A 56,574-nucleotide genomic window follows, 5' to 3' on the forward strand; every position below is an offset into this window, starting at 1 on the left:
GGTGGAAGAGGATCACGTCCGCCTCGACGCCGATGTCCCGCAGGTCGCGGATCCGGGCCTCCAGGTGGCGGAAGAAGACCGGGTTGAACCGGGTCTTGTCCAGCCCGCCGGGGTCGGTCCCGGCGAACGGCACCTCCGGCGGCGTCATCTTCCCGGTCGGCAGCACGCACATGCGGACCTTGTTGAACGGCGAGGCGGCGAGCGTGCGCAGCGTCTCCCGCTCGCGCTCCTCGTCCATGTCGTGTGTCCAGTGGTAGCAGGTCGTCCCGAACGGCAGGTACGGCGTCCCGTCGGCGTAGGCGAAGCCGGTCCCCACGGCCCGCACGGGACCGTGGTTCCCCGCGCCCGCCGGGGTCGCCTCGAAGCCGCCCGCGAGCCCGTCCAGCGACGGAACATTGCTCACGGTCGTGAACCGCCACGGACCCACCGCGTCCGGCATGAACCGGACGCGGTAGACACCGTCCCCGTCGTAGAAGCCCTCCGCCTCCACGACGCGGTTGCGGTACTGGTACCGGGCCGACAGGCACACCTCCGCGAAGGGGTTGCCCTCGGACGGCCCGGCCAGCGTGATCTCGTGGACGCCCCAGCGCTCCACGGACGGGGGGTGGATCACCAGTCCTTCCCGGCCGCGGCCTGCGCCTTGATGTAGGCGGGGATGTCCTGCTGCTCGGCCACGGTCAGCGACTGCACCGGCGTCATGCCGTCGCGCAGCACGTGCTGCCGGAACACCTGCCACAGCGGCAGGTCCCAGTACTCGGTGTTCTGGTAGTTCGTCACCGTGGCGTTCTCACCCCAGTACACCGCCGAGGTGTCGATCTTGGCCAGCTCGGGCACGGCCTTGCCGAAGCTCGACACGACGCCCGGCGTCTGCAGGACCGCCTTGATGCCCTGCCTGGACAGCTCGGTCTGGCCCTCCTCGGACACCAGCCACTTCACGATCTGCAGCGCCTGCTCCTTCTTGGCCGATCCCGGCGGGATGAACGCGGCCCGCAGGTTCGGCTGGTAGACGGCCTTCGAGCCGGACTTGAGCACCGGCACCGCCGAGACGCCGATGTCGACGCTCTTGCCCCACTCGGCGAAGTCCTGCTCGTCGCCGTCCTCGATGAACAGCTCGCGGCCCGCGTACATGTTGAGCCTGGACAGCGTCTCGACCGCCATGGCCAGGTGGCCGGGGCGGCTCATGTCGCCCTTGAAGAAGTCGTTCACGGTGGTGAACTCGTTGCGCGGGATCGTCAGGAACCGGTACAGGCTCTCCACCTGCTGCTTCCAGCCGTCGCCGGTGATGCTCACCTTGACGTCCTCGGGCTTGGGCTCCTCGCCCGTCGTCGGCTGGAACGGGTACAGCCCGAGCTGGTTGAACTCCAGGTACTGGTCGGGGTGCTGCATGTAGCCCTTGTAGTGGTCCAGGCCGTCGTCCCTGGTCAGCCGCTTGGCCAGCCGGTACGCCTCGTCGTACGTCATCCCCGGCTTCGGGTGCGGCGTCCGGAACTTGTCGAAGATCTTCTTGTTGAAGAGCAGCAGGTGTTCGTCGATGAACAGCGGCACCGCGTAGATCCCGCCGTCGGACCGTGACTTGACCAGCTCGACCGCCGCCTTGTTCAGCTTGTTCACGTCGATGCCCGCCTGCTGCAACGACGGCGTGAGGTCGCCGACCCAGCCCATCGGCTCCAGGTCGCGGTCGATGCGGGTGCGCGGGTCCTCGATGATGAGGTCGGGGACGACGCCGGCCTTCTTGAGGTCCTCGTAGCGGATCGGCAGGTCCCACGTCGCGTACTTGATCTTGACGTTGGGGAACGCGGCCCGCAGCTTGTTGCCGATGACCTCGTCGAAGACCCGGCCGCCCTGCCGGTTCTCGTCGACGGTGCCCTCGAACGGCTTGTAGTTGGCGGCGAAGACGAACAGTTCGTCGTCGCAGACGCTGAACGGCTTGTTGTACTTGTTCGGGATGTCGGTGCACGCGGCCGCGGAGGCGTCGGCGGGGACGGTGATCACGGTGGCGGCGAGCGCGAGCAGCGCGAGGGCCTTGCCGGTCATGAAGCCTCCTTGGCGGGCGCATAACTGCACTGGCGCACGACATTCCGCCGGACGCCGTTCTTGAATTCGGTGATGGTGTGCTCCGGGTAATTCGACAAAAGGCCTACAGAGTCACGGAGATATTGCTCGTTGAAGACGACGTGCCGGATGTTGTTGCGGTTGTAGGAATAGACCATGTGGACGAAGCCGTCCCTGGTCTGGGTCAGCAGCGGGTAGGTGAACTGCGGCCCCGACTGCGCTTCCACGTCGACCGTGTTCTCCCACGTGCGGCCCTTGTCGGGCGACAGTGACAGCCGCATGGGGGAGCGGTGCTCGACCCACGGGTTGTAGGCCAGCACCAGCTTGCCGCTGTCCAGCTTGAGCGCGGCGACGCGCGAGTTCGGGTTGCCGATGGGCTCGGCCACGGGCGCGCTCCAGGTGCGGGCGAAGTCCTTCGACTCGCTCCGGTGGATCGCGCCGTCGCCGGTGCGCATGTAGGCGATCAGCCGCCCCGGCTCGACCTCCACGACCGTCGGCTGGATCGAGCCCTTCGGCGTGCGGATCCAGCTCCCGTGCTCCTCGGGATAGGCCTTCCACGAGCTCATGTCCGGGCTGAAGACGTAGAAGCCGGAGCTGAAGGCGTCCTCGTCGTAGATCGGCAGCAGCACCTCGCCGTTGGACATGCGGATGGCGTTGGTACCGGTCATCCACCCCCATTCCTCACGGATCCAGGAAGGGGCGCTCCAGGTGCGGCCGCTGTCGTCGCTGGTGACCAGCCGGATGCCGGCCTGCTCCCACCCGTGCCCCATGATCGTCACGAAGAACAGGTAGAGGCGCTTGCCGTCCGACCACAGGATCGGATTGCCGTCGGCCTTGCCCGCCTCGTCGAACACCACCTCGGGCTTGGACCAGGTCCGCTTGCCGGCGGCCAGGCGCGACAGGTAGAGCGCCTGGTCCGCGGAGCCCTCGTTGGTGCCGCCGTAGTAGACGGTCAGCAGGTCGCCGTTCGGCGCCTGTCCCAGCGAGGCGGAGTGCACCCTGCGCACGGCGGGGTCGGGGGCGGCCACGTCCTGGCGGCAGGCGTACGAGCCGGTGGGCTGCACCGCCACGTCGCTGCTTTCCGTGGAAAGGTACGGCACCGCTCCCACGGCGACTGCGAGCGCGCCGTACAAAAGGCTCTGCCGGAATTTCATCGCGTGCCAATCTCCAGATATTTGATGGTTTTCCGCAGGTAGGAAAAGGCGACGTGCACCCGGCCGTCGCCGCCGTCGATGACGCTCGGATAGGAATAGCCGAGCTCGTTCTGCCGGTACTCGCGGTCGGCGTCCTGCAGGACCCGCCGGTACGGCCAGCTCGCGCCGCCGTCGTCCGACACCGCGAGCACGAGCGGGGTGCGCAGCGCCTTCCTGCGCCGCTCCCCGTTCTTGGTCACCCATCGGAACTGGTCGTGCTCCAGGCTCGCGTCGTTGTAGACGAGCGCGAGCCGTCCGTCCCCGAGCCTCGTGAGCTGGACGGAGGAGTCGTTGTTCGGCAGGACGGTCCGCTCCGGCGGGGTCCATGAGCGGCCGTCGGCCGAGGTCGAAGCGTGGATCCGGCCCGCCCGCCGGTCCCTGTACAGCGCCAGCAGGCTCCCGTCCGGGCGCTCCGCGATCGTCATCTGCACCAGGTCGGCGCTGCCGGGGACCGGATGCTCCTTCCACGTGCGCCCGCCGTCCTCGGTGACCTTGACGGCGCTGCGGTCGCCGGAGGCCCCGCAGTGGTAGGCGGGCAGCAGCCACGTCCCGTCGCCGAGGATCAGCGGCGGGTGCCGGACGAAGATCCCGGGCTCGGCGAACAGCACGCGCGGCGCGCTCCACGAACGCCCCCCGTCGTCCGAGGTCCTGGCAACGACGTGCGCCGTCGCCTGGTCGTACGGCTCGCTGGAGGTGTGCAGCAGCCAGATCCGCCCGTCGCCGTCGTCGAACAGCACCGGGTTCTGCTCGCTGCGGTCCGGGTCGGCGGCGATCAGCCCGGGCGGCTCCCAGCGGCCGCCGGTCAGCCGGGCGAGCACGACGTTCGTGCCCGGATGGCCCTCCTGCGGGCCGCTGAACCACACGCACAGCAGGTCGCCGCCGGGCGTGCGCAGCAGGTTGGCCGCGTGGTTGTCCGGCCCGTGCGGTGCGGGGAGCAGCGCCTCGCGCGCGCCGGGCAACACGGCGGAGGCCCGTACGATGCCGTCGAACCGCGGATCGCTGTGTTCGATCGGTCGCTCGTTCATGCGCTCACCTCGCGTACGTCCGGGTCCGCGAGCTCCGGCACGCCGCGCAGCTCCAGCTCCTCCGCGAAATGGCAGGCCACGCTGCGGCCCCCCACCTCGCGCAGCGGCGGCGCGTCCGTGCGGCACACGTCCCGCGCGTACACGCACCGGGGATTGAAGGGGCAGCCGGGCGGCGGATGCGCCGGGTCGGCGATGTCGCCCAGCAGCCTGATCCGCTCGCGGTGCCGCTTGGCCGCGGGATCCGGATCGGGCACTGCCGACAGCAGCGCCTCCGTGTACGGGTGCAGCGGCCGCCCGTACAGCTCCTCGGTCGGTCCCCGCTCGACGACCCGGCCCAGATACATGACCGCGACCACGTCCGCGACGTGCTCGACGATGCTCAGGTCGTGACTCACGAACAGGTAGGCCAGCCCCGACTCCTCCTGCAGGTCGGCCAGCAGGTTGAGGATCTGGGCCCGGACCGACACGTCCAGCGCGCTCACCGCCTCGTCCGCGACCACCAGCCGAGGGTCCAGGGCCAGCGCCCGCGCGATGCCGACCCGCTGCCGCTCGCCGCCGCTGAAGGCGTGCGGGTAGCGGCCGGCGTACTCGGGGCGCAGGCCCACGCGGTCCAGCAGCTCGCCCACGCGCGCGTCGATCTCGTCCCTCGTGCCGCGCTTGTGCGCGCGCATCGGCTCGCCGATGATCTCGCGGAGCGTCTTGCGGGGGTTGAGCGACGAGTGCGGGTCCTGGAAGATCATCCGTACCTGCGCCCGGTACGACTTGAGCTCCTTCTCCTTCAGCGCGGCGACGTCGATCACCGAGCCGTCCGGCCACCGGTAGAGCATGCGGCCGCCGGTCGGGTCGTGCGCCCGCACGATGCACCGCCCGAGCGTGGTCTTGCCGCAGCCGGACTCCCCGACCAGCCCGAGCGTGCTGCCTTCCGCGATCGTCAGATCCACGTGGTCGACCGCCTTCACCGCGCCGATCTGCCGCCCGAGCAGCCCGCTGCGGACGGGGAAGTGCTTGGTGAGGCCCTGGATCTCGAGCAGTGTCATACCTTCTCCTCCCGCTCGTCGTAGAGGAGGCACGAGACCTCGCGCCCGCCCACGGGCCCTCCTCCGGGCCCTTCTATGGGCACCCGGCGCGGCACGACGGTCTCGCACCGCCCGGCCAGGGCGCTGTCGCAGCGCGGATGGAACGTGCACCCGTCCGGCCGCGCGTACGGCGGCGGCACCATGCCCCTGATCGCGGTCAGCCGGGTCCGCGACGCCCGCCCCAGCCGGGGCAGCGACCGCAGCAGCGCCCGCGTGTAGGGATGCTGCGGCGCGCCGAGCACCTGCTCGGCCGGCCCGTACTCGACGACCCGGCCCAGGTACATCACCGCCATGCTGTCGGCCACCTGCGCGGCCACCCCGAGGTCGTGCGTGATCAGCATGATCGCCATGCCGAGGTCCTTCTGGAGGCCGGCCAGCAGGTCGAGGATCTGCGCCTGCGTGGTCACGTCCAGCGCGGTCGTCGGCTCGTCGGCGATCAGCAGGCCCGGCCGGCACGACAGCGCCATCGCGATCATCGCCCGCTGCCGCATCCCGCCGCTCAGCTCGAACGGGTAGGAGTCCACCCGCCGCTGCGGCATGGGGATGCCGACCCGGTCCAGCATCTCGATCGCACGCCGGCGGGCCTCGGCCTTGCCGGCGTTCTCGTGCAGCCGCACCGCCTCCACGATCTGGCCGCCGATCGTGTGGACGAGGCTCAGCGACGCCATCGGCTCCTGGAACACCATCGCGATGTCCTGCCATCGGACCTGCCGCAGCAGCCTGCGGTCGGCGCCGGCCAGCTCGACCGGGCCGTCGCCGCGGTGCAGCGTGATGCGCCCGCCCATGATCCGCCCCGGCGGGTCCACCAGGCGCAGGATCGAGCGGGCCATGACGCTCTTCCCGCAGCCCGACTCGCCGACGATGGCGAGCGTCTCGCCCCTGCGCACCCGCAGGTCCACGCCGTCCACCGCGCGCACGTCGCCGTCGTCGAGCAGGAAGTGGGTACGCAGGTCCTCGATCTCAAGCAGCACGTCGTCTGCGGGCACGCCGAATCCTCCTGTTGCTGTGTTGGATGGTCGCGCTCGCCGGCCGCCCTCCGCGGTTACGCCTGAAGGGCTTCCTTCTCCGGGCTCGGCTCCCTGCTCCATACGGATCGGCGGCGTCTCTCAAACCGTCACCGAAGAAGTTCATGGCCACCACGACGATCACCACCGCCACGCCCGGCGCCAGCATCCAGGGCGCGTTGGCGATCACGCGCACGTTCTGCGCGCCCTCCAGCAGCACGCCCCAGCTCACCGCGGGCGCCTGCAGCCCCAGGCCGAGGAAGCTCAGGCTGGTCTCGCCGAGGATCATGCCGGGGATGGCGAGCGACAGCGAGGCGATGATGTGGCTGGCGAAGGACGGGATCATGTGCCGGAAGATGATCGGCAAGCGGCCCACTCCGTCCAGCCGCGCCGCCGTGACGAAGTCCTCCTCGCGCAGCGACAGGAACCGGCCCCGCACGTCCCTGGCCAGCCCGGTCCACCCGATCAGCGACAGGATCACGGTGATCGCGAAGTACCGCGTCAGCGGTCCCCAGTCCTGCGGCAGCGAGGCCGACAGCGCCATCCACAGCGGCAGCGTCGGGATCGCGATGATGAACTCGATGACCCGCTGGACGACGTTGTCCACGCCGCCCCCGAAGTATCCGGATATGCCGCCTATGAGCATGCCGAGTAAGAAGCTCGCCGCGACCCCGACCAGCCCGATCGACAGCGACACCCGAGCGCCGTGGATCAGCCTGGACAGCAGGTCCCGACCGTTCTGGTCGGAGCCCAGCAGGAAGAACGGCTCGCCCTTCGTGACCGGCCCGATCAGGTGGACGTCGGACGGGATCAGGCCCAGCAGCTTGTACTCGTCGCCGTGCGTGAACAGGCCGACGTCGATGCGCCTGCTCTCGTCCACGGTGTAGCGCTGCTCGTACGTGACGGGGTCGCGCTCGGTGCGGTAGCCGTACACGTACAGGCCGAGATCGCCGGAGTAGCGCGGCACCTGCGGCGGCGCGTACGTCATCGCGGTGTTGGCGGTCGAGCTCGACAGCGGCGCGAAGAACTCGGCGAAGATCGCCACGAAATACACCGGCACCAGGATCGCCACGCCGGCCAGCGCGAGCCGGTGCCGGCGGAACCGCCGCCACACCAGCCGCCACTGCGGCAGCGCCCCTGCTTCCTTGGTCGGTCGCCTGAGCAACATGCGCCGCTACTCTCTCTTGTACCGTTTGCGGATTCGCGGGTCCCACCACGCCAGCGCCATGTCGCTCAGCACGGTCCCGATCACGGTCAGCGCGCTGAGGATCATGATGAAGCTGCCGACCAGGTACATGTCCTGGTTCATGACCCCGCTCAGCAGCAGAGGGCCGCCGGTCGGCAGGCTCATGACGACCGACACGATCGTCTCCCCGCCGATCAGCCCCGGCAGCAGCCAGCCGACGGTGCTGAAGAACGGGCTCAGCGACATCCGCACGGGATACTTCAGCAGCAGCTTCCACTCCGGCAGGCCCTTGGCCCTGGCCGTGTGCACGTAGGGCCGGTAGAGCTCGTCCAGCAGGTTCGCCCGGGTGACGCGGATCATGCCGGCGGTGCCCGACACCCCGATCACGACGATCGGCACCCACAGGTGGCCGAGCAGGTCGAGGACCTTGCCCAGGTTCCAGTCCGCGTCCTGGAACTCGGGGGAGAACAGGCCGCCGACGCTCTGGCCGAAGAAGCGGAACCCGATGTACATCAGGACCAGCGCCAGCATGAACTCCGGGATGGCCATGCCGATGAACCCGAGGAACGAGAACGAGTAGTCGCCCCACGAGTACTGCTTGACCGCGCTGTAGATGCCGATCGGGAACGCGATCGCCCACACCATGAGCAGCGAGCTGACCGACAGCACCGCCGACAGCGCCACCCGTTCGCCGATGAGCGTGGACACCGGCTGGTTCCAGGCGAACGATTGACCGAAATCGCCGTGCAGGACGATCGCGCTGATCCAGCGCCAGTACTGCACGAGGATCGGGTCGTCGAGGCCGTACCGGTTCCTGAGGTTGGCGATCTCCTGCGGGGTGATGCCCTCGCCGCCCGCCTGCGCGTTCGCGACCAGCGTGGAGACGTAGTCGCCGGGCGGCAGGTTGATGATGACGAACGTGACGATCGAGATCGCCCACAGCGTCACCACCACGTAGAGGAGGCGGCGGCCGAAGTATCCCAGCATGGCTACAGGGAGTACTGCTCGGGCTGCGTCGGCCCCGGGTTGGTGGGGGCGCCGGCCATGGAGTCGGGCACGTTCTTGAAGCTGTTGGAGACGACGCCGTACTCGTCAGGGTGCGAGCTGATCCCGATGGCGTAGAACTGCTCCTTCGAGATCTCCACGACCTGCTTGGCGTAGCCGAGGGCCTTGGCGAAGTCGGGCTCGGTCCGCATCCTGGTGAACAGGTCGAGCTGCTCGCGGACCTCCTCGGGCGGCTCGTCGCCGCTCTTGCGCTGGCTGCCGTACCACTGCGCCCAGCGGATGGCGTAGCGGGCGCTGCCGGAGTTGCTCGGCACGTAGTAGTGGTCGCCGCCGGTGCCGGTGATGAGGTCGAAGTCGCTGCAGGTGTAGGTCGAGGCCTGGGGCTGGTTCGCCATCGAGCGTTCGGTGAACAGCGTCCCCGCCACCGGGTCCACCCGCAGCCCGACCCCGACCGCCTCCCAGGCCTTCTTCACGAACTCCAGCGCCTGCACGTGGTGCGGGAACTCGGTGCTGGCCATGATGGTGATCACCAGGGGCTTGCCGCCGGGGCCGAGGCGCATGCCGTCGCCGTCCTTCTCGGTCAGCCCGGCCTTGTCCAGGTGCTCGTTCGCCTTGGCGGCGTCGAACTCGGTGTACTGCTTGGCGAACGCCTCGTCGTAGACCGCGTTGCGCTTGGAGGGCGCGGCCTGCCACGGCTCGCCCTGGCCGGCGTACACGCCGTCGATGATCTCCTTGCGGTTGATCGCGTACGACAGCCCGATCCTGAAGTCCTTCTTGCGGAACAGCTCGCGCAGCTTCTCGTCCGTGTGCGTCTGGTTGAACTGGATGATCATCGTGTTGCTGAGCCGGCTCGGCACGTCGAACAGCCGGTACTTGCCCTTGGCCGCGTTCTGGGCGACCAGCGGCTTGTTCTCCGGCGTGTTGAAGTTCCGCAGCTGCAGGCCGATCTCGCCGTTCATGATCTTCAGCAGCTCGACCTCGACGTCCCCGAGGATCTCCGCCCGGAACCGGTCGAAGTACGGGAGCTGCCGGCCCTGCTGGTCCACCTTCCAGTAGTACGGGTTGCGCTCGGCCACCAGCGCCGTGCCGCTGCCGATCGCGTTGGTCACCTTCCAGGCGTGCAGCGTGGGCTGGTCGGCGTTGTGCCACGGGTCCTGCTTGAGCATGAACAGCTGCACCCAGTCCTCCAGCTGCTGCTCCTTCGCCAGCTTGTCCGCGTCCGGGTTGTACTTCTTGTGGAACTGCTTGAGGTAGTGCTTGGGCAGCAGGAACCCGATCGGGCCCGGCCGCTCGAACGTCGCGACCGCGATCTGGAAGAGGAAACCGGCCTTCGGCTCCTTGTAGACGTAGCGCACGGTCCGCTCGTCGAGCTTCTCGACCTTGACCCGCTCCGTGGTGCTGCCGTTCTCCAGGTAGAGGTCGTAGATGCCGGTCGTGTGCAGATCGTGGTAGGTGGCGACGTCCTCGAAGGCGAACATCAGGTCGTCGGCGGTGCACGGCCGGCCGTCGGACCACTTCAGGCCCTCGCGCAGGCGGAAGACGTACTCGCGGCCGCCGCCCTTGACCTCGAACTCGGCCACGTTGGCCACGATGTCGTCCGGGCCCTTCTGGCCGTTGGTGCCGGGCTTCAGCCTGACCAGCGGCTCGTAGCCGAGGGTGTTGGTCAGCCAGTCGAGGTCGTCCTCGCCGACCATGGCCGAGGCCCAGGTGCCGCCGTACTTGCCGGGGCCCTGGAGCGGGGTGACGACCAGCGGGTTCTTCGGCAGACGCTGCGCCAGCGGCGGCAGCTTGCCGCTCTTGACCAGCTCGGCCAGCGCGGGCGCCTCCTTGGCCGACAGGTCCGCCGCCTGCGCGGCGCCGCCCGTGCTGGGCCGGGTGTCGAAGAAGCCGCAGCCTGACGCCAAGAGGAGAAGACCTCCGCCGGCGAGCAGATTCCTCCTCGTCACGGGTTGCTGTGTCATGCGTCGTGCTCCGTTCCGGTCTAACGATTGACCTTGACCTGGCTGAACGTGGCCGTGGTGTAGTGGTGGACGGCGTTCGCCTCCTGGTTCCCGTCCACGGCCAGGCCGATGTAGAAGCGGCCGGTCCGCATCGCGATGCGCTCGTAGCCGATACGCGTCCACGCCTGCGCGTCGGCCGACAGGAACGCCTCGAACTCGGTGTCGCCGCCGCTCGGCAGGCTCCGGCAGACCAGGCGCAGCCAGTACTGCTTGTCCGCGGCCAGCGGGTCGTCCGACGTCCCGGGGTAGATGCCGAAGGCGGCCTGCGCACCCACGGAGGCGGCTCTGGTGGCCCTGCCGCGCAAGCCGTCCTCGGCCCAGCCGAGCCCGGCCAGCATGAACGGCGAGCTGGGCACGAGATCCTGCCGCACCATCAGCCCGGCGACCGCGTCCACGTGGGCCCGGCTGATCGCGTCGACTCGGGCGATGATCTCGATGACCTCGCCGCGCTTGGCGAACCCGGCGGCCTGGTAGGCGAAGTGGAAGGAGTCCCTCCACCCGATGATCTTCCCGGATCCCTTGAGCGTGATCGTCCCGCCGGTGATCGCCGTGTGCCCGGGGATGGGCACGTTCCCGATGTCCTGCGCCCGCCACGGAGCGACGCCGCCGGTGCCCCGGTTGACGTGGACGGGCACGATCGAGGACGTGGTCGCCGATCCGGTGCCGTCGGTGGCCCGCGCTGTGAGGAAGTGGGACCCGTCGCGGGCATCCGCCCAGGTCACCTGGTACGGCGCCGCCGTCGCCTCGCCGATCTTCGTGTCCCCGTGGAAGAACTCGACCTTGGCGATGCCCGCCCCGTCGAGCGCTTTGGCGGCGGCCTGGACCGTCACACTCTGGTCGCCCTTGATCACCTGGTCGGGCTTGGGCTGGATGATCGCGACCTCGGGGTTGCGGCTGCCGGCCCGCCGGATGGAGTTGAGATACCGCTCGAGATGGGTGTAGCCGTCCGGGCCCACGGCATTCCGGTCGTCCGCGTTCTCAGGGTCGAGTCCCTGCGCCCGCTCCCACTCGTCCGGCATGCCGTCGTAATCGCTGTCGGCCGGCGCGGGGCCGGAGGGTAAGGGCACCCACCCTCCCACGTCCCGCTGCGAGTTGATCGCCCGCCCGGTGCCGGTCCGCGCCTCCTTGATCAGCCGGGCGTCGATCGGGTCCCGGCGCGGGAGGACGGCGCCGGCCTGCTCCAGCACCGCCGCGTACGCCTGCGCCGGTGTCTGCTGCGCGACGCCGTGCTCCAGCTCCGCCGGCCTGGGCAGCAGCGTGATCCCGCCCGCCGGGTACGTGATGCCGCGCGTGTTGTCCCTGGTGACGTCGGGATGCCCCTCGATGTGGTTGCCGCTGACGTGCCACTGGCCGAACCGTCCTGGCGCGACGATGACCGGAGCGATCTCGCTGAGAGTGTCGGGGCCGGGCTTGTAGTAGTTGCCCATGATGTTGACGCCGTTGGCCCACTCGCCCCCGTAGCACGACGTGATCCCGTAGTTGTAGATCACGTTGTTGCGATGGTCGACCACCATGTCCATGCCCTCGGTGAAGCTGAAGCGGGGGTTGCGGGCGGTCTGGTGGATCAGCAGGTTGTGGTGGTACGTGACGTTGTCGCCGCCCCACAGGCCGCCCATGCCGTGGCGGCCCTTGGGGTGGACCGAGTTCGTCAGGCCCTCGGCGATGACGCACCACTGGACGGTCACGTTCGTGACGCCGTAGACCGAGAAGCACTCGTCCACGCCCCAGCTGATCGAGCAGTGGTCGATGATGACGTCCCGCACGCCGCGGGCGGTGAACGTGTCGATGGGGGTGCCCAGCTCGTCGCCGCCGCGGAAGCGCAGGTAGCGGACGATGATGTTGTTCCCGGCGATCTTCGTCTCGTTGCCGTTGACGCTGATGCCGTGGCCGGGCGCGGTCTGGCCGGCGATCGTGAGGTTGGACCCGGTGATGTCGAGGCCGCCCTTGAGGTGGATGTTGCCCGAGACCCGGAAGACGATCGTCCCGTCCGACTTCGCCACGGCCTCCCGGAGTGAGCCGGGGCCGGAGTCGTCGAGGGTCGTCACCTCGTAGACGGCGCCGCCCCGGCCGCCGGTGACGTACATGCCGGCGCCCTCGGCTCCGGGGAACGCGGGGATCCGCTTGTCCGGGGCCGCCTGGACGTCCTTGCTCCCGGCCTCCCCGGAGGTGCCGGCCGCCGTCATTCCGCCCCAGGCCACGGTGGGCGTGACCATGGCCGCCGAGCGCACGAAATCACGGCGGCTGAATTCCGGTTGCTGGCGATCGAAGCCAAGGGCCTCGCTCATGCGAAACGCTCTCTTTCCGCCTGTAAATAGGCAGGGCTGTGCCATTGATCGGCACGACTCCGGACCATGCTGTCGTCTGTGAGAATTTTTATTCAGCCATGAATGGAATGGATTCATCACATCGTGAACGACACAGTTGTGCCTGTCAAGAGAACTTTCTCGCCGAGACAGATCCACGGGTAAACCCCGCTCCGCGGCGGAGGAAAGGGTCAGTCCTTGAGGAGTTCCTCGGCCACGCCCACGTCCGTGACGAGGGTGTTCACCCACCCACCCCGCAACGCCGCCCGGATCGCCGCCGTCTTCCTCCGCCCGCCCGCGATCGCGATCCGCCGCGGCACCCGGAGCAGGCCGGCGGCCGGGATGCCGAGGACGCGCTCCTCCAGCGGCGAGTCGACCAGCCGGCCGTCGGCGTCGAAGAAACGCAGGCACACATCGCCCACCGCGCCCAGCTCCCGCAGGGTCTCCAGGTCCTCCTCGGAGATGGCGTTGCCGCTGTCACGCAGCAGCGGGGACGGGTCGAGGCTGCCGATGCCGACCAGCACCGTGGTCAGCCGCGACCACGCGTCCACGACCTGGCGTACCACGTGGTCGTCCGAGAGCGCCTGGCGGGCGGCGGCGGAGCCGACGAGGCCCGGGGCGGGCAGGAAGACCGGTTCGGCGCCGGTGAGGTCGGCCAGGTGGGCGGCCAGCCGGGTGGCCTGGACCTGGGCGGATCCCTTGCCCACGCCACCGATGAGCTGGACGACCTCCTCGGCCACGCCGACCGGCCGGCGCTGCATCGCCTCGACGGTGGCCAGCAGGCTGGCGCTCCACGACGAGATGCCCAGGTGCTCGCCGCCGATCAGGGTGGCGTCCAGGTACGTCGCCCCCGCCGAGCCCAGCGCCGCCACCACGTCGTGGTTGCCGCCCGCGGCGTCGACCACGATGATCTGCTCCACGCCGTACTTGTGCTCGAGATCCTCCTCCAGCAGCGCGTGCACGCCGCTGGGCACCACGACCACGGTGCGGACGATGCCGATCTCCGCGGCCTCCTTGAGCAGCCGCGACACCCGGGGCTGCGAGATGCGCAGCTGGGCGGCGATCTGCGGCTGGCGTACGCCGTGCTCGTGGTAGAGGCGGGCGACCCGCACCAGGAGCCGCATGCGCTCGGACTCCTGGCTGAGCCGGCGACCTCCGAACCGGCCCCTCTCGAACTGACTGTCAGTTCCCACGATCGCCATGAGCCGGGCCGGCGAAGGCGTGCAGCTTCGCGAAGAAGTCCTCGTGGATGAAGCGCGCGTCGATCGAGTCGTATGTGCGGATGGGCCGGTTCGCACCGGAGAAGTCGTGGGTGCCGTCGTACCGGAAGTTCGGCGCCGGCCGCTCCACCCAGGTGCCGCAGTCGGGATGGAGCAGCAGCCCGACGGCGGGGGAGTCGCCCAGCACGCGGAACTCGATCGAGCCGCCGTGCTGCCGCTCGTTCCACTCCACGAGCTGGCGTACGAGGTAGTCGCCGATCTCGCCGCACGGCGCGACCTTGGCGTCGAGCTCGGCGTAGCCGACGGCCATCATCCGGTACGTCGGCGCCGGGATCTGCCAGACCCGCACCCCGGAGGAGAACACGACGTTGGCCGCGACGATGTCGTTGGACAGGTTGAACTCGGGCCGCCCCGGCGTCCCGCCGCGCCCGTCGTACCCGCCTCCGCCGATCCAGATCACGGTCACGTCCCGCTCCGCGATGCGCGGCTCCAGCAGCAACGCCGAGGCCATGTCGGTGAGCGGGCCGAGGAAGGCCACGGAGAGCGGCTCGGCCACGTCGCGCATGGCCTCCGAGATGATCAGTTCCACTCCGGCGGCCGGCACGGGGGAGGCGGCGTCGGGCAGCGCGTACGGCGCGCCGTCCTCGACCCGGACCTGCCCCTCCAGCTTCATCAGCCGCAGCAGCAGGTCGATTTCCGCCCGGCTCTCCTCCATGCTCGTACGGGTCCGCCGGTTCCCGAAATGCGCGGCCACCAGACCGCGAATGTCCAGGCTCGGGGAAAGGAGCGCGTGAACGAGGGCGAATTGGTCGTCCGCCTCGTTTTTCGCGTCCGAATTGATGATCGCTCTGCGGCGATGGGAAAAAGACCTGTCAGCCATGCGCGTCCCATTGATGAATGGTCATGTGATTTCAGGCGGCGCCATTCGACGTGTCCAGATCCCACAGGATGACGGACAACGCGTGCGGCGAGATGGTGTGGTCGTCGTGGGTGGCGTCCTCCAGCAGGTCCCAGCGTCCCCGCTCCGGCCGCCCCTCCGCGAGCAGCGCCACCCGGTCGCGCACCGGCGCCTGGTAAGCGCGGTGCCCGACCCCGTTGAAGCAGCACTCGTCGAACCGGTTGAGTATCTGTAACTGCCCCCGCCCCGGGCCGATCGACGCCATCACGTACATGTCGAGGAAGTCGTCGGAGGCCGCGGCGTAGAAGCCGGGCAGCGCCGCCTCGGTCTGCTCCCAGTCGCCGATCGTGGGCCGGGGCTTGGGCGCGGCCGGCCGCAGGAAGAACGGCAGCGACCCCGCCACGGGGTAGCTGCGGGTGACGCGCGGGTCGAGGGCCGCGTACACGGTGGTCGTCCAGCCGCCGCCGGACAGCCCGATCATCTCCACCGACAGGGGACGGTACGTGGCCTGCGCGTAGTTCAGCGTGACGGTGAGCGGCTCGAGGAAGAACGTCAGCGCGGAGAACTCCGCGGTCTCCCACGGCGGCAGCTCGCGGTGCGACGGGTTCGGCAGCAGTTCGGCGGGGTCGGCCGGGTCGGCGATCTGCTGCTGGTTCCAGTGGTGGAACGGCATCGCGTACGCCATCACCCGGTAGCCCCGGTCCAGCAGCGCCTGCACGGTGCGGAGCATGGTGTCGAACGGCTCGCCGTGGCCGTTGTGGTAGAGCGCCAGCCGCCGGTTCCAGGCCCGGCGCGGCACGAGGTCGTAGACGGTGGCGGTGACCTGGTGGCGCAGGGGGACCTTCAGGCGGTCGATCCTGCGTACGCCGGTCAGTGAGGCGAAGTCGGGCGCGCTCACGCCGGTCTCGACGGTGGGGAGCGAGGCCGGCCGGCCCGCGCCCTTCCAGATGTAGCCGGTCATGGCCGTGCGCCTGGCCTCGATGTCGGCGATCGAGGTGATGCCGATCAGCGGCTCGATGTCCACGCCCGCGGCCGCCGCCGGGAGTGTCTTGTACTCGGGGCCGAGCTTCGCGGCAGCCTCCTGGTTCACCGGCGCGACCGGCCGCGCCGCCCGCTTGCCGCCGAGCCCGGTCCCGGCACCTCCTGCCGCGGCGCCTGCCGCGGCCCCAGCCGTCCCGGCGAGATCCGAGGCCGCAGCGGGCCCCGCCATCGACAAGGTCGCAACCGCCGCCCCGAGGCCACCCAGCACCCCGCCCAGCACGGTCCGCCTGCTCGACGACCCGCCCGATATCTCCAACTCCGTCACCTCTTCCCTCATTTTTCCGGATTCCAGCCGCCCAGCACGAACGAGGGTTCACTCCACCGCTCCGCCTCCTCAGCCGTGAGCCGGCGCGAACAGGCCAACCGCCCCGAGGTGTCGATCGCGCGACCGCCCAGGTCAGTGCTGCGGTACTCCCAGAACGACAGCGACGCCGCCTGCGCGCAGTCGTTCGGATCGATCTGCCAGCCCACGGGCGCGATGTGCGCGTCCATCGCGGTGTCGATGAACACCGCCTGGCTGTGCGTGAACCGCCACACCGCGCTCCGGCTCAGCACCACCGACCCGTCGGGCACGCCGGGCGCCCGCGTCAGCCGGGTCCGTACGAACACCGCTCCCGGCCGGGTGGCGTCATTGCGGCTCTGCGAGATGTAGCCGGCGTCCGTCGACTCCAGCACCGAGTCCTGGACGAACACCGTCCCGGTCCCCCAGACGAAGTCGGTGTCCCCGCTGATCCGGCTGTCGGTGACGAACCCTTTGCCCTGCAGCCGCAGCGTGTCCTGGTGGCTGCGCAGGTCCACCCGCTCCAGCGCGATGCGCTCGTTGTTGCCACGGAACGCCTCCGCCTGCGACCCGCCGTCCGGCGTCGTGTTGTGCAGCGTGAGGTCGCTCATCCGGAAGTCCGGCGCGTCCACCCCGACCATGGCCCGCCAGCAGTTGTGGAGGTCGGAGGTCTCCAGCACACGGCGCGGGCACACGTCCGCCGGCCCGCCGTTGCTCAGCGCCTTGTCGCCGTTGCGGAGGTCGTTGTTGGCGTACTGGATCACGGTCCGCCGCGTGCCCGCGCCCCGCACCGTGAGGTGCGGCCGGTCCTCGCGGACGTAGACGATCTCGGTGTACACGCCGGGCCGCACGTCGATGGTCACCGGCCGGTCGTTGCCGAGCGGGACGGCGTCGATGGCACCCTGCACGGTGCAGAAGTCGCCCTTCCCCGCCGCGGAAACCGTCAGGCGGCGACTCGGATGGGGTGGCTTCCGGGTGGTGAAGCGCCAGCTTCCCGGATCCTGAACGCCCTCGAACCCCGTGAAGACGCCGGGGTCGACGGTGACGTAGTAGCTCTGGCCGTACTCCAGCTGCCGGTGCAGGTGGACACTGGCGGTGCGGCCGTCGATCGTGATCGATTCGTACGAGAAGTCATGCGGCAGGCCAGTGTCGGAGACGGCACCGCCGATGTTCTTCCTGTCGTCCTTGGCCCTCGCCGCCTCGATGCGGTCGGCCGGCGTGCCGTCGGCGCGCCGCACCTCGATCGCGCCTGAGGAGCCGAGGGCCGGGGGCGCCGGGAAGGTGATCCGCAGGGGCGCATCCACGCAGGCGCCCGTCCGCCCCGGCACCGAGAAGCGGATGTCCGGAGCCGCCGCGGCCGGCGCGGCGGGCCACAGGAAGGACGCCGCCGCGACCGTGAGCGACGCCATGCATGCGCGAATGGCTAACATACATCGAATGTTTATTCAGATCAGGCGATCGGTCAAGACCCAGCCCTTCGGCCGCCAACCAACTCCGTCAGGAATCTGAGGCCGGCCTCGACGTCGTCGGAGATACGGGTGTTGAAGGTGCTGCTCCCGCCGGACCAGTTCGGCCCACTCACAGGCCGGGGAAGAGCCCCGCCTCTACAGTCAGATCGTGGCTCACGATGACGATGCGACGGTGATCCGGGAGACCAGCGCGGAGGCGGCGGCGAACCTGGCGGCAGTCCTCCAACTCTGCGCGGCGGGAAAGCTGCGGTGCAGCGAGAAGACACGACGGCCAGGTGCGGCGACGGTTGCCGCCGTGGCCGCGGTGCAGACCGGAGGTGACTTCTACGCTGAGGAACCGATCGCGGCGTTCGCATGGCCGTTGTTATTGCAGGCCGGAGGGCTGGCCGAGCTGGCTGGCGGAAAGCTGCAGTTGACCGCGCGGGGGCGTACGGCGATGGCCAAGCCGGCGGCGGAGACGATCAGGCAGCTGTGGCGGCGTTGGATCAGCGGCGGGCTGATCGACGAGTTCAGCCGGGTCGAAGAGGTGAAAGGTCAGCGGAGTAAGAACGTGCTGACCGCGGTGAAACCTCGCCGGCAGAAGGTCGCCGCGGCACTGGCGCTGTGCGAGCCGGGCGAGTGGGTGGCGATCGACGACCTGTTCGCGTTGATGCGAGGGCGAGGGCTCGATCCGGTGATCGCACGTTCTGACCGGGCGTTGTGGAAGCTGTATCTGGTGGATCCGGAGTACGGCAGCCTGGGATACGCGGGCTTCGGTGACTGGCGGATCCTGGAAGGCCGCTACACCCTCGCGGTGGTGTTCGAGTACGCGGCGACGCTCGGCCTGGTCGACGTGGCCTACGTCGAGCCGGACGGGGCGAGGGATGACTACTACGACAACTGGGGATCCGATTCCATCGATCGGCTGAGCCGTTACGACGGGCTGCGGTCCATCCGGCTGAACCCCTTGGGAGCTTTCGTGCTCGGCCTCAGCGAGAGCTACGAGCCGCCCAAGGTCGCGGCCGAGCAGGTGCTCAAGGTGCTGCCGAACTTCGACGTCGTGGCCACCGGCACGTTGTCGCCGGTCGATCGGCTGACTCTGGACGGTTACGCCACGCAGACCTCTGACCGGGTCTGGGCGCTTTCGGCACGGTCGCTGCGCGAGGCTCTGAACGCAGGCAGGGATCTGGAGCGGCTCCGGGCGTTCCTGGCCGAGCGGAGCCGGCACGAGTTGCCCGGCACCGTGGCCACGCTACTGGCAGACGTGGAGCGCAAGGCCCGCCAGGTGCGGGACCGGGGACTCGTGCGGCTGATCGAGGCCGATGACGCGGCGATCGCGGCGCTCATCGCGGGCGACCGCAAAGCGGGCAAGCTGTGCCGCCTGCTCGGTGACCGCCACCTGTGCGTGTCCCCGGAGAACGAGGACGCGTTCCGGAGGGCGGCGAAGTCGCTCGGCTACGTGGTGTAAGTCCCGGCGGAGGTCATAGGTCGGCGAGTCTGGCGATCAAGGTGGTCCGGCGCTTGTGGCGCAGGCGCAGCTCCTCCACGTACGTGGTGAACCCGGCTTCGTCGTGCGCCCGCTCATGGGCCGCGCGGAGCCGGAACAGCAGCTCCACCGCCTGGCTGTAGCGGGTTTTACCGGTTTCGGCGAGGAGCTCGTCGATGAGAGCGCGATACGGCTCGATCACCTCGGCGGGACGATCGAACTCGCGTTCGCCGATCAGGCTCAGCCGCTGGGAGGCGGGCAGCCGGCCGGGGGAGGCGATGGCGGCCTGCCAGGCCTCCTCCTCCAGGCCCTCGGCTCTGAGGACGGTGACGACCTGGGAGACGTGTGCTTTGGCGCGGACGTAGTCGAGCGCTTCGGTGCGCAGGGACGAGGTCCAGACTCCGAGGAGCTCGGCGGTCTCGCGTAGCTTCTGGTAGAGGTCCGGGCTGGGAAAGCGCTCGAAGGCGGATCGCCGCACGGCCAGTGCCTCGTCGGCCGCCTCGCGCTCCAGCAGCAGGCCGACCAGCAGATCGCGGAGCTTCTCGGTGTCGGTGGGGTGGGCCGATTCGGCCAGGCCGCGGCGGGCCCACTGCTCGGCCTCATCGCCTCTCCCGTTCGTCCGGAGCACCGTCACGATGGTCACGAACTGGGCTGTGCTCCGCAGGTCCTCCGCCAGGACGGCGACGTAGGAGTCGACGTCGCCGGCGAGCTCGGCGAGTTGTTCACGCAGGCCCCTGATGCCCCAGGTGGCCGTCCACGAACCGGGGTCGGCGGCGGAACGGCGCTCCTCGACCAGGCGGGCGCACTCGGCCAGCCCGGCCTGGCCGAGTGGTGCCGCGAAGTCGCGAAGCCGGACTTTGGGCCAGCCGGGGCCGTCGAGCTGCATGCCGACCAGCCAGGCGGCCAGGCGCTGGGTGGGTGGGGGAGCGGACGTGCAGGCACGGGCGTACAGGGTCATGAGCTCGGCCAGGTCGTCGCCGACGATTCCCGAGGAGTCGTCCATCTTCGTGAGGGCGTCGGTGACGCGTTCGACGGCGCGGCGGAGCTGGTCGCGTACGGTATCCGCGTGGCCGTTTTCAAGGGCGCGTTCGCCATGGTCGAGCACGTCCCTCAGGCGGCGTGCGTATTCGCGGCGACCGCGGTAGGGGTCGGTCCGCCGGTCCCGGCGTAGCCCGTCGACCAGATCGCGCAGACCGTCGGCGTCGGCGCCTCGGATGTGGGAGACCAGCGAGGCCAAGTCGTCGTCGCCGTGCCGGTGCAGAAAGCGGGCCAGTTCGGAGGCCAGCTCGGGGTATTCGCGGCGCAGGGCTCGTCCACGTTCCGTGTCCACGAGTCTCCAGCGTAGAGGGGAGCGGGCGTCGGCGCCGTTCATCATCGACAAACCGGAGCCAGCCGAGTCCGGCGGTGAACAGCGGCGGCCACACGATCGGTCCGAAGGTGTAGCCGATCAGCACCGCGAGCGGGATCCACACTCGGTGCACCGCCTGGTGCAGCACGCCGGAAGGGGGTACCCGGGCCAGTCGTGCCAGGTTGGGCAGGGCGAAGAACATCAGGGCGGCCGCGCTGGTCGGCAGGCCGTACTTGACGCTTTCGAACACCGAGAACGCCGCGAGGAACAGGGCGAGCGCGGCCCAGCAGACGGTGCGGACCCGGCCGGAGACACCCTGTGGTAAGCCAGGCATGGCTGCGCCCATGTAGGCCCTGTTCGGCCAGGTCTTTGATAGCGCGGCGGACCGTCACGCGAGAAACACCGTACTGGCTCGCGAGTCCCAGTTCGGTCGGCATCTTGGCACCAGCCGCGACCTGGCCTGAGGCGATCTCCGCTTCGATGTCCTCGGCCACCTGCTGCCAGACCAGCTTCGCCCCAAGGCCTTCGCCAAGTTGGCTGTGATCGTTACCCGCAGTCCCGTCGGCCGACTACATGTACGTGCCTATCGGTCACGCCGCAGATTGTCGCACCCTTCTGCGACACTCCCAGGATGCTGAACGTGGAACTTCTGCGGCCGTTACTGCGGGCCGCCTGGGGGCCCGACACCTGCGATCCAGTAAGCCGTGAACAGTGGCGGCCTGACAACCCGGCAAGGGGCCAGTGCGGGACGACGGCACTGGTAGTGCAGGACTTGCTCGGAGGTGACCTGATCCTTGCCGAGATCCACGTCGGTGGGGCCAAGGTCTGGAACCACTATTGGAATCGGCTGCCTGACGGCACCGAGGTGGACTTCACGTCCGATCAATTTCAACCCGGCGAGGTCGTTGTCGGTGGTCGCGTACAGCAGCGGCCACCGGATGCGCCTCGCCGATGCCGCGAAGAGTACGAGCTGCTCCGACAGCGGGTGCTTTCTGCCCTGGCCTCGCCGTGACTCGACTGAAGAAGGCCTGCCAGTGGCGCCATGAATCGCGATCTTGTAATGCGCCACTCACAGAAGCGGCCGTTCGTTAACGATCTCGTTGGTCGCGACCCCCATTCACGTGAGCGCTTCTGAGAATCGCGCTGACGATGGGCCGATGGCTCCTCCTAGACATTGAGCCATTGGATCTGCCGCGCACCCAACTCGGCTGCAGCCTTGCACAAGGCGGGAATATGGGAGCCGTCGGCAGTGAGCAGGCGGCCCGGGGCGTTGGCGGAGGCCGCCGTGGCCGTCACGAGCGCGTCGATGACGTTGCTGTGGCCATCGAGCCCGGCGTATTCCAGCAGTTCCGCCGCCAGATCGGCCAGTTGCCCGGTGACGGGCACGATCACCAGCCGAGAGCGGAGCCAGCGCATTCGGGCGGCTGCCTGCCCGGTCCGGCGTTGCTCGGCGAGGGTGACGACACTGACGGTTGCGGCATACCCGTCCTCGCGAGACACCTCCACCAGGTCCACAGTGTCGGCGTGGTTATCGGCCAGCAGCGAGAGGGCCTGGGCGTCGAGCACCAGCGGCGGCCCGGCAACTGCGACCGGGAGGTGTTTCAGGCGTCGCGCCACCGACGCCTCGCTTGCTCCAACCGCTCTTCGCTGATCGGGCCGTGCTGCCGCTCGTACTCATCGACGATCTCGCCTGTTTTCATCAGGTCCAACCAGTGTTGCGCGGCTGTGGCCATGAAAGCGGAGAACTCACCGCGGCCGATGCGCGCGTCGATCTCGGCGGCAAGCTGTTCCGGCATCGTGATGGCCTTTTTGACCTTCGGCCCAGGCACGTCGCGGGCTACATACAGCGCGGCCCGCGATGGCTCCGCACGGTCAGGCGTGGCTTCGGCGGCTGCAGTATTCATCGCATCATCATACCGTTAGTATGATGATCAAGTGGGGCGTCCAGTGCTGGGTCGTCGACCAGCACCCCGGCGTCAGGGGCGTTGAGCCGGCGCAGCCGTGCCTGGGTGGCCAAGAGAGTCGTCGGGATCACGGATCACCGTGACCTGCAGCAGCTCAGGCGACGGCTCGGCGGCCGGGCTCTGGCCTTACTACTCGACCGGGTCGGGCAGTGCCGACACCGCCACCGGTCTACGATTGATCATGATGACGCGTGAAAGGCCTCCCTGCCAGACCATCAGCAGGAGGCCACCCGGCAAATCTTGGCCAGCATCTTCATGGCGTCCCGCCGGTCTCTGGCGAAGGGCTTCTTCTGCTGCTTCTGCCGCGGTCCACCGTAGTAGATGATCGCGTTGGCCCGACGGACGATCACGTAGGCGTCCCACTGGTCGTCGTCGTCGGTGTTGTAGCCCTTCACCGCCCAGGCCTGGTCGCCCAGGGAACTGGGGTAGAGCTTGCGGCGGAAGACGCCCATCGGCTGGGCCTTGCTGCCCTTGCGCGCGCAGCGGGCGGCTGCGGCCTTCCAGTCGCGCATGACTTTCTTGGCGATCTTCGTGGAGCGATAGACGATCACCTGCTCCTGCGTTCCGTAGTACTCCTGGGAGCTGAAGGTCACCGACCGCACGGCTTTGCGGCCGGTCAGCCCGATCTTGGTACTCGGGCCCGTGGCGACCGCGACGGTGTAGCAGGGGTTGGCCAGGAGCGGCTGGTTGGCTCTGTCGTCGTAGAGCCAGGTCTCCTCATAGTCGTAAATGTCATCAGGGTCGTCACGTGCCATGTCCTCGCGGGCCGTGCGCTCGTAGAGCAGGAAGTTCTTCGGCAGCTTCGTGGCCGCCTGCACAGGCACAGCAGGCGCCAGGCAAATGCCGACAAGTCCAACTAACGCGATCTTCTGTAGCATGACCGCTCAGGTTAGCGGGACGAACACCGGGTCGTGTACTGGTGGGCTCGAGGTCACCTTCGCGGCGCGCGGTTCGACGGCGGAACTGCCCGAACAGCACGCCCGCGGCATGCTCCGCGAGGCGCTGGCGTTCCTGTCCGCGGACTGACCCGAGCGGGGTCAACACGCACTCAACACGGGCTCAACATCGGCCTGCCTATCTTCCTGTTCACCACACGAAGAGGGAGACGACATGAGTTTCATGAGAGTGGCCGCCATCGTCATCGGCGCCGGTGTCATCGCCGGCGGCGCGCTCCCGGCCCAGGCAGCCTCAAGCAGCGCCCGGGTCGACGCCTACATGGCCGCGTTCCCCGGCGGGACGAAGGTCGGCAACAACGAGATCTCCTGGCAGGGCGGCGACGTCCGCGTGGTGCTGGCGGCCACCGCCAAGTCCTGCCCGGCCGGCTACTACTGCGTCTATGAGCACCAGTACTGGCGCGGCGCGATGGGCGCGTGGCGGGCCTCCGCCGCGAACTGCAAGAAGTTCAACTTCACCGCCTACTGGCGGGACAAGGTCTCCTCGTTCTGGGCGCGCGGCGGCTGCGAGGCCGCCACGTACTTCCTGAAGAACAAGAAGAAGTGGCAGCCGGATCAGTTCGAGCCCTTCGAGGGCAAGAAGGCCTGGGTCCGGTTCAACGACAGCTACGACTACGCCGCCCGCGGCTACCTTTAAGCGGTCGGAGCTGGACGCTGAACAGCACGACGGCCCGCAGCGCGAGCCCGCCGGCCAGGACCACCGGCGAGGAGCTCAGGGTCGCCGCGCCGCCGGCCGGCAACCGTCCGATCATGAACCGCCAGCGTCCCGGAGCCTCTCGGGCGCCTCACGCTCCGGCCCCTTGGTCTGCCGGCCTCTGCGCAAGAGCAGAGCGGAGGCCGCACGCCCAAGCGCTCGATCGACGGCGATCCGGGTGAGCCAGCCGAGCCCGGCGGTGAACAGCGGCGGCCACACGATCGGTCCGAAGGTGTAGCCGATCAGCACCGCGAGCGGGATCCACACTCGGTGCACCGCCTGGTGCAGCACGCCGGAAGGGGGTACCCGGGCCAGTCGTGCCAGGTTGGGCAGGGCGAAGAACATCAGGGCGGCCGCGCTGGTCGGCAGGCCGTACTTGACGCTTTCGAACACCGAGAACGCCGCGAGGAACAGGGCGAGCGCGGCCCAGCAGACGGTGCGGACCCAGCCGGAGACACCCTGTGGTAAATCAGGCATAGGTGCGCCCATGTTCTGCCCCCGGGTTCGACATTGAAGATCATACTGCGGCGGAGTTCAGGATCCGGCGCCCCTGCCTGCGGCAAGCAAGCACGGGGCCGCCACCCTGAACCCTACGGGAGCGCCCGAGCCCGCATCGACGCCGGAGCCGACCGCGCCTACGAGGCTGAGGATTCTCAAGGCCGACGGATGGGCTTTCTTCACCCACCGCGGCGTCGCCGGCCGCCTCACCACGATCGAACTGGGCATCACCGGCACGGTGCGTTCGGAGAGGGGTACGGTTTGTGATCTTTTTTGACGAATTCGGTCAAGGCCGTTGCGCCGTAGATCAAGAAGGCACCATGATCGTGATCATTATCAGATCGGCCTGAGAGGGCCGGAGAGGAGACATCATGCTCGGTCTCGTCGATCGTCTGCTGGCGCGCGTAGCTCCCAAGGTGACCGTGGAGGCGGCCTGCAGTCGCTCCTACGTCTGCAGGAGCGGGACGAAGTACTTGATCATTTGCTGCAAGGACGAGGGGTGCCAGTCTCCGATCAAGGTCGGCACCTGCTGATGCGCGCCCGCTGAACAGGTGAACAGCGGGCGGCGTCCCCGCCGCCCGCTTCGCGGGAGGGGAGGTGCGCATGGAGTACGTCCGGATCGGCTGTGCCTGCTTGATCGGCCTGGTCTTCGTGGTCACGGCGATGTCGAAGGCGCGGGACTTCGGCGGGTTCGCCCGTTCGCTGCCCGAGCTCGTCCCGGTGCGGCCGGCGCTGGTCCGCCCCCTGGCCGCGGGGGTCGTCGCGCTGGAGGCGCTGATTCCGCTCCTCATCGCCGTGCCCCCGGCCACCGCGTACGGACTCGGCCTCGCCGCCGCGCTGCTCGCGGCGTTCACCGTGGCGATCGGAGCCGCACTGGCCCGAGGCCGGCGTGCCCCCTGCCGCTGCTTCGGCGCGTCCTCGACACCGATCGGACCACGCCACCTGGCTCGTAACGGCCTGCTGCTCACCGCCGCCGTGCTCGGCGCATTGTCGCCCGCCGGTCTCCCGCCGCTGGCCGGGGTGGTCGTCACGGTGGCGGCGGGGCTGGTCGGGGCGATCCTGGTCGTCTTCTTCGACGACATCGTCGACCTTTTCGCAAGGACCATCTGATGCCCTATCTGACCGCCGCGGTCGTGCTCATCGGTCTGCTCTGCGTGTTCAACCTGATGCTCACCCTCGGACTCATCCGCAGGCTGAAGCGGCAGGAGAGCCACCATGATGTGCCGGCCGCACTGCCGATCACCTTGCGGCCCGGTTCGCGGGTCGGCGAGTTCACCGCCGTGACGATCGACGGCGAACCCGTGTCCCACGAAACGATCAGCGGCCTTGTCGGCTTCTTCTCCGCCGGGTGCTCACCGTGCCACCGTCTGATCCCGGGCTTCGTCGAGCACTCGCGCGCGGTGGGCCGGGACAACGCCCTCGCGGTGGTCTCCGGGAGCGACCCCAAGGCCGTCGAGACGCTCGCGCCGGTGGCCCGCGTGATCGTCGAGGACTACGACGGCCCGGTGGAGAACGCGTTCGAGAACACCTGGACTCCGGCCGTCTACCTGATCGATGCCGAGCACCGCGTCGTCGCGGCGGGTGGCCGCCTGGAGGACCTGCCCCTCGGGTCCCCGAAGTGAACGTCCTGGTGGACCCGGCGGACGTCGTTCTCCCGCCGGAGGGCGAGGAGAGTACGTGAGCCGGCAGGCCGGGCTGCGGGAGTTGACCGCGGCGGCGGTGGAGGCGGTGTCGCTGACCTGGAGGTCAGCGCCCTCGGGGGTCACCGGCTACGCCTTCCTGACCCTCGCCGAGACCGCCGCGCCGCTCACCACCGCGTGGCTGATCAAATCGGTGCTCGATCGGCTGGCCGCCCCGGACGGCGCGGTCGCGCATCTCGCCCTCGGCCTCGCGGTGGCCGGCCTGGCCACGGCCGCGCTTCCCGGGATCAGCCGCTACCTGCAGGCCCAGACCGGCCGTGCCGCTGGAGCCGTCGCGACCGACCGGCTGTTCGCCGCGGCCGAGCGGCAGGTCGGCCTCCGGCGGTTCGAGGATCCGGTGTTCCTCGATCGGCTGCGCCTGGCGAAGGAAGGCGCTCAAACCGCCGGTGACCTGGTGAACGAGGTCCGCGGGACCCTGCAGGGTGGCCTGTCCCTCATCGGGTTCGTGGCGTCCCTGCTGATCCTCAGCCCCACCATGACGGCCCTGGTGCTGCTGGCCGCCGTTCCGGCACTCGTCGCCCAACTGCTGCTCTCGCGCAGACGCGCCGCCATGCAGTGGGACACCGAGCGGTTCCACCGCCGGGAGTTCTTCTACAGCCGTCTGCTCACCGACGTCGACGCGGCGACGGAGATCCGGCTGTTCGGGATCGGTGCGTTCCTGCGGGCGCGGATGATGACCGAGCGGCGCACGGCCGACGCGGCCGAGAGCCACATGGACCGCCGTGAACTTGTCACCCAGGGGGGCCTGACCCTGCTGAGCGCGGCGGTGGCGGGCTTCGGGCTGTGGTGGGCGATCGAAGCCGCCCGCCGGGGTTCCCTCAGTGTGGGTGACGTCTCCATGTTCGTCGCGGCCGTCGCCGGGGTGCAGGTCGCGCTGGACACGCTGATCTCGTCGGTCGCGTCCGCCCACGAGCGCCTCCTCGCCTTCTCGCACTACGTCGCCGTGGTCAGGGCCGAGCCGGACCTGCCGAGCCTGGGGGAGGAGGCGGCTCCGGCGCTCCGCCGGGGCATCGAGATCCAGGACGTGTGGTTCCGATACAGCGACGATCACCCGTGGGTGCTGCGCGGGGTCGATCTGACAGTTCCGCACGGCTGCTCGGTCGCCCTCGTCGGGCTCAACGGCGCCGGGAAGAGCACGCTCATCAAGCTGCTGTGCCGCATGTACGACCCGACCCGCGGACGGATCCTGTGGGACGGCGTGGACCTGCGCGAGATGGCGCCGGAGACGCTGCGCGAACGGATCAGCGCCGTCTTCCAGGACCACATGAACTACGACATGACGGCCGCCGAGAACATCGGCCTCGGCGAGCTGACCGCCCTGGACGACCGGGCCAGACTCTCCGAGGCGGCGGTTCGCGCGGGAGTGCACGACAAGCTCGCCACGCTGCCGCGCGGATACGACACGCTGCTCACCCGTATCTTCTTCTCCGAAGCCGAGAAGGACGACCCGGAGACCGGGGTGGTGCTGTCCGGCGGACAGTGGCAACGCCTGGCACTGGCCCGTGCCTTCGTCCGCGACGGCAGGGACCTGATGATCCTGGACGAGCCCAGTTCCGGTCTGGACCCGGAGGCCGAGCACGAGGTCCACACGCGGATGCGGGAGCACCGGGCGGGACGTACCAGTCTGCTGATCTCCCATCGCCTCAGCGCCGTGCGTGACGCCGGCCTCATCGCTGTCCTCGACGAGGGGCGGATCGCCGAGCAGGGCACCCACGAGATGCTGCTCGCCGCAGGAGGCCGGTACGCCCGGCTGTTCCAGCTCCAGGCCGCGGGATATCAGGAGGCGCGATGAGCCGGATCCGCCTCGGTCTGCTGCTGGGCGGTCTGCTGACGGGCGGGCTGGCGCTCTGGTGGGCCCGACGGCGTTACCTGGTCGCCACCGTCGACGGGCGGAGCATGGAGCCGGCCTTGCGCGCGGGGGACCGGCTGCTCGTCCGCAGGACCAGGCGGGTCCGCGTGGGCCAGATCGTCGTGGTCGAGATTCCCGTGCCCTTCCTGCCGGACGGGCCGCCACCAGGTGTCGGCCAGGACGACCTGGACCGTGCGGAGGACGCCACGCCGGTGGGGGCGCTGGATCACCCTGATCGGCAGTTGCTCGTCAAACGAGCGGTCGCCGTGGCGGGTGATCCCGTGCCGAGGCAGAGCGTCCCGGCGCTTCGTGACGTGCCGGAGAAGGTCGTGCCGAGAGGGTCCCTGGTCGTGCTCGGCGACAACCCGGCCGTCAGCTGGGACTCCAGGGATTACGGCTTCGTCCGTCCTGACCAGTTCGTCGGCGTCATGGTCCGCAGGCTGCCGTCGCGCTGACTCCGGCTGCGGGTTGCCCCACACTCCATGGCTTGATTCTGTCGAATGATGGCCGTCAGGCCGTCGTGATGGTGGGCCGGGTGATCTCACGCCGGTGTGCCGCATGGGTTCATGCGGCCGCCTGTCGTAGTGCCCCGAGTTTTCAAAGAGTCTTTCCCACCGTTGGCAGCGACACATCGATATCCCGAGCCGCTCAAAGATCAAGTCTCCGACGATCGCCCGGGTCCACAGCGCAGAGTCAAACCCGAAGTCCTGCGGCGTATGATCATGGATCATCGCGAGCGCCTTCTCGTGGCATCGACCTTCTTCGGCCCCTCTGGCCGCGGCCTACCCGCCAGGGCATCGATCCCGGCAGATCGCAAGACCTTCTGGATGCCATACGCTCACCCCCGGCTCCGGCCGAAGATCTTCATGATGTCTTCGGTGTTGTGGCCCTCCTGCAGCAAGCGGGCGGCCCGGAGCCGATCATTCTCTTGACCGCTCGGGGTCAGTCTGCGGCCATCCGTCTCACGCATGAACGCGATCTTCCCAGAGGATCGACCAGAAGTGCAGATGAAGAATTTCTGATTAATGCAAGGAGCTTCTTTGCGTCATCGGACGAACACCGGCATCGCAATCATGCTGCGCCGGCGGTCCCATCATATGGGCATGCAATACGGTCAGGGCAAGCGGGCGATGAGTAATGCCCACTTGGCTCCCCGTGGTGCCTGGACCGTTAACTTGTAGTTTCTAGGGGCTTTCCTTGGAAGGTTGTCGACAGTCCAAGTGTTATAACCAGCGAAGCATTGGCTAACCATATTTAAACCATTGGTCGCCTTAACGATCAGATTTCTATCGGAGCCAACGCAATCCACCGCCACTTTATAATAGGTGCCGACCCTCACCCTGGCGATCCAGTTACTCTGTTCCGCCTTCTCGTCGGCGTGAAAAAGTACAGTCTTTCCCTTGATCTTCCGTCTCAAGTCTGCTAGGGCACGTTCCTTGAAGGGAGGGGTGCTGGTCGAAGGGAACGCCCGAGTTTCTGATCCAATGGGGGGATCTCGTTCCTCGCGACTCTGTGCTGAACAGCTCAGGAGGAGCGTTGTGGTCAAGATGGCACCGGCTAACCTACGCATCACAAGCCTTGGTTCGACGCTGAGGAGTCTGGACATCTTGGCGGCTTGAACTGGATCAAGGCATCGCCGACCCAATGAATCTTACGGCCTGGGGTGTAGAGCTCGATCTTTGTGCCCGAGTCGTTTCCATATGACCGCTACCTACACAGGTTGAATTCGTAGAGTCGGTCATGACTTTGCCGGGGTGTCGAGGGTGAGCCCGGTCTGGGCCAGGCATCCGGTGAGCAGGTGGGGCCGGCACTGGATCTTCTTCAGCTTGCGTTTGATGTTCTGGACGAGCCCGGGCAGGTCCGCGACGACGAAGTTGGCCAGGCCCCGGCAGAGCAGAGACCGGACGTCCTCGGCGGGGTTCGGGCGCGTAGGCGGGTAACAGGAGTGCCGCGTGGAGCTCCGCGCACCGGCGCAGCAGCATGAGGTGTCCCGGCGGGCACAGGTGTGGCTCTGTCAGTGCCGGCTTGCGGTCTTCGGTCAAGATCGCGACCGCGGGGCAGCGCTTTGGCCCACTCCTTGATGGTGTGCCCGATGCCCTGGTAGGGGCTAGGGCATCGCGGTGCCCTCGGGCACGCCACGGGCGGACACCGCCTGGACGAACACCGCGCCAATTCGGCCGTCGTTGACAGCGTGGACGGCAGTTCCCCGGCCCCGGACCTCCGGCTGCAGCGACGACGAACTCGCGAACAACAAGGTCCACAGCCACGGTTCCGGGGCCCTTGACCCCTCTGTGCTCGTCTTCGGACGGGATCTATCTAATAGTCTCGCAAGTTGTGACAATTGCGGCATGGCGGTGACAGCAGGGGAACTGCTGGAGTCGGTGCGGCGGCGGGTCGAATGGTTCACACGCACGAGCGACACGCGGGACCTGTGCGATCCGGCCGGTCTGCGGGACGCGGCGGCGTTGCTGGCCGCCGCGGGCACGCTACGCGGCCGGAGTGCACGGAAGGGCGCCCGAGCGGCGGTCGGTCTCCTGCGGTACGCCAGGCATCTGGTGAGGCCTGACGAGGAGGACGGACACGCCGCCGACGAACTGCTGGCCCACGCGGACGCGGCCGAGATCGCGGCCGTCCGCCAGGCCGCGGAACGCTCACCGTTGCCAGGGCCTGAGCTGCCACCGGTGGAACACTTGACCATGGCGACGCTCGGCGCTTCCCTGGCCCACCTCGACGATCTCGTCGCGCGCATCCGGTACGGCCTGAGCGACCCGGTGACCGTGGACGAGCTGCGCTACCTCGTGATCGTCGCCGAGGCGAGGGAAGCGCGGTGGGGTCGCACCGGGGCTGCCGAGGACCTGGATGACGCCGTGGCGGCCATGGACGACGTGGTGAACCGGACACCGGACGATCACGAGTGGTATCCCGGTCGGATGTCTCGGCTCGGCGGACTGCTGCAGTTCCGCTTCGCGGTGACCGGGGAGAGGCAGGACCTCGACACCGGGATCGAGGCGATCAGGACGGCCGCGGAAGCCGTGCCCCCCGGGCACGAGGACTGGCCGATGTTCCGCTCGAACTTGGGGCGGGCGCTGCTGTTCCGCTACGGGGCGACCGGGCGCGAGGCCGACCTGGACGAGGCCGTGAGCATGCTGACCGAGGCGGTGGCGGGCACCGCCGGCGACGAGCTCGTCTCCATCGCCGCCTCCCGGCTGGGCCTGCTGCAGCAGGCGACCCTGGCCAGATACCACCTCCGCGGCGATGTCGACGATCTGGACAGCGCCCTGGACATGGCCCGGCAGGCGTGGGAGGCCACTCCGGAGGGCGATCACAACCTGCTTGACCGCGCCCTGGACCTGGGCCGGACCCACCTGGCGGCCTTCCAGTACACGGGCGACACGGGGCACGCGGCCACCGCGGAGCAGCTGGCCCGGCAGATCGTGAAGGCGACGCCCCGGGAGCACACGGACCACCAAGCGGCCAAAACGATCCTGGACCAGCTGCGAACCCGGAGAGCGGGTCAATAGAGCAGGGATCGCAGCGCCCTCGTGTCGTGAAACCACGCGAAGCTCACGTGGCCACGCCCCACAATGGTCGGGTGCACAGACTGATCATCCTGCTGGCGGTCGTGCTCGCCGCGTCGGGAACCGTGGCCATAGTGGGCGCGGACTTCGTGGTGACGAAGGTCCCGCTGCTGCTCATGGGATATGCGGCGGGGGCCGCTGCGGTGACGGCCGGCCTGTGGGCGAGGGGGCGGTGGCCGGACAGCGCGGTGGGATCGTTGCTGGCCTGGAGCGGGGTGATGTGGCTGGCCAGCGGGACCGGCTACGCGGGCACGCCCGCGGCTCTCGCTCTGGGCGCCGCCGCGTCGGCCTTTCAGCACGGGCTCCTCGGACACGTGATGGTCCTGCTTCCGCACGGCCGCGTGGACACGCCGGCCCTGCGCGGGGTGGTGGCGCTCGCCTACGCGGTGCCCTTCCTCTCCGGCGCGATGTGGATGGCGTACGGAGAGTTGCCCGGCGGGGGCTGCCTCTGCCTGGCCCGGGCGATCGGCTGGGAGGGGGCGGGGATGCCGCTGGCCCTGATCGGGGTGGCGATCACCGGCGGATACACGGTCGCCCTGTCGGCGGCGGTATACGTGCGCTGGGCTCGGCTGCCGCGGCGGGAACGCAGCGCGGCCGTCGCGTTCTCCGGGCTGATGCTCATGCTGCTGGTGCTGGCACATGAGGTAGGCAACCTGGCGCAGGCCGGTGGACTCGCGGTCTATTTCACCGGCGGACTGCTGGACAGCCTGGTCGTCCTGGGTTTCATCGTCTGGCCGCTGGCCTATCGCGTCGTGCTCGGCCGCAGGGAGGCGGCGCGCCGGATGGCCGAGCTCTTGGACGCGGGCGATGAGGCCAGGCGCCGGATCGAACGGGACATCCACGACGGTGCCCAGCAGCGGCTGGTCAATGTGCAGCTGTTGCTGGGACTGGCACATGACGAGCCGGCCCGCCTGGGCCAGGCGGTCGCCGAGCTGGGCCAGGCCTTGGCGGAGCTACGGGAGCTGGCGCGCGGCGCGTTCCCCGCGGTGCTGGCCGATGCCGGGCTGGGCCCCGCGCTCGGCTCGCTGGCCGAGCGGGCCGCCCTCCCCGTCCGGGTGCGCGCTGATCTGCCCGTACGGCCGGCGCCGCAGGCCGAGCGCACCGCGTACTTCGTGGCCGCGGAGGCGCTGGCCAACGCCGGCAGGCACGCCCGCGCGTCGACCGTGGAGATCACTGCTGTGCTGGGGAAGGGCCTGCTGACCGTGGAGGTGACCGATGACGGATGCGGCGGCGCCGTTCTCGGAGGCGGCCTGCGCGGCCTGGCGGACAGGGTGGAGGCGTGCGGGGGCGTTTTCTCCCTGCACAGCCCGTCTGGGGGCGGGACCACCGTGAGAGCGGTGTTACCCGCGCAAGTAGCGGAGGACGGCCAGGACCCGTCGGTTGTCGGCGGCGCTGTCGGTTAGGCCGAGCTTGCCGAACACGCCGCGAACGTAGCCTTCGACCGTCTTCTGCGTGAGCCCCAGCAGGTCGGCGATGCCCTGGTTCGATCTGCCCTCCGCGACGAGGGCGAGCACCTCCCTCTCGCGTGGGCTGAGCCGGTCCAGCGGGCCGGGCTCACGGGGCCGGGACACCAGCCGCGAGACCACGGCGGGGTCGAGCACCGTCTGTCCCGCCGTCACGCGGTGCAGCGCGTCGGCCAGCTCGTCCGGCGCCCCGACCCGATCCTTCAGCAGGTAGCCCGTCCGCTGAGGAGAACAGCCGAAGAGCTGTCCCGCGTGGTGGGTCTCCACGTAGTTGGACAGGAGGAGCACCGCGACGAGCGGATGCTCACGGCGCAGCCGTACGGCCAGCTCCAGGCCCTCGACCGTATGGGTGGGCGGCATGCGGATGTCCACGACCGCCACCTCGGGAGGGTCGGCTCGGACCAGTCGTGCCAGCGTCTGCCCGTCGCCGGCCAGGCCGGTGACGGTGAACCCCGCGCGTTCCAGAAGGACGGCCAGGCCCTCGCGGAACAGCGCGGAGTCGTCGGCGATCATCACCTGCACGGTCACACGGTAGCCGCAGCGGTCTTCCTGCGCGGCGGCCGGATGCGGCCCGCCCGCGCGGCCATGACGAGGAGGACGGCTCCCACGGCCGTGGCGACCAGGATGAGGACGAGCCCGGACTCCGGAACGCCGGGGATGCCCGTCCACAGCTCCGGGCCGCTGACATGCCCGCGCAGCAGGGGGGTTTCGCTGATGCCGCCGGCACCGGTCGATCCCGCCCCGAACACCGAGCTCTGGATCAGGTTCCAGCCGGTGTGGATGCCGATGGGCAGCCACAGCGAGCGGGTCAGCAGGAAGGCGCTGCCCATCACGCTCACGCCCGTCACGCTGACGCCGAACAGGTACATCGCCGTGGCGTTGGCGTTGGGGGCGTGCACGAGCCCGAAGACCACGGCGCTGAGCGTGAGCGCCCACCAGGAGCCGATGGCCTTCTCCGGCAGTCGCAGCATCACGCCGCGGAAGGCCCACTCCTCCCAGAAAGCGACGGACAGGGCGAGCAACGTCATGGTGGCGAGCGAACCGACGTCCACCGTGACCGCCGAGACCGTGTACCAGCCCGCCAGGGCCATGATCCCGAACACCACCGCCTGAATTCCGCCGCCGAGCGCGAGTCCGCCCAGCAGATGGCGGACCGCGTTCCTGGCCGGGAAGCCGACGCCCGCGAGCGACTCGCCCTCCATGCGCCGCGCCAGCGGAACGGTGACCAGCGCCGCCACCACTCCTGTCAGGCCCAGCAGCAGCCCCAAGGCCGGGGTGAGGTTCTCAGGGCCGATCCGGAAGGCGGCGGCCAGGACGGCTTGAAGGACGAAGAACACGGCCAGCACCACGACCAGCAGGGCGAACGCCTGAGACAGCGGATGACCGAGGACTTTGCGCACGAGGGAGCTCCGATCGGTAGGGGGCGGCTCGATACTCCGGCCCGCTTCCCTCCCGTTCAAGATCCGGATTTTCCTCGAGGGATAACCCTGGGACGCGCTTGCAGCGATGAGTCTGGTACCTGCGCCTCGTACCTCCTACGACCCGATCCTTCATCGAGAGGAACGATGCGACGATGTACGTTGACCTCAACGGAGTGCGTACCTGGTACGACGAGCGGGGATCCGGCGCCGATGGCCTGGTGCTGCTGCACGGTGGCTTCAGCGATTCCAGGGACTTCGCCGGCAACCTGGACACCCTGGCCGGCGACTTCACCGTCTTCACGGCCGACAGGCGTGGGCACGGACGCACTCCCGACGTGCCCGGACCGATCACGCTGCCGCTGCTGGCCGAGGACGCGATCGCGTTCTGCGAGTTCGCGGCCAAGAAGTCGGGCGGGCCCGTCGACCTGGCCGGATACAGCTTCGGCGGCACGATCGCGCTGGCCCTCGCGGTGCGCCGTCCCGATCTCGTCCGCTCCCTGGTCCTGATCAGTGCGGCGTTCCATCACGAGGGCATGATCGTCGCGCCGTCCGGCGACGGGAGCGACATGCCGGAGCAGGTCGTCGCCGCGTACGCGGAGGTTTCCCCGGATGGGCGCGACCACTTCCGCGTGGTCGCCGCGAAGATCATGGAGGGGATCGCCGCGGACCCCCTCGCCATGACCGAGGCCGAGGTTTCCGCGATCGCGGCGCGTACCCTCGTGGTGGCCGCTGACGACGACATCGTCCACCTGGAGCACACGCTGGACTTGTACCGGGCGATCCCCGATGCCGAGCTGGCGGTGGTACCCGGCACCTCGCACGTGCTGCTGCACGAGAAGCCCGCGTTGTGCACGCGCCTGATCGGCGATTTCCTGACCGTTCCGCCCCGCCCGACGTATTTCCCGATCCGCCGCGCGGGCCGATGACGGCGAGCGGGACTCGTCCGCGATCCCCGCAGGGCGAGGTCTACTCGCCCTGCGGGGAATCCGGCCAGTACGGGACCGACCGCTGGGCGGCGGACGCGATGGCCGCGCCGTCCAGCTCGACGATGCTCAGCTCGATTCCGCCGGCGGGCCACTCCACGCCGAGTTCGAAGGTCTCCCGGGGTGGGGAGGGCCAAAGCCACAGGTCCACGCTGACGACACCGGCATCCTCGTCACCGCTGCGCATCGACATGCCGCCGAACAGCCAGGAAAGCCGCGGGCCCGGTGGCGGATCCTGCGGGATCTCTGTTCTGTCGAAACGTTGCCCGATGGTGGTGGCCTTGGTGCCGTCGGCGAAGCGCACGCCGAACCGCAGCAGGTTGTCCGGCAGCCGACCGGAGCTCGCCCCGGTGACCATGTGGGGGTAGACGGAGAGCTGGAGGGCCTGGAAGTCATCGGGGGACAGAGTGCGCCGCTTCATGACGATGTCCACGTTCATCAGGCAGCCGTTGCTGAACGCCTGGATCGTCGGCAAGGTGATGGCGACATTCGGGTTGCGGGCCACCACCAGACCGCTGACCATCACCGCGCCCATCTCTTCCGACGAAGGAGCGTACCAAGCCGGGAACCCAGGCTTGGGTGGGCGGGTCGGTTCATCATCCTGCGCCGACGGGGGCTCGAAGAACATAGTCCCAACCTACGGAAAATCCTGTGATTCGCGCGTTCATCCGAGACCCTGACGGACGCGCGGCGACGTTCTAGGCGACGACGGCGAGCAACGTCGTCATGGCGGCGGTGAGCTCCGGGTCGCCGCTCGCCGTGGAGCGCGCGCGGGCCTCCTCGACGGTGATGCCTCTGGTCGCCAGCCGCCAGAAGGTGTCTTGGTCCATCGAGACGCGCGCGGCCGGCTGTCCGCCGGGTGTCACCATCCGCCACCGGCCGTCCTGCCTCACCGCACTCCATCGCCCGCCGGCCGGCCCGAGCACCTCCAGATGCGCCACCGTGCCATCGGGGTGTTCGCACGTCCTCAACGTGTACGGCAAGGCGCGCGCGAAGACGTCCAGCACCGGCGCCATGAGCTCGGGCTGGGTGGCCCCGGGCAGCGAGACGGCGTCGCGTACCTGCTGCTGGTGGACCCAGAACTCGGTGTATTCGCGGCCGATGTCGAGCCAGGCGGGGCTGTCGACGTCCGTGGCGGCCCAGGACACGTTCAGGCCGGCGGGCGCCTCCAGCTCGTGCGCCGCCCAGACGGCGTCCAGCTGTGCGCCGAGCTGGTCCAGCAGTTGGATCATCAGCTGCGGGCTGAGCTGGCGGGTCGCCCGGACGAACTCCTCGTTGACGCGCGCCAGATAGGCGGGAAGCGTCTCGTCGTCGGCGAAGACGGCGCCGCCGTGCCCGTCGCGGCCCGACAGGCGCCGCATGAAGTCGTTGAGCACGTGTCCGGTGACGTCGTGCACGTCCCAGCCCGGGCAGACCGTCGGTTCCGCCCAGTCCGCCGGGCCCAGGGCGCGGAGCAGGTCGAGCATGGCCTGCCGTTCACGCGGGAACAGGGGGCGGACATCGACGGCGGGACCGAAGATCGTCATGGCACGACCCTACAGCGCGACGCGCGCCTCCCCGTACGGCACCAGCCGGACGGGACCGAGGAGGCCGTACTGCTGGCGCGTCAGGCCGCCGTACACCGCCGGGTCGGCCACCCGGAGCCGGTTGCCGAGCGGCGTCGCGACCTCCACCTGCAGGGTCTTGGCGGCGCGCCCGAGGTCCACGACGGGGTGGAGCTGGTTCACGGGGTCCAGGCGGCGGCCGTCGACGAGCACCCGGCAGGTGTCGGTCACCTCCCCGAGCTCCAGGTACGCCCCGCCCTCCAGCCGCACGCCGGTGGTGTAGACCCCGACGCCCGACACGTCGGCCAGCTCCGGGATCTCCGACCAGGGCGCGAGCCGGTCGAGGTCCAGCCGGTGCGTGACAGTGCCGTCCGGCCGCCGGTCCGTCACCTCCAGCCGCCACGACGGCAGCGCCACGGGTTCGGGCACCGGCCCGATGACGGAGGTCACCGTCCGGCCGTCGGACAGCGTGGTCGTGTACGTCCCGGCGCGCGACGCGCGGATCACCAGCGCGTCCCCGTCGAACCTGACCAGGTCCGCGTCCGTCGCCACGACGTGCGGCGACGTCCGCGCCGGAGTCCCGAACAGGCCGGGACGGCCGATGGCCACAACCGTCGACTCGCCCGGCAGCAACGTCACCCGCAGCCGGATCCCGTCGCCGTCCGCCACGTAGCGGGCCAGCCGCTGGATCCGCCCCGTCCACGGGTCCAGTAGGTACGGCACCCCGTCGCGGGCCGTGCGGGCCAGCGTGACCTCGTGGTCGATCGGGGCGGTCGGAGGCTTGGGGTTCTCCACGTGCTTGCCGTTGACCAGGTAGTAGTAGTCCACGTCCCCGGCCACCCGCCGGGCATGGAGCAGCGTGGACGCGGTGGCGTATCGGACGTCGGGCCGCACGCCGAGGGCGTCCAGCGCGGCCGGGACGTCCGCCTGAGCGGTGACCATGCGCACGGTGGGCCGGGCGAGCAGCTCCGCGACCAGGGCCCGGAGCCGCTCGTTCTCGCCGTCGCGGGCGACGCCCGGCACCGAGGCCGCCCGCCAGTCTCCGAGCAGCACGATGGGCAGCCCCGCCCCGGCGTACTCCAGCAGCCGCCGCGCCACCTCGACGGTCATCGTGCACTCGTTCGCGTAGAACTTGTCGCCCTCGACGAACAGCGCCTTGTACGCGGGCCCGGACGGCGCCAGCCGCCCCCGCGCGACCCGGGCGGCGGGCAGGCCGAGCAGCGGGCCGCTGATGAACTGGTGGGTCCAGCCAAGGGGCACGCCGCTGCCGGTGAACCAGCCGGCGCCGAGACCGGTCTTGGTGTAGCCGGTCTGCCGCAGGACGGCCACGTCGGCACGCGGCGTGCCCTCCCGCATGGCCTGGTGGATTCTCGCGAAATATCCGGATATGTCGGTGATATGCCGCCAGGTGGGCTGGCGCGGCCCCCAGGATTCCGCGTAGCCCGCCGTCCCGTTGTACGGCGTGAAGGCGGCGAAGCCGGGCCACCCCGCGCCGGGCGCGGTGGCGTACGAGAACCCGTGCAGCACGGTCTGGTTGAGCCCCGCCGCGTACGCCCCGCCCATGGTCCGCAGCAGCTTCTTCCAGGTCGTCGTGTACGCCCCGCCCTGATACGCCCCCGCCTCGCAGGACAGCACCTCCCGCCCGGCCAGGTCCCTGCCGCCGGCCAGGCACCGGTAGTCGTCGAGGTTCTTGAACCCCAGCGACTCTCCCTCGGCGACGTCGAGGACGGCCGCACTGGCGATGGCGTCGGTCCGCAGCCCGTACGGCTGCGCCCGCAGCCGGAGCCCGATCGAGTGGGCCCAGTCGCGCAGCATCGCGAGGTGGTTCTCGTTGAACAGCTCGGAGATCGTGTCCCAGTAGTCCTTGCGCGCGTGCCTGGTCAGCGCCGCGTCGAACGAGAACACCTGGTCCTCGTCCCGCAGCACGATCACCGGCAGGAAGGGGGCGAGGTCGTAGCCGCGCCGCCGCCTGAACTCGGCGAGCAGCCCCGGCGTCCAGGGCAGCGCGTCGGTCTCGATCTCGATGGAGTCCTCGAACAACGCGCCGCCGGCCCGCTTCAGCAGCCTGCGCACGGCGGGCGTGAGCAGCGTCGACTCCCAGAAGTCGATCACTGCCCGGGTGCCCGCCCGGCTGAAGTGGTCCACCACGTACGACTCAGGAGCGGTGTGCGGCCCGGACTCGGGACGCTGGCCCGAGCCCCGCTCCCAGTAGGAGATCAGCAGCCACTCGCCCTCGGCCGGCGCGGTCCAGCTGACGCGCCCGCCGTCCGCGCTCACCTCCACCACGGAGGCGGGGTCGAGCCCGGTCTCGTCGCGGGTGGAGTGGGCGGGCTCGATCCTGGCCGCCTGGACGAGCAGCAGCTTACGGACGGGATGCCCGGCGACGGCGGGCGGTGGCACCTCGCCCGCGTACGTCGTCCCGCCCGCCACCGCCACCGACCCATGGGCCAGCTCCTTGACGGCCGCCTCGCTGCCGGGAGTGATCGTGGGGACGGCCGCCGGCCAGGAGGGGCCGATGGTCAGGTCGATCGTGAGACCCCGGCGGGCCGCCTGGTCGAGCGCGGCCACGACGGCCGCGTTCCAGGCAGGGGTGCCCCAGCCGTGCCCGGCCGGGTCGAGCACGGACTTGTCGCGGATGCTGTGGTGCACGGCGGCGATCTCCGCGCCGCCGAACCCGGCGTCGGCGAGCTGGTCGATCTCCCGCCTGATCTCGGCGGGATCGACGTGCGCGTCCGGCCACCACCAGCGCACCATCGGCCGGACCCGCCCGCCGGGCCGCGCCCACCTGGAGGGGCTCGTCCCGGCGGAGGCGGGCGGGGCCGCGAGGGCGAGCACGGTCGTCGTGGCGGCCGAGGCGAGGAAGCCGCGGCGCGTGAGGTCATTCACGGGAGCTCCCGGGGGGGTGTGGAGGTGCCGGGCGGCGAGGCCGCCCGGCACCGCCTAGCTGGGGATCGGGTACGGGAACGCGCTGGTCACACCGATCTTGTCGTACTCCATCTTGGCGGCGTCGAAGCCGTCCGCCCAGTTGGCGTTCTTCACCTCGTTGCACTGGTAGCTCTGGTACTTGTCGTCGGTCACCTTGCCGACCTCGATGTTCTCGAAGGCGAACCCGCAGCCGCCGGCGTCCATGTGGACCCCGCGGGTGCCGCTGTCGGGCATCGAGGCGTCCGGGATGACGTCGCCGATCACGACCTGCGACACGTGGTTGGTGATCGGATGCGGGTCCAGGTTGCTGACGCCGTAGGTGTAGAAGGCGCCCATGTCGCCGCTGTCCAGGCCCGCCTCCTCGATGCGGAGGTACTTGAACACGTTGCCGTGCGCGTACCCGTCGCCGTCGGCGACCTCGGGGCGGACCTCGAGGCTGATGCCGTAGCGGGCGCTGTGCTTGACGACGGTGTGGCTGACCTCGTTGTTGCCGGTGTTCATCAGCTCGACCCCGGACGCGTCGCCGGGCACCAGCTCGCCGATGTGATGGATGTAGTTGTCGGTGAACACGTTCTGCCCGGCGACGTCGCCCTCGCCCGGGTACGGCCCCTCGACCTTGATGCCGTCCGCGCCGATGTTCTCCAGCAGGCTGCCGGACACCTTGACGCGCTCGTTGGCGAACAACAGGTAGACCGCCGTGAAGCCGGTGTCGGCGATGTGCAGGCGGGTCAGCTCGATGTCGCGGGTGTTGGTGAGCGTCACCGCGCCGAACCGGTTGCGCGGCATCTCGATCTGCCTGTCGTACTGCGGGTACTTGTGCGGCTCGCCGGCGTCGCCCGCGCTGATCCAGCCGTTGCGGTACCAGCCGGCGAAGTCGCTGTACTGCAGCGCCAGCCCGTCGAAGGAGAGGTTCCGCACCCGCCGCCCGGGGGAGCTGCCGGCCAGCGAGATCAGCGTCTTCACCGTCGGGGCCATGACCTTGTCGATCGAGGTACGCGGCCAGTAGTACAGCTCGCCCTTGGCGAAGTCCAGGTAGTACTCGCCCGGCTGGTCCAGGAAGTCCAGCGAGTTCTGCAGGAAGTAGCGTGAGCCGCCGCGGCTGTTGACCATGGCGTACCGCGTCCAGTGGGCGAGGGTGATCTGGTTGTCGTCCCACGACGGGTTCTTGATCGGGACGGTGTCGGTGAACCAGCTCCACGAGCCGCCCGACCAGACGACGACCTGGGCGTTGGTGAGGTCCCAGCTCTTGTCCCAGTCGCCCGGCTTGGAGTAGATCCACTGCTGCACGGCCTCCTTCTCCGGCTCCTTGAGCACGGAGGTGAGGTACGGCGCCCACACGTCGTCGGACCTGCGGTTGGGGTAGCGGGCCGTGGTGGCGCGCCTGCCGTCCTCGAAGAGGGTGTAGAAGTTCCGGCCGACCTTGGTCTTGTAGATGGTGTCGTTGTGCTTCTGCCAGCCGGTGACCGGCTTGGCGCCGAGGAGCCGGGCCTTGCCGGGGCCGTCCGCGCTGCGGTAGGTGATCTTGTGGCCGTTCTCGCCCGAGTCGGCCTCGGTGAACTCGATGGTCTTGTCCACGACGTAGTCGCCGGCCTTGACGTTGACCACGATGTCGCAGCGCAGTTGCCGCTTCTTGGCGCGGAGCTGGTCGCGGGCCTGCTCCAGGGACTTCCACGGCCGCCGCGCGCTGCCGTCACCCCGGTCGCTCCCGGACGGGGACACGTGGTAGTCGCAGGTGGACGCGGCCGCGGCGGGCGAGACGAGGAGCGCGGCGAACACGATCACCGCCGCGCCCATGGCCCTCATTGCGCCGCCCCTGGCAGCGGGTACGGGAACGCGCTCGTGACGCCGATCTTGTCGTACTCCATCTTCGAGGCGTCGAAGCCGTCCGCCCAGTTGGCGTTCTTCACCTCGTTGCACTGGTAGCTCTGGTACTTGTCGTCGCTGACCTTGCCGACCTCGATGTTCTCGAAGGAGAAGCCGCAGCCGCCGGCGTCCATGTGCACGCCGCGGGTGCCGCTGTCCGGCATCGCCCCGGCGGGGTCGTTGATGACGTCGCCGATCACCATCTGCGAGACGTGGTTGTCGACCGGATGCGGGTCGACGTTGGAGACGCCGTAGGTGTAGAAGGCCCCCATGTCGCCGCTGTCCAGACCGGTCTCCTCCAGGCGGATGTAGGAGAAGCGGTTGTTGCGGGCGTAGTTGTCCTCGTCCTTGACCTCGGGGCGGACCTCGAGGCTGATGCCGTAGCGGGCGCTGTGCTTGACGACGATGTTGCTGACCACGTTGTTGCCGGTGCTCAGCAGCTCGATGCCGGACGCGTCGCCGGGGACCAGCTCGCCGACATGGGAGATGTAGTTATTCGAGATCGTGTGATGCCCTGAAATATCGCCCTCTCCCGGATATCCGCCCTCCACCTTGATGCCGTCGGCGCCGATGTTCTCCAGCAGGCTGTCCGACACCTTGACGCGCTCGTTCGCGAACAGCATGTACACGCCCATGAAGCCGCTGTCCGACAGGCGCAGCCTGGTCAGGTCGATGTCGCGGGAGTTCGTCAGCGTGATCATGCCGAACCGGTTGCGCGGCATCTCGATCTGCCGGTCGTAGACCGGGTACTTGTGCTCGTAGCCCGAGTCGCCTTCGCTGATCCACCCGGCCCGGTACCAATCCACGAAATCGGAGTACTGCAGCGCCAGCCCGTCGAAGGCCAGGTTCTGCACCCGCCGCTCCGGGCTGCTGCCCTTGAGCGAGATGATCGTCTTCACGGTCGGGGCCATGACCTTGTCGATCGAGGTGCGCGGCCAGTAGTAGACCTCGCCGGCGGCGAAGTCGAAGTAGTACTCGCCCGGCTGGTCGAGGAAGCGCAGCGTGTTCTGCAGGAAGTAACGCGAGCCGCTGCGGCTGTTGACGAACGAGTAGCGGGCCCAGTGGTTGAGCGTGAAGAAGTTCTTGCGGAAGTCGGCGCCGCCCAGCGGCACGGTGTCGGTGAACCAGCTCCACGAGCCGCCCGACCACACCACGATCTGGCTGTTCTTGTCGAAGTCGGCGTCCCACTCCTTCGGCACGTCCTCCGGCTTGAAGTACAGCCACTGGCGCACCGCCTCCTTCTCCGGCTCGCCGAGCACGGAGAACAGGTAGGGGGACCACAGGTCGTCGCTGGTCCGGTTCGGGTGGCGGGCGGTCGTGGCGCGCTTGCCGTCCTCGAAGAGGGTGTAGAAGTTCCGGTCGATCTTGGTCTTGTAGATGGTGTCGTTGTGCTTCTGCCAGCCGGTCAGCGGTCGAGCCCCGAGCAGCCGGGCCTTGCCTGGGCCGTCCGCGCTGCGGTAGGTGATCTTGTGGCCGTTCTCGCCCGAGTCGGCCTCGGTGAACTCGATGGTCTTGTCCACGACGTAGTCGCCGGCCTTGACGTTGACCACGATGTCGCAGCGCAGTTGCCGCTTCTTGGCGCGGAGCTGGTCGCGGGCCTGCTCCAGGGACTTCCACGGCCGCCGCGCGCTGCCGTCGCCCCGGTCGCTCCCGGACGGGGCGACGTAGTAGTCACACGAGGCTCCGGCCGCCGGCGCGGGGCTGGTCATCGCGCCCGCCTCCCCTGTCCCGCTTGCCAGCACCAAGACGAGCGCGCCCAAGGATCGAAGGATCATCGAACGCCTCCGGCGTGAAGACCGCGCCCTTCGGGGCGGTGAAGGAATCCGGAGTCACAAGGCATGATGTTCTCCTAACGGTGACGATGTGATGTCGTACGGTGACGGCGTCGGTGATGACCAAAACCGACGTGCAGGACCGCCCCAGGGCATGGGGTGGCAGCGTGGGGGCCCTCCAGGCGTCGGCGGGGGCCGCGGACCGCGAACCGCCTGACTTGGTCAGGAGTCTTCGGCCGTCCCCGTCGGAGTGGACGTCAATTCCCGCCACCGCTCGTACTCGGCGCGGGTCTCGGGGGTGAGTGGGTAGTAGTCCGACAGCGCGCCGCCCTCCTCGATGCGGGCGCGGCTGTAGCGCTCCCACTGCTCGTGGTCGGCGGCCGCCTCCAGCACCGACTGCGCGCGCCGGCGCGGCACCACCACGGCGCCGTCGTCGTCGGCCACGACCAGGTCGCCGGGCAGGGCGAGGGCCCCGCCGACCGCCACGGGCACGTCGTACGCCCACGGGAACAGCTCCGCCTGCGAGGCGTAGTGGGGCGTGGCCCCCGTGCACCAGATCGGCAGCCCCAGGCCGCTCACCCTGGGCAGGTCCCTGATCCGGCCGTCCACGACGATGCCCGCGCCGCCCTTGCGCTTGAAGTAGCGCACCAGCATGTCGCCGAAGCAGCCGGTGGTGGCGCTGCCGTACGCCTGCACGACCAGCACGTCGCCGGGCTCGACCCGTTCCAGCACGGCCCACAGCGCGGTGTGCCGCTCGACGTACTCCTGGCCGAGCCCGGAGGCGACGTCCTCACGCTGCGGCATGAACTGCAGCGTGCGGACCCGGCCGGCGATCTTCTGCCCTTGGGCGATGGGACGCGGTCCCTCGATGAAGGTCCGCCGGATGCCCTGGGCGTGCAGCTTGGCGCAGGCGGTGGCCGAGCTGATCCGCGCCAGCCCCTCCACGAGGACGGGCTCGGGTTCGGCGGGCAGCGGCCCGCGAACAGGCAGATCCCAGATGGCGTCGTCCATGGAACTCCTCAGATGTGCTGGTGCGACGGCGTGCGGACGCGCGCGGTCGTGTGCAGGTCGAGCCGGATGCGGCGGCCGGGCGGCAGCTCCACGAGCAGCCGCGGCCCGCCCACCGTCACGTCCTGCTCGGTCTCGGTGATCGGGGGAGAGGTGTAGGAGCGCGGGTCGCCCGGGTAGTCCTCGTCGCCTGCCCGGGTGACCGTGGCCCGGTCGATCCGGTGCTCGCCGAACGCGCCCGCCTGCACCACGACCCGGCGGGTGTGCGCGAGGCTCAGGTTGGCCAGCTCGACGCGGACGCCGCCGGGGCGTACCGCGTCGACCAGCGCGGCCACGTCGCCCGGCAGCCCCGGCCGGTGGCGGTCGGCGTCGAAGTAGGCGAGCCTGGCCGGCAGCAGCCCGCCGTTGTAGAGCACCTGCGGGGTGCCGGTGACCAGCTGCAGCAGCGCCTCGGTGAGCACCGGGTTGAGGCGCTGCCAGTGGTGCACGTGGACGGCGGACAGATCCGCGTCGTCGGCCTCGATGAGCGCCATGCGCCGCTGCACCTGGCCGAGCGCGGTGGACAACATCGTCTCGGGGAAACCTGGGTTCGCGCCGCGCAGGAACTCCAGCCACGGCGCCTCGTGCCCGGCCTCCTCCTTGTTGCGGAACGGCCGCACCGTGGCCCAGTCGTAGCCGGAGGCCGCCCGCAGCCGGTCGATGCGCTCGATGTCCTGGTGCCCGAGTGAGGCGTGCCAGAGCCAGACCGGCAGGCCCAGCTGCGGCGGCTGGAAGTCGAACCAGCCCCGGTCGTCGTGCCGGTTGGGCACCAGCATGGTCGGCTTGCCGGCCTCGTCGCCCAGCTCGGCCAGCCAGCGGTCGCTGATGCTCATCTCCGTCTCGGTCACGCCGGCCTCGATCGCGCGGCCGTACACGGTCTCCAGGGGGTCGCGGCCGATGTCCAGCGCGGCTTCGTCGCCGGTCAGCAGGTGGGCGTTGACCGCGGCGATCACGGCGGCGGCGCCCACGCTGTACAGGCCGTGGGGCCACTGCCAGCCGTAGTTGCCGCCGTACCAGCGGCCGCCGTGCAGCTCGCCGACCACGCCGGATGGGCCCACGTTGTCGGGCAGGATCCCGTCGTTGGCCTGCGCGCGCCGCTGCCAGGCGCCGATGTAGCGCAGGGCCCAGTCGCGGTAGCGGTCGTCGCCGTCGTACAGCCAGGCGTTGACGGCCAGGCTGGTCGCGGCCAGGTTGACGGCCACGTCGCCGCGGCCGATGCGCTCGCTCATCGCCGCGCCCATGCGGGCGGCGTTGTTCGGGTCGGCCAGGTCCTTCCATTCGGCGATGCCGGGCAGGTCGCGCAGCGGCAGCCCGTACGGCCGCATGCTGACCAGGTCGGTGTGGTACGAGGCCCACTCCCACTGCAGGCCGTAGCGGGGGCCGCCGGCGCCGTTGTGCGGGGCGCGGATGATGTCGTGCGCGGCGTCGTAGTTGGCCGAGCCGGGCAGGTAGAGGTCGGCGAAGCGGCGGGCCCGCTCGCGGAAGAGCTCGTCGCGGGGGTCGGCCGCGCAGATGCCGTAGAACAGCAGCAGCGACTCGCCCTGGTGGAACCAGTCGTAGCCGCGCTCGAACTCGTCCACCAGGTAGCCCAGCTCGGTGAGCTGCGCGGTCACGCCCTCCCAGTGGTGCTTGGCCGCCTCCAGCAGGTCGTCGGCGCCGCCCAGCTGGTAGAGCGTCGGCCAGTTGAAGAACGCCTCGTAGAAGTCGTCGGCACCGTCCCGGTCGGCGGCGGGGCCGTGGTAGATCAGCCGCCCGTCTGGGGCGCAGTAGCGCGCGGCGAAGGCCCGCCAGGCCTCGTCGAGGGCGTCGAACAGCCTGCGCTCGAGCACCGCCCAGGCCGGCGGCACGCCGAGCGGGAGGGTCGCTCTGACAGAGGGACCGCTTGCGGGTCCCGGGTGTACTGCCCGCATCTTCTACCCTTTCGTTGCACCTGCCGTGAGTCCGCTGATGATGTGCCGTTGCATGAAGACGAAGAAGACCAGGAGCGGGGCGATGGCCAGCAGCAGTGTCGGGAAGACCACCGAGTAGTCGGTGGAGTACTGGCTGACCGCCGCGTACACGCCGGTGGTCACCGTGTAGAGACCGCTGCCGGGGCCCAGGATGATCTGCGGGTTCACGAAGTCGTTCCACACCGAGAAGGTGTTGAGGATGACCATCGTGGCGACCGCGGGCCGCATCAGCGGGAAGACGATCTGCCAGAACGTGCGGAGCCTGCCCGCTCCGTCGACGGCCGCCGCCTGGTCGAGCACGGCCGGGATGGTGGCGATGTAGCCGGCGTACAGGAAGATCGAGAACGGGAGCGTGAGCGTGGTCTCGAACAGCACGAACCCACGGATCGTGCCCATGAGGCCGAGGGTCTTGAGCACGTAGACGACCGGGATGACCAGCACCTGTCCCGGGATGAACGTCCCGGCCAGGAAGAACAGCATCAGGATCCGGAAGCGCCGCTTGGGGCTGCGCGCGATCACGTACGCGGCCGGGGCCGCCAGCAGCACCGACAGCACGTTGACCGCCACCACGAACAGCAGCGTGACCGCGTACCCCTTGACCACGTTGAACTGCGGGTTCGTCAGCGCCCTGCCCAGCGGCTCGAGGGTCAGGCCGCCGAGCCCGAAGGGGTTGGCGAGAATGTCCTGCTGACCCTTGAACGCGTTGACGGTCAGCACGTAGAGCGGGACGAGCATGAAGGCGACGGTCGCCCAGAGGAACGTCTTTCTCACTGGTGCCCCTCTCATTGGTGCGCCGCCAGCTCGCCGCGCCTGCGCAGCTTCGTCACCACGAACGCCAGCGCCGCCGTCACGAGCATGAGGATCACCGACTGCGCCGAGCCGAAGCCCAGGCGGGCGTCGTGGAAGGAGTTCCACAGGATGAGGTAGGCGACGGTCTGCGTCTGCCCCGCCGGGCCGCCCGCGGTCAGCGACACCACCAGGTCGTACGTCTTCAGCAGCGTCACCAGCGACAGCACGATGTTGACCGTCACGGACGGCCCCAGCGCCGGGAGCGTCACGTGACGGAACACCTGCCACCGCGTCGCCCCGTCGATCCGCGCGGCCTCGATCAGCGAGTGCGGCACCGCCTGCAGCCCCGCCAGGTAGAGCACCACGTTGACGCCGAACCCGGCCCACACCAGCACCGCGATCATGGTGACCGTGGCCCAGGCCGGGTCGGACAGGAAGGGGATCACCTCCCCGCCCCAGGAGGTGACGAGGTTGTTGACCGCGCCCGTGGTGCCGAGGATCGCCGACCACAGGAAGCCGACCACCAGCGCGCTGAGCACGTGCGGGTAGAACAGCACGATCCGGAAGAACGTGTTGGCCCGGGAGGCGCCGTTCACCAGGAGCGCGAAGCCGAGCCCCAGGAGGTTCAGCCCGGCCGTGCCGGCCGCCGCGACCAGCAGGGTGACCAGGGCGGCGCGGCGCAGCTCGGGGTCGTCCAGCAGGTCGGCGTAGTTGGCGGCGCCGACGAAGGCCGGGTCGGCGCTGAAGCCGTCCCAGTCGGTCAGGCTCAGGTAGAGCGCCAGGCCGACCGGGACGACCAGCATCACCGTGTAGAGCACCGTGGCGGGGCCGACCATGATCGCGGTGGCCAGCCCCTCGCGGCGCTGCTTCTTCTCGCTGACGACCCGGGTGGCGACCCGGGGCGCCTCCTGCGTGAGGGTCATGAGCGGCCGGCCAGCCAGCGGTCCACGCCCTCGGCCACTTCCTCGGGCGACTTGCCCACGTACAGGCCCTGGACCTCGGTGTTCCAGGCGGCGTTGAAGCCCTTGGGGAGCGTCGCGTCGCCGTACCCCTCGCCCTGCGGCACCCCGGACGGCGCGCCGTCGAGGATCTCCTGCACCTGCTTCTCCAGCGGCGTGAACTCGCGCTCGACGCCGGTGCGGAAGTTGCCGTCCTGCTTCAGCTGGCTCTTGACCGCCGCCGGGTCGGTGACGAGCCACTGGACCAGCTTGAGCGCCGCGTCCTTGTTCGGGGTGGACTTGAGGATCATGTACGGGGCCGCGAGCGTGGCGCCCTGCGGGCCCGGATACGGCTGGCCCTTGTCGACCGGGGCGGGGAAGACACCGACCTCGAAGTCCTTCGTGGCCTTGGCCTCGGCGGCGGTGAACCAGCTGCCCATGACGTACATGGCCGACTTGCCGGCGAGGAAAGCGGTTTCCGCGTCGGCGTACTTCATGCCGAGGGCGTTCTTGTCGACGTACCCCTTGTCGATCCAGGCGCGGTAGCGCTCCAGGTAGGGCAGCAGCGACTCGCCCGCCTTGAGCTTGCCCGCCTTGACGTCCTGCTGCCAGGCGGGATGCTGCTGCGCGCGGGACGGGTTGGAGAGCTGGAGGAGCTGCAGGCCGGTGAGGAAGTCGCCGCCCGTCTGCAGCGGCAGGTAGCCGGCGCTCTTGAGCTTGGCCATCGCCGCGTCGAGCTCGTCGAACGTCGTGGGCGGCTTGTCGATCTTCGCCTTGTCGAAGGCGGTCTTGTTGTAGAACACCAGCGACTGGGCCTGCACGCCGACGCCGACGGTGTAGATCTTGCCACCCAGCCTGGCCTGCTCGGCGAGCGGTGTGTCCTTGGCCCACGGCTGGTCGGTCAGGTCGAGCATCTGCTTGGCCAGCGTCTCGTCCGCCATCAGCGTCTCGACGACGTCCGGGGCGTTGCCGGCGGCGAGCTGCTGCGGCAGCGTGTCGGCCACGCCCTTGCCGGTCGGGGCCTCGATCTTGACGTCGATGCCGGGGTTGGCCTGCTCGAACGGCTTGACCAGCCCGTCCCAGTAGGCCTGGGTGAGGTTGGGGCTGATGTTGACCAGCATCCTGACCGTGACCTGGCCGCCCTCGCTCTGCTGCGCTCGCGAGTCGCCGGCGAAGCCTCCCCCGCCGCATGCGGTGAGCAGGAACAGGCAGCCGATCGCAGACGTGCTCATCAACCGGGCGAGGGATGGACGGGGGGAACGCATCGCACCTCCAAGGGGGCGAGATCTGCGACGCCTTTTAATGGGTCGATACTCGATTAGCGATTATTTAATACGTTGGTAACCGGGGTCGGTCAAGGGCTTATGCGGCGCGACAAATACGTTTCGAGCCGATGACTGAGTCATAAATACGTTAAGGTGGGGTTGTGGCTGGACTTGGACGCGAGGACGACAAGCGGCTGGTGCTGAGCGCGGAGGAGCTGTCCGCGCTCAGGGCGTACGCGGAGGAGCGGGGCGGCGGGCTGGCGTTGCGCAGCCGCATCGTGCTGGCCTGCGCGGAGGGGCTGCCCCGCAAGGAGATCGCGGAGCGGCTGGCGGTGAGCCCGGCGACCGTCGCCAAGTGGCGGGGCCGGTTCGTGGAGCGCGGGCTGGACGGGCTGGCGGACGCCCCGCGGCCCGGGCGGCCGCGCAGTGCGGAGCGGCAGGAGGCCGAGCGCGTGATCGCCGCCGCGGCTGACGGCTCCGCCGTGCCCTCCACCCGGTCGATGGCCCGGCAACTGGGGCTGTCGCAGTCCACGGTGGCGCGCATCTGGCAGGAGCAGCAGGTCGCGCCGCCCGCCGCCCGGCTGCTGCCCAGGGAGCTGTTGTCCGACCGGGTCTACGCGCTGCTGCGCGGCTGGATCGTGGCGGGAGAGCTGGTGCCGGGGCAGCGGCTCGTGGAGGCCGAGATCGCCCGGCGGGTGGGCACCAGCCAAGCGCCGGCCAGGGAGGCGATCAAGCGGTTGGCGCACGAGGGGCTGGTCATCTCCTATCCCAACCGGGGGAGCTACGTCGCGGAGATCTCCGACGAGCAGGCCCGGGAGGTCCGCGACATCAGGGTGCTGCTGGAGGAGTATGCCGCACGGGAGGCGGCCGCCCGCATCCAGCCTGAGACGCTGCGGCAGCTCTCGGCCGACGTGCTGGCGATGCGGCGGGCGGCCCAGGACGGCGACATAGGGGCGTTCAGGGACGCCGACCTGGCGTTCCATCGGCGGGTGTGCGCTGCTTGCGGCAACTCGTTCCTGCTGCGGTTGTGGCGGACGATCGAGTCGAACCTGTGGAGCCTGCACGTGGTCGGCAACCCGCTGTACGCGGGGGACTGGACGGTGATGGCGGGCCACCACGACGACCTGGTCGCCGCCCTGGCCTCCGGGGACCCCGACGAGGCGGCCCGCCTGTTCGCCGCCCACGCCCGCGGCGAGGCCTCCCGCACCCGGCCCCGCGCCCGCGCCGCCGAGCCTGCGTCACCGCTAGCATGAGTGAATATGGCACGGGGCTGGGTTTTGCCGATGTTGCTCGTGGTGGGCGGCTTAGTCCTGGCGATCGGGCAGATCGCCACGGGGGCCCCGGGCGTCGCCGCCGTCTTCCTGGTGGCGTTCGTCCTTCTCGCCGGACTGCACTCGCCGCTGGCGTTCCCGAGGTCGATCGGCGCGGTGGAGGCGCAGCGCCGTAGCGCCGCCGACGACCGGCCCCGATCCCGGATGGGTGCGCGGACAGCTTCCCCGAGCCACATGATCCGGTGTCAGGGGGACGGGGCGATGTCGTAAACCGCGTGGCGGCGGGTGTCGAAGACCAGGACGGTGGGTTCCGGTCGGTCGGCCTTGACCGGGCGGCCGCCCGCCGTGACCGTGACCGGCCCCCGCGTGCGGAGGGTCAGCTTCCGGCCCAGGTCCGAGCGGATTCGGCCGCGCACCAAAGCCCCGGAGGCCCACTGCACGTCCACCTCGAACCCGCCCCGAGCCCGAAGCCCGCGGAAGGAGCCCGCGGGCCAGGCGGCGGGCAGCGCGGGCAGGAGGTGGACCTGGTCGGCGTGGCTCTGCAGGAGCATCTCCGTGATCCCCGACGTCCCGCCGAAGTTGCCGTCGATCTGGAACGGCGGGTGCAGGTCGAACATGTTCGGTGCGGTCCGCGCCGGCACCAGCAGGTTCGACAGCCGCTTGTACGACTCGGCGGCGTCCAGCAGCCGCGCCCAGAAGTTGATCTTCCAGGCCAGCGACCACCCGGCCCCCGCCTCCCCCCGCAGCTCCAGCGTCCGGCGGGCGGCGGCCGCCAGCTCAGGGGACAGCCGCGGGTCGATCTGGTGTCCGGGGAACAGCCCCCACAGGTGGGAGATGTGCCGGCTGCGCGACAGCGCCGCGTCGCCCCGGTAGTCCTCCTGCCACTCCTGGATCTGCCCCAGATGCCCGATCTGGTTCGGCACGAGCCGGGATCGGGCCTCCAGGGCCTTCGCCCGCGTCTCCCCGTCGGTTCCGAGCACGTCCGACGCCTCCGCGAACGCCCCGAACAGGTCTCGCAGGATCTGCATGTCCATGGTGGGCCCGGCGCAGATGCTGACGTTCTCGCCGCCGTCCTCGTGGTGACCGACCTCGGGCGAGTGCGACGGATTCGTCACCAGGTAGCCGGTCCCGGGGTCGGTCTGCAGCGTGTCCAGGAAGAACTGCACCGACCCCTTGATCAGCGGGAAGTGCTCGCGCAGCCGCCGCTCGTCACCCGTGTAGAGGTAGTGCTCCCACAGCGTCAGGCACAACCAGGCGCCCCCGGTGGGCCACACGCCGTAGAAGGCGAAGTCCACGGGCGCCGTCCCGCGCCAGCCGTCGGTGTTGTGGTGCGCCACCCAGCCGCCCGCGCCGTACTGGCTCTCGGCGGTCCTGGCCCCGGTCTCCGACAGGTCCTTGATCAGGTCGAACAGCGGGTCCATGCACTCGATGACGTTGGCCGGCCCGGCCGGCCAGTAGTTCATCTCGCAGTTGATGTTGATGGTGTACTTCGACTCCCACGCGGGTGTGAGCGAGTCGTTCCAGATGCCCTGCAGGTTGGCGGCGTACCCGGGGGCGCGGGAGCAGGAGATCAGCAGGTAGCGGCCGTACTGGAAGTACAGGGCGGCCAGCTGCGGGTCGGTGTCGAGCTGCTTGCGCGCGATGCGCTCGTCGGTCGGCAGGGCGGCCGCGTCCGAGGTGCCCAGGTCGATCTCGACGCGCCCGAAGAGCCGCCGGTAGTCGCGTACGTGCCGGTGCCGCAGGACCTCGTACGACTGCCCGCTCGCCCGTACGAGATGCCGCCCGGCCACCTCGGCCGGGTCGCCGCCGACATCCTTGTAGCTGCGGTAACTGGACCCCATGGAGATCAGCAGCGTGACCTCGTCGGCCCCCTCGACGGACAGCGTGCCGCCGTCGGTGCGGACCGTGCCGCCCTTCGCCCGGGCCTTGGCCACGGCGCGGAAACGGACCTCGCCCTTCAGCCCCTGGGTGTCGCCGCTGATCCCGTCGAGGGCGACCGCGTCCCGGCCCGCCTCGGAGACGCTCGAGCTCTGCGGACTGGAGAAGGCCGCCTGGAACGTCACCGAGCCCGGCTTGCCGGCCGTGAGCCGCATGACGATGACCTGGTCGGGGTTGCTGGCGAAGACCTCGCGCGTGTGCCGCACGCCGTCGCGGACGTACGTCACGCTGGTGACCGCCCGCGTCAGGTCCAGCTCGCGGCGGTACTCCGTGAACTCGGCCGAGCCGGGGAACGTCAGCGTGAGGTCCCCGAGCACCTGGTACGGCGCCTGCTCGCTGGGCTTGCCGAGGAACTTCTGGTCGGCCAGGTTCTGGGCGGCCTGCCACTTGTCCTCCCAGACCAGCCGCCTGATCTCGGGGAGCGCGGCCAGGGCCTCGGGGTTGTCGTAGGTGTGCGGACCGCCGGCCCAGATGCTGTCCTCGTTGAGCTGCAGCCGTTCGGTGGCCACGCCGCCGAAGACCATGGCGCCGAGCCGCCCGCAGCCGACAGGCAAGGCCTCCAGCCAGGCGGCGGCGGGACGGGTGTACCAGAGGGTGAGGGGGCGCGTTTCCGCCCGTGCGGGCTCGGCGGTGACGCCGGTCGTCAGCAGGGCGGCGGCGCCTAACCCGGTCGCCAGCACGCCGCGTCGTGTGTAGCCGTCGGTCATTGTTTGCTCCTGGTTCCAGAACATGAGGATGAGCTCACGAGAGCGAGGAGAGGAAGGTCGCGCCGTCAGGGTGGTTAGTGGGCTCACCCTGTGGGGACGCCAAAAGTCGTGAAGATCGATCTCTTGCGCCGCCCTGGCGGCAACACGTAGGACGTATATCTACGCGAACACGTCGACTCCTGTCTATACCGTTCGTAAGTACCTGGCTGGCTAGTGGGAACATTGGACGTCTGCTAGGTTTCGGTCTGCAAACGATCTCTCGCCCGAGAGGAGAGCCGAGACGTGAGCCTCGGTCGCAGCGGTGTCAGCGTTTCCAGGATCGGCCTCGGCACCGCCCCTCTGGCGGGGCTGTACACGCCGGTCGGCGAGGAGCAGGCCGCGGCCACGCTGGAGGCGGCGTGGGAGGGCGGCGTCCGCTACTTCGACACCGCGCCCCGCTACGGCGCGGGCCTGGGGGAGCGCCGGCTGGGCCGGTTCCTGGCGGGGGTCGACAGGTCGCAGGTGACGGTGTCCACCAAGGTCGGCGCACTGCTCGACCCCGTCCGCAGGGACTACACGGTGGAGGGCGTCTACGCCTCGCTCGCCGGCAGCCTGGAGCGCACCGGGCTCGACGCGTTCGACATCCTGCTCATCCACGACCCCGACGACCACTGGGAGCAGGCGGTGCGGCACGCGTACCCCGCGCTGGAGCGGCTGCGCGAGCAGGGCGGGGTGCGGGCGATCGGCGTGGGCATGAACCAGGCGGAGATGCTGACCGGGTTCGTGAGGGAGACCGACGTGGACTGCGTGATGGTGGCAGGGCGCTACAGCCTGCTCGATCGCACGGCGGCCAAGGAGCTGCTGCCACTGTGCGCGGAGCGGGGCATCGGCGTGCTGGTGGCGGGCGTGTTCAACGGCGGCATCCTGGCCGATCCGGGGCCCGGCGCGCACTACGACTACGTCCCCGCTCCCGAGCCGGTGCTGGAACGGGCGCGCGGCCTGGCCGAGCGGTGCGCCGCCTATGACGTGCCGCTCGCGGCGGCGGCCCTGCAGTTCCCGCTGCGGCACCCGGCCGTGACCGGCGTCGTGGTCGGCGCCCGCAGCTCCGAGGAGGTGGCCGAGGACCTGGCCCTGGCCGCCACCTCCATCCCTGATGACCTCTGGACCGAGCTGGAGCTCGCATAACCCATGGACCGCATCGACGCGCACCACCACGTCTGGGACCTCGCCGTCCGCCCCCACGCCTGGCTGGACCCGGAGCCGATGGCGCCCATCAGGCGCACGTTCACCCTCGACGACCTGGCCCCGCCCGCCGCAGCGGCCGGGGTGACCCGCACCGTGCTCGTGCAGGTGCTGCCCGACCTGGCCGAAACGGTCGAGTTCCTGGCCCTCGCGGCCGCCTCCGACCTGGTGGCGGGTGTGGTCGGCTGGGTCGACCTGACCGCGCCGGACGTCGCCGCCGTGCTGGCCGCCATGCCCGACGGGCTGGTGGGCGTGCGGCACGGTGTGCAGTCCGAGCCCGACCCGGAATGGCTCAACCGGCCGGACGTGCGCCGCGGGCTGGCCGCGGTGGAGGCCGCGGGGCTGGCGTACGACCTGCTGACGCTGCCGCACCAGCTGCCGGCCGCCATCGACACGGTCCGGGCCTTGCCGGGGCTGACGTTCGTGCTCGACCACCTGTCCAAGCCGCCGATCGCCGCCGGCGAACTGCAGCCGTGGCGCGACCGGATCGAGGAACTGGCCGCGCTCCCGAACGTCTACTGCAAGCTGTCCGGCATGGTCACCGAGGCCGACTGGACGGCGTGGCAGGTCGCCGACCTCCGGCCGTATGCGGAGACGGTGCTCGAGGCGTTCGGGCCGCAGCGGGTGATGTTCGGCTCCGACTGGCCGGTCTGCCTGCTGGCGGCCGAATACGAGCGGGTCGTCGCGACCGCGGATCAGCTGTGCGCGGGCTTGTCGGAGGGCGAGCGGGCCGAGGTCTTCGCCGGCACGGCCCGCCGCGTCTACCGCATCAGCTGACACGGAACGTCGTGTGGTAGACCCGTGACTCCAGCGGCCCCAGCCAGATCATGCTGCCGTCCTCCCTGGCCGCCGCGTCGCCGGACACGTGGTGGGTGGACGGTTCCAGGCCGACGGCGTAGTTGCCGGAGCGCAGGTTCAGCCACTCGAAGAAGTACGGGAACTCCGCGGCCGGCCACTCGACGCCGACCTTCATGCCGAGCCGGTCGTTGACCACCGCCACCCGGTGCATGCCGTCGTCGCCGGGGTTCAGCACGTGCTCGTACACCTGCTCCACGAACCCGGGCGCCGGTCCGGGGAAGGTGATGTGGTCGGCCTTCTGCTCGGCCACGCTGTCGGTCTGCCAGAGCGTCTCGCGGATGTCGGCCTCGAACCTGGCGCCCTCGTCGAGCAGCGGCCAGCCGAGGTTGATGTGGTACAGGAACATGTGCGGCGCCGGCTCGAACCCGGCGTTGGTGACGGTGTCCACCAGCCGGATCTCGTCACCGCCCAGGTCGGCCTCGATGCGGCGGACCAGGCGCAGGTTCTCGGCGAAGACCGCGGCCTGGCGCACCTCGCCCTCGGCCCACAGGACGCAGCGGTCGCCCTCCCACCGCTCGCCGTACCCGGTCAACCGGGCGGGGATGTTGCCGACCCGGCCGTGCAACCCGTGCCGTACGGTCTGGCGGGGCGGGTAGCGGTAGCCGTCGGCGGGCACCTCGCCGCCGAACAGCGTGTGGTCGAGCCCGGCCGTGACGATGAGCCCGGAGAACGAGCGCAGCCACGACAGGCCGTCCTCGTCGGCGGTCTCGTGCAGCCCGGGATGGCGGAAGCCGGTGGGGGAGCGCCAGCCGAACGCGCGCCCGGCGTGCTCGGCGTGCCCGATGTCCATGCACCGGTCGACCAGCACGTCGAACGCCA

General features: G+C 69.8%; 49 protein-coding genes (2 of these 49 only partly in view). 15 read left to right on the plus strand and 34 right to left on the minus strand.

Annotated features, from left to right (window positions below):
• The 14 genes from ACIBX3_RS15015 to ACIBX3_RS15080 form a co-directional block, all read right to left on the minus strand.
• On the minus strand, positions 1 to 613 hold the 5' portion of the coding sequence (locus ACIBX3_RS15015) for a DUF5060 domain-containing protein (RefSeq protein ID WP_397117042.1). The gene continues 779 nt to the left of window position 1, outside the view; the window shows 613 of its 1,392 coding nt (coding positions 1-613); its start codon is at positions 611 to 613; its stop codon lies off the left edge, out of view.
• The gene (locus ACIBX3_RS15020) at positions 610 to 2,034 is read right to left on the minus strand and encodes an ABC transporter substrate-binding protein (RefSeq protein ID WP_397117043.1); all 1,425 of its coding nucleotides are present in this window, start codon (positions 2,032 to 2,034) and stop codon (positions 610 to 612) included. Before ACIBX3_RS15020 ends, ACIBX3_RS15015 begins: the two co-directional genes overlap by 4 nt.
• Complete coding sequence (locus ACIBX3_RS15025; protein ID WP_397117044.1) at positions 2,031 to 3,206, minus strand: exo-alpha-sialidase; 1,176 nt, start codon at positions 3,204 to 3,206, stop codon at positions 2,031 to 2,033. The genes ACIBX3_RS15020 and ACIBX3_RS15025 overlap by 4 nt, the downstream gene beginning before the upstream one ends.
• Entirely contained in the window at positions 3,203 to 4,270 is a 1,068-nt protein-coding gene (locus ACIBX3_RS15030; RefSeq protein ID WP_397117045.1) for an exo-alpha-sialidase, read from the minus strand. The genes ACIBX3_RS15025 and ACIBX3_RS15030 overlap by 4 nt, the downstream gene beginning before the upstream one ends.
• Positions 4,267 to 5,307, minus strand: a complete 1,041-nt coding sequence (locus ACIBX3_RS15035) for an ABC transporter ATP-binding protein (protein ID WP_397117046.1) — start codon at positions 5,305 to 5,307, stop codon at positions 4,267 to 4,269. Before ACIBX3_RS15035 ends, ACIBX3_RS15030 begins: the two co-directional genes overlap by 4 nt.
• Positions 5,304 to 6,332, minus strand: a complete 1,029-nt coding sequence (locus ACIBX3_RS15040) for an ABC transporter ATP-binding protein (protein ID WP_397117047.1) — start codon at positions 6,330 to 6,332, stop codon at positions 5,304 to 5,306. The genes ACIBX3_RS15035 and ACIBX3_RS15040 overlap by 4 nt, the downstream gene beginning before the upstream one ends.
• Positions 6,307 to 7,518: an ABC transporter permease gene (locus ACIBX3_RS15045; RefSeq protein ID WP_397117048.1), complete on the minus strand. Its 1,212-nt coding sequence runs from the start codon at positions 7,516 to 7,518 to the stop codon at positions 6,307 to 6,309. Before ACIBX3_RS15045 ends, ACIBX3_RS15040 begins: the two co-directional genes overlap by 26 nt.
• A gap of 6 nt (positions 7,519 to 7,524) precedes the next feature.
• The gene (locus tag ACIBX3_RS15050; RefSeq protein ID WP_397117049.1) at positions 7,525 to 8,523 is read right to left on the minus strand and encodes an ABC transporter permease; all 999 of its coding nucleotides are present in this window, start codon (positions 8,521 to 8,523) and stop codon (positions 7,525 to 7,527) included.
• A gap of 2 nt (positions 8,524 to 8,525) precedes the next feature.
• The gene (locus ACIBX3_RS15055; RefSeq protein ID WP_397117050.1) at positions 8,526 to 10,502 is read right to left on the minus strand and encodes an ABC transporter substrate-binding protein; all 1,977 of its coding nucleotides are present in this window, start codon (positions 10,500 to 10,502) and stop codon (positions 8,526 to 8,528) included.
• Between the two features lie 20 nt (positions 10,503 to 10,522).
• Positions 10,523 to 12,826, minus strand: a complete 2,304-nt coding sequence (locus ACIBX3_RS15060) for an Ig-like domain-containing protein (protein ID WP_397117051.1) — start codon at positions 12,824 to 12,826, stop codon at positions 10,523 to 10,525.
• 209 nt (positions 12,827 to 13,035) lie between these two features.
• Positions 13,036 to 14,037 carry a sugar-binding transcriptional regulator gene (locus tag ACIBX3_RS15065; RefSeq protein WP_397117052.1) on the minus strand — a complete coding sequence of 334 codons (1,002 nt, stop codon included), beginning with the start codon at positions 14,035 to 14,037 and terminating at the stop codon, positions 13,036 to 13,038.
• Positions 14,027 to 14,944, minus strand: a complete 918-nt coding sequence (locus ACIBX3_RS15070; RefSeq protein WP_397117053.1) for a nucleoside hydrolase — start codon at positions 14,942 to 14,944, stop codon at positions 14,027 to 14,029. The genes ACIBX3_RS15065 and ACIBX3_RS15070 overlap by 11 nt, the downstream gene beginning before the upstream one ends.
• Positions 14,945 to 14,975: 31 nt before the next feature.
• Entirely contained in the window at positions 14,976 to 16,268 is a 1,293-nt protein-coding gene (locus tag ACIBX3_RS15075; protein WP_397117054.1) for a hypothetical protein, read from the minus strand.
• 8 nt (positions 16,269 to 16,276) lie between these two features.
• Positions 16,277 to 17,692, minus strand: coding sequence for a pectinesterase family protein (locus ACIBX3_RS15080; RefSeq protein WP_397117055.1), 1,416 nt, complete (start codon positions 17,690 to 17,692; stop codon positions 16,277 to 16,279).
• Between the two features lie 208 nt (positions 17,693 to 17,900).
• Here ACIBX3_RS15080 and ACIBX3_RS15085 point away from each other — a divergent pair, with 208 nt between their 5' ends.
• Positions 17,901 to 19,199 (plus strand): helicase-associated domain-containing protein, encoded by a 1,299-nt coding sequence (locus ACIBX3_RS15085; RefSeq protein ID WP_397117056.1) that lies wholly within the window; start codon positions 17,901 to 17,903, stop codon positions 19,197 to 19,199.
• Between the two features lie 13 nt (positions 19,200 to 19,212).
• Here ACIBX3_RS15085 and ACIBX3_RS15090 read toward each other — a convergent pair whose 3' ends face one another.
• Both ACIBX3_RS15090 and ACIBX3_RS15095 read right to left on the minus strand, forming a co-directional pair.
• Positions 19,213 to 20,547 carry a hypothetical protein gene (locus ACIBX3_RS15090; protein ID WP_397117057.1) on the minus strand — a complete coding sequence of 445 codons (1,335 nt, stop codon included), beginning with the start codon at positions 20,545 to 20,547 and terminating at the stop codon, positions 19,213 to 19,215.
• A gap of 41 nt (positions 20,548 to 20,588) precedes the next feature.
• A complete protein-coding gene (locus ACIBX3_RS15095; protein ID WP_397117058.1) occupies positions 20,589 to 21,059 on the minus strand; it encodes a winged helix-turn-helix domain-containing protein in 471 nt (156 codons plus the stop codon).
• A gap of 137 nt (positions 21,060 to 21,196) precedes the next feature.
• On the opposite strand from ACIBX3_RS15095, the gene ACIBX3_RS15100 reads away from it, so the two are divergent.
• Positions 21,197 to 21,577 (plus strand): hypothetical protein, encoded by a 381-nt coding sequence (locus tag ACIBX3_RS15100; protein WP_397117059.1) that lies wholly within the window; start codon positions 21,197 to 21,199, stop codon positions 21,575 to 21,577.
• Between the two features lie 155 nt (positions 21,578 to 21,732).
• Here ACIBX3_RS15100 and ACIBX3_RS15105 read toward each other — a convergent pair whose 3' ends face one another.
• From ACIBX3_RS15105 to ACIBX3_RS15115, 3 genes are all read right to left on the minus strand, one after another.
• Entirely contained in the window at positions 21,733 to 22,182 is a 450-nt protein-coding gene (locus ACIBX3_RS15105) for a hypothetical protein (RefSeq protein WP_397117060.1), read from the minus strand.
• Entirely contained in the window at positions 22,167 to 22,469 is a 303-nt protein-coding gene (locus ACIBX3_RS15110; RefSeq protein ID WP_397117061.1) for a hypothetical protein, read from the minus strand. The genes ACIBX3_RS15105 and ACIBX3_RS15110 overlap by 16 nt, the downstream gene beginning before the upstream one ends.
• A 275-nt stretch (positions 22,470 to 22,744) precedes the next feature.
• Positions 22,745 to 23,353 carry a hypothetical protein gene (locus ACIBX3_RS15115; protein ID WP_397117062.1) on the minus strand — a complete coding sequence of 203 codons (609 nt, stop codon included), beginning with the start codon at positions 23,351 to 23,353 and terminating at the stop codon, positions 22,745 to 22,747.
• 52 nt (positions 23,354 to 23,405) lie between these two features.
• Here ACIBX3_RS15115 and ACIBX3_RS15120 point away from each other — a divergent pair, with 52 nt between their 5' ends.
• Entirely contained in the window at positions 23,406 to 23,555 is a 150-nt protein-coding gene (locus ACIBX3_RS15120; protein WP_397117063.1) for a hypothetical protein, read from the plus strand.
• A gap of 84 nt (positions 23,556 to 23,639) precedes the next feature.
• The gene (locus ACIBX3_RS15125; RefSeq protein ID WP_397117064.1) at positions 23,640 to 24,119 is read left to right on the plus strand and encodes a peptidase inhibitor family I36 protein; all 480 of its coding nucleotides are present in this window, start codon (positions 23,640 to 23,642) and stop codon (positions 24,117 to 24,119) included.
• A gap of 111 nt (positions 24,120 to 24,230) precedes the next feature.
• Here the strand turns inward: ACIBX3_RS15125 and ACIBX3_RS15130 are convergent, their stop codons facing one another.
• Positions 24,231 to 24,653 carry a hypothetical protein gene (locus ACIBX3_RS15130; protein ID WP_397117065.1) on the minus strand — a complete coding sequence of 141 codons (423 nt, stop codon included), beginning with the start codon at positions 24,651 to 24,653 and terminating at the stop codon, positions 24,231 to 24,233.
• A gap of 624 nt (positions 24,654 to 25,277) precedes the next feature.
• On the opposite strand from ACIBX3_RS15130, the gene ACIBX3_RS15135 reads away from it, so the two are divergent.
• From ACIBX3_RS15135 to ACIBX3_RS15160, 6 genes are all read left to right on the plus strand, one after another.
• A complete protein-coding gene (locus ACIBX3_RS15135; protein ID WP_397117066.1) occupies positions 25,278 to 25,784 on the plus strand; it encodes a MauE/DoxX family redox-associated membrane protein in 507 nt (168 codons plus the stop codon).
• On the plus strand, positions 25,784 to 26,296 hold the full coding sequence (locus tag ACIBX3_RS15140) for a peroxiredoxin family protein (protein WP_397117067.1): 513 nt from the start codon (positions 25,784 to 25,786) through the stop codon (positions 26,294 to 26,296). The genes ACIBX3_RS15135 and ACIBX3_RS15140 overlap by 1 nt, the downstream gene beginning before the upstream one ends.
• Before the next feature lie 55 nt (positions 26,297 to 26,351).
• Positions 26,352 to 28,166: an ABC transporter ATP-binding protein gene (locus ACIBX3_RS15145; RefSeq protein WP_397117068.1), complete on the plus strand. Its 1,815-nt coding sequence runs from the start codon at positions 26,352 to 26,354 to the stop codon at positions 28,164 to 28,166.
• Positions 28,163 to 28,678 (plus strand): signal peptidase I, encoded by a 516-nt coding sequence (gene lepB, locus ACIBX3_RS15150; protein WP_397117069.1) that lies wholly within the window; start codon positions 28,163 to 28,165, stop codon positions 28,676 to 28,678. Before ACIBX3_RS15145 ends, lepB begins: the two co-directional genes overlap by 4 nt.
• Before the next feature lie 1,893 nt (positions 28,679 to 30,571).
• The gene (locus tag ACIBX3_RS15155) at positions 30,572 to 31,744 is read left to right on the plus strand and encodes a hypothetical protein (protein ID WP_397117070.1); all 1,173 of its coding nucleotides are present in this window, start codon (positions 30,572 to 30,574) and stop codon (positions 31,742 to 31,744) included.
• Between the two features lie 71 nt (positions 31,745 to 31,815).
• Positions 31,816 to 33,204 carry a sensor histidine kinase gene (locus ACIBX3_RS15160; protein WP_397117071.1) on the plus strand — a complete coding sequence of 463 codons (1,389 nt, stop codon included), beginning with the start codon at positions 31,816 to 31,818 and terminating at the stop codon, positions 33,202 to 33,204.
• Here the strand turns inward: ACIBX3_RS15160 and ACIBX3_RS15165 are convergent.
• Together ACIBX3_RS15165 and ACIBX3_RS15170 are read right to left on the minus strand one after the other, a co-directional pair.
• Positions 33,142 to 33,777, minus strand: coding sequence for a response regulator (locus tag ACIBX3_RS15165; RefSeq protein WP_397117410.1), 636 nt, complete (start codon positions 33,775 to 33,777; stop codon positions 33,142 to 33,144). The two genes, ACIBX3_RS15160 and ACIBX3_RS15165, sit on opposite strands and share 63 nt — an antisense overlap.
• 11 nt (positions 33,778 to 33,788) lie before the next feature.
• Positions 33,789 to 34,664 carry a CPBP family intramembrane glutamic endopeptidase gene (locus tag ACIBX3_RS15170; protein ID WP_397117073.1) on the minus strand — a complete coding sequence of 292 codons (876 nt, stop codon included), beginning with the start codon at positions 34,662 to 34,664 and terminating at the stop codon, positions 33,789 to 33,791.
• A gap of 173 nt (positions 34,665 to 34,837) precedes the next feature.
• Here ACIBX3_RS15170 and ACIBX3_RS15175 point away from each other — a divergent pair, with 173 nt between their 5' ends.
• Entirely contained in the window at positions 34,838 to 35,611 is a 774-nt protein-coding gene (locus ACIBX3_RS15175; protein WP_397117075.1) for an alpha/beta fold hydrolase, read from the plus strand.
• A 40-nt stretch (positions 35,612 to 35,651) separates the two neighbouring features.
• Here ACIBX3_RS15175 and ACIBX3_RS15180 read toward each other — a convergent pair whose 3' ends face one another.
• The 10 genes from ACIBX3_RS15180 to ACIBX3_RS15225 form a co-directional block, all read right to left on the minus strand.
• Positions 35,652 to 36,203 carry a hypothetical protein gene (locus ACIBX3_RS15180; RefSeq protein ID WP_397117077.1) on the minus strand — a complete coding sequence of 184 codons (552 nt, stop codon included), beginning with the start codon at positions 36,201 to 36,203 and terminating at the stop codon, positions 35,652 to 35,654.
• 163 nt (positions 36,204 to 36,366) lie between these two features.
• The gene (locus ACIBX3_RS15185) at positions 36,367 to 37,194 is read right to left on the minus strand and encodes a maleylpyruvate isomerase family mycothiol-dependent enzyme (RefSeq protein ID WP_397117079.1); all 828 of its coding nucleotides are present in this window, start codon (positions 37,192 to 37,194) and stop codon (positions 36,367 to 36,369) included.
• A gap of 9 nt (positions 37,195 to 37,203) precedes the next feature.
• The gene (locus tag ACIBX3_RS15190; RefSeq protein WP_397117081.1) at positions 37,204 to 40,098 is read right to left on the minus strand and encodes a glycosyl hydrolase; all 2,895 of its coding nucleotides are present in this window, start codon (positions 40,096 to 40,098) and stop codon (positions 37,204 to 37,206) included.
• Between the two features lie 54 nt (positions 40,099 to 40,152).
• Positions 40,153 to 41,940 carry a right-handed parallel beta-helix repeat-containing protein gene (locus ACIBX3_RS15195; protein ID WP_397117083.1) on the minus strand — a complete coding sequence of 596 codons (1,788 nt, stop codon included), beginning with the start codon at positions 41,938 to 41,940 and terminating at the stop codon, positions 40,153 to 40,155.
• On the minus strand, positions 41,937 to 43,775 hold the full coding sequence (locus ACIBX3_RS15200; RefSeq protein ID WP_397117085.1) for a right-handed parallel beta-helix repeat-containing protein: 1,839 nt from the start codon (positions 43,773 to 43,775) through the stop codon (positions 41,937 to 41,939). The genes ACIBX3_RS15195 and ACIBX3_RS15200 overlap by 4 nt, the downstream gene beginning before the upstream one ends.
• A gap of 219 nt (positions 43,776 to 43,994) precedes the next feature.
• Positions 43,995 to 44,783: a hypothetical protein gene (locus ACIBX3_RS15205; RefSeq protein WP_397117087.1), complete on the minus strand. Its 789-nt coding sequence runs from the start codon at positions 44,781 to 44,783 to the stop codon at positions 43,995 to 43,997.
• Positions 44,784 to 44,791: 8 nt separating this feature from the next.
• Positions 44,792 to 46,729: a hypothetical protein gene (locus ACIBX3_RS15210; protein WP_397117089.1), complete on the minus strand. Its 1,938-nt coding sequence runs from the start codon at positions 46,727 to 46,729 to the stop codon at positions 44,792 to 44,794.
• A 3-nt stretch (positions 46,730 to 46,732) separates the two neighbouring features.
• Positions 46,733 to 47,539 carry a carbohydrate ABC transporter permease gene (locus ACIBX3_RS15215; RefSeq protein ID WP_397117091.1) on the minus strand — a complete coding sequence of 269 codons (807 nt, stop codon included), beginning with the start codon at positions 47,537 to 47,539 and terminating at the stop codon, positions 46,733 to 46,735.
• Positions 47,540 to 47,550: 11 nt separating this feature from the next.
• A complete protein-coding gene (locus tag ACIBX3_RS15220) occupies positions 47,551 to 48,480 on the minus strand; it encodes a carbohydrate ABC transporter permease (RefSeq protein WP_397117093.1) in 930 nt (309 codons plus the stop codon).
• A complete protein-coding gene (locus ACIBX3_RS15225; RefSeq protein WP_397117095.1) occupies positions 48,477 to 49,727 on the minus strand; it encodes an ABC transporter substrate-binding protein in 1,251 nt (416 codons plus the stop codon). Before ACIBX3_RS15225 ends, ACIBX3_RS15220 begins: the two co-directional genes overlap by 4 nt.
• 194 nt (positions 49,728 to 49,921) lie before the next feature.
• On the opposite strand from ACIBX3_RS15225, the gene ACIBX3_RS15230 reads away from it, so the two are divergent.
• Together ACIBX3_RS15230 and ACIBX3_RS15235 are read left to right on the plus strand one after the other, a co-directional pair.
• The gene (locus ACIBX3_RS15230) at positions 49,922 to 51,013 is read left to right on the plus strand and encodes an FCD domain-containing protein (protein WP_397117097.1); all 1,092 of its coding nucleotides are present in this window, start codon (positions 49,922 to 49,924) and stop codon (positions 51,011 to 51,013) included.
• A gap of 6 nt (positions 51,014 to 51,019) precedes the next feature.
• Positions 51,020 to 51,301, plus strand: a complete 282-nt coding sequence (locus ACIBX3_RS15235; protein ID WP_397117099.1) for a hypothetical protein — start codon at positions 51,020 to 51,022, stop codon at positions 51,299 to 51,301.
• Here ACIBX3_RS15235 and ACIBX3_RS15240 read toward each other — a convergent pair.
• Positions 51,277 to 53,676, minus strand: a complete 2,400-nt coding sequence (locus ACIBX3_RS15240) for a glycosyl hydrolase family 95 catalytic domain-containing protein (protein ID WP_397117101.1) — start codon at positions 53,674 to 53,676, stop codon at positions 51,277 to 51,279. The two genes, ACIBX3_RS15235 and ACIBX3_RS15240, sit on opposite strands and share 25 nt — an antisense overlap.
• A 282-nt stretch (positions 53,677 to 53,958) precedes the next feature.
• On the opposite strand from ACIBX3_RS15240, the gene ACIBX3_RS15245 reads away from it, so the two are divergent.
• Both ACIBX3_RS15245 and ACIBX3_RS15250 read left to right on the plus strand, forming a co-directional pair.
• Positions 53,959 to 54,840, plus strand: a complete 882-nt coding sequence (locus ACIBX3_RS15245) for an aldo/keto reductase (protein WP_397117103.1) — start codon at positions 53,959 to 53,961, stop codon at positions 54,838 to 54,840.
• Positions 54,841 to 54,843: 3 nt separating this feature from the next.
• A complete protein-coding gene (locus tag ACIBX3_RS15250) occupies positions 54,844 to 55,674 on the plus strand; it encodes an amidohydrolase family protein (protein WP_397117105.1) in 831 nt (276 codons plus the stop codon).
• Here the strand turns inward: ACIBX3_RS15250 and ACIBX3_RS15255 are convergent.
• On the minus strand, positions 55,667 to 56,574 hold the 3' portion of the coding sequence (locus ACIBX3_RS15255) for an aldose 1-epimerase family protein (protein ID WP_397117107.1). Its footprint extends 133 nt past the window's final position; only the last 908 of its 1,041 coding nucleotides appear in the window; the start codon falls outside the window, past its right edge; the stop codon is at positions 55,667 to 55,669. The genes ACIBX3_RS15250 and ACIBX3_RS15255 overlap by 8 nt on opposite strands.

This window comes from Nonomuraea sp. NPDC049480 (assembly GCF_044465905.1).
Taxonomy (GTDB): domain Bacteria; phylum Actinomycetota; class Actinomycetes; order Streptosporangiales; family Streptosporangiaceae; genus Nonomuraea.

Bases quoted from the DNA above. Each gene is read 5' to 3' on its own strand.
- ACIBX3_RS15020 (WP_397117043.1), bottom strand. From the start codon at position 2,034: ATGACCGGCAAGGCCCTCGCGCTGCTCGCGCTCGCCGCCACCGTGATC.
- ACIBX3_RS15025 (WP_397117044.1), bottom strand. From the start codon at position 3,206: ATGAAATTCCGGCAGAGCCTTTTGTACGGCGCGCTCGCAGTCGCCGTG.
- ACIBX3_RS15030 (WP_397117045.1), bottom strand. From the start codon at position 4,270: ATGAACGAGCGACCGATCGAACACAGCGATCCGCGGTTCGACGGCATC.
- ACIBX3_RS15035 (WP_397117046.1), bottom strand. From the start codon at position 5,307: ATGACACTGCTCGAGATCCAGGGCCTCACCAAGCACTTCCCCGTCCGC.
- ACIBX3_RS15045 (WP_397117048.1), bottom strand. From the start codon at position 7,518: ATGTTGCTCAGGCGACCGACCAAGGAAGCAGGGGCGCTGCCGCAGTGG.
- ACIBX3_RS15050 (WP_397117049.1), bottom strand. From the start codon at position 8,523: ATGCTGGGATACTTCGGCCGCCGCCTCCTCTACGTGGTGGTGACGCTG.
- ACIBX3_RS15055 (WP_397117050.1), bottom strand. From the start codon at position 10,502: ATGACACAGCAACCCGTGACGAGGAGGAATCTGCTCGCCGGCGGAGGT.
- ACIBX3_RS15060 (WP_397117051.1), bottom strand. From the start codon at position 12,826: ATGAGCGAGGCCCTTGGCTTCGATCGCCAGCAACCGGAATTCAGCCGC.
- ACIBX3_RS15070 (WP_397117053.1), bottom strand. From the start codon at position 14,944: ATGGCTGACAGGTCTTTTTCCCATCGCCGCAGAGCGATCATCAATTCG.
- ACIBX3_RS15080 (WP_397117055.1), bottom strand. From the start codon at position 17,692: ATGGCGTCGCTCACGGTCGCGGCGGCGTCCTTCCTGTGGCCCGCCGCG.
- ACIBX3_RS15100 (WP_397117059.1), top strand. From the start codon at position 21,197: ATGCTGAACGTGGAACTTCTGCGGCCGTTACTGCGGGCCGCCTGGGGG.
- ACIBX3_RS15110 (WP_397117061.1), bottom strand. From the start codon at position 22,469: ATGAATACTGCAGCCGCCGAAGCCACGCCTGACCGTGCGGAGCCATCG.
- ACIBX3_RS15120 (WP_397117063.1), top strand. From the start codon at position 23,406: ATGACCGCTCAGGTTAGCGGGACGAACACCGGGTCGTGTACTGGTGGG.
- ACIBX3_RS15125 (WP_397117064.1), top strand. From the start codon at position 23,640: ATGAGTTTCATGAGAGTGGCCGCCATCGTCATCGGCGCCGGTGTCATC.
- ACIBX3_RS15130 (WP_397117065.1), bottom strand. From the start codon at position 24,653: ATGCCTGATTTACCACAGGGTGTCTCCGGCTGGGTCCGCACCGTCTGC.
- ACIBX3_RS15135 (WP_397117066.1), top strand. From the start codon at position 25,278: ATGGAGTACGTCCGGATCGGCTGTGCCTGCTTGATCGGCCTGGTCTTC.
- ACIBX3_RS15140 (WP_397117067.1), top strand. From the start codon at position 25,784: ATGCCCTATCTGACCGCCGCGGTCGTGCTCATCGGTCTGCTCTGCGTG.
- lepB (WP_397117069.1), top strand. From the start codon at position 28,163: ATGAGCCGGATCCGCCTCGGTCTGCTGCTGGGCGGTCTGCTGACGGGC.
- ACIBX3_RS15155 (WP_397117070.1), top strand. From the start codon at position 30,572: ATGGCGGTGACAGCAGGGGAACTGCTGGAGTCGGTGCGGCGGCGGGTC.
- ACIBX3_RS15165 (WP_397117410.1), bottom strand. From the start codon at position 33,777: ATGATCGCCGACGACTCCGCGCTGTTCCGCGAGGGCCTGGCCGTCCTT.
- ACIBX3_RS15175 (WP_397117075.1), top strand. From the start codon at position 34,838: ATGTACGTTGACCTCAACGGAGTGCGTACCTGGTACGACGAGCGGGGA.
- ACIBX3_RS15180 (WP_397117077.1), bottom strand. From the start codon at position 36,203: ATGGGCGCGGTGATGGTCAGCGGTCTGGTGGTGGCCCGCAACCCGAAT.
- ACIBX3_RS15185 (WP_397117079.1), bottom strand. From the start codon at position 37,194: ATGACGATCTTCGGTCCCGCCGTCGATGTCCGCCCCCTGTTCCCGCGT.
- ACIBX3_RS15195 (WP_397117083.1), bottom strand. From the start codon at position 41,940: ATGAGGGCCATGGGCGCGGCGGTGATCGTGTTCGCCGCGCTCCTCGTC.
- ACIBX3_RS15200 (WP_397117085.1), bottom strand. From the start codon at position 43,775: ATGATCCTTCGATCCTTGGGCGCGCTCGTCTTGGTGCTGGCAAGCGGG.
- ACIBX3_RS15205 (WP_397117087.1), bottom strand. From the start codon at position 44,783: ATGGACGACGCCATCTGGGATCTGCCTGTTCGCGGGCCGCTGCCCGCC.
- ACIBX3_RS15210 (WP_397117089.1), bottom strand. From the start codon at position 46,729: ATGCGGGCAGTACACCCGGGACCCGCAAGCGGTCCCTCTGTCAGAGCG.
- ACIBX3_RS15220 (WP_397117093.1), bottom strand. From the start codon at position 48,480: ATGACCCTCACGCAGGAGGCGCCCCGGGTCGCCACCCGGGTCGTCAGC.
- ACIBX3_RS15225 (WP_397117095.1), bottom strand. From the start codon at position 49,727: ATGAGCACGTCTGCGATCGGCTGCCTGTTCCTGCTCACCGCATGCGGC.
- ACIBX3_RS15235 (WP_397117099.1), top strand. From the start codon at position 51,020: ATGGCACGGGGCTGGGTTTTGCCGATGTTGCTCGTGGTGGGCGGCTTA.
- ACIBX3_RS15240 (WP_397117101.1), bottom strand. From the start codon at position 53,676: ATGACCGACGGCTACACACGACGCGGCGTGCTGGCGACCGGGTTAGGC.
- ACIBX3_RS15250 (WP_397117105.1), top strand. From the start codon at position 54,844: ATGGACCGCATCGACGCGCACCACCACGTCTGGGACCTCGCCGTCCGC.